The organism is Oerskovia sp. NPDC060338 (assembly GCF_042726295.1).
GTDB classification, from domain to species: domain Bacteria; phylum Actinomycetota; class Actinomycetes; order Actinomycetales; family Cellulomonadaceae; genus Oerskovia; species Oerskovia merdavium.
The window spans coordinates 116,496-171,914 of record NZ_JBHXCQ010000011.1 but is presented as its reverse complement, the minus strand read 5'-3'; the positions used below and the strand labels follow the sequence as shown (position 1 = coordinate 171,914).

Here is a 55,419-nt window from a genome sequence, read left to right as displayed (position 1 = left end):
GGGCGGCGGCTCGGCCTGCGGCCTGTTCGGACTGGTCAGATTGATGGCGAGCAGCACCACGGCCACCACCCCCACGGCTGCCACGAAGCCCAGGACCATCATCAGCTTGCGGTTCATGACTGCCTCCGTTCGATTCTCAGGAAACCCCGACGAACTCCCAGTGCCACGGCTCCTCCTTCCCTGCTCCTGGCTGCGCCCAGTTCGGGTTGACCCACCCGAACGAGGGGGCGTGCGCCTTCATCCACGCGTGCTGCGGGGTGCTCCAGCTGTTGATGCCACCGCCTAGGTCCAGGGCCAGACCCCAGCCGTGGTTCGACTTGCCCGGCGTGGCAGCCATGTGACCCTTCAGGGCCTTGAGCCGGACCTGGGAGGCGTACGTGCGGTACGCGTCGGTGATGGAGATGTCCTTGCCGAACTCGGCCCGGTAAGCGGCGTTCATCGCCACCAGGGCCGTGGTCGCGTCCGAGCGGAGCATCTGGTTTGGCGCCCACGGGACCGAGGAGAGCGCCGAGGCGGGGATCATCCCGTTGCTGTGCCCTCCCCACGCGCCACCGTTGAGGAGCCCGTCCGGGCTGCCCGGGGTGCCCGTGGCGAAGTCGCCGCCGGCGGGCGGGCAGGCGGCGTCCGGGTTGGCGATGTAGGAGCCGCGGCCCAGCGCCGCTGCGAGCATCCGGGCCTGGTCCTCGTACTTTGCGTACCGGTCGCGGTACTGCGCGGCCGGGCGCTCGACGTCGGCTGCCGCCTCGCCCAGGGGCTTGGCCTCCCACCCTTCGTGGGAGAGCAGGACGTTGAAGAACCACCGGGCGCTGAACGCCGTGTCCATGCGCTGCTCGGCGGTGCCGTGCATCGACAGCAGCTGGAAGATCCCCAGAGAGGAGGAGTGCCCGTGGTCCAGGTCGCGCATCCCGGACTCCACCATCCCGGCCATGAACGCGATGATGATGCCCTGGTCGGGCACGGACATCTCGTCGGCGACCGCGATGATCTCCAGCGCGTTGGTCACCTGCTCGGCGTCGAAGCCCTCCACGACCGGGACAGTTCCCGGGGCGATCGTGACCGGGGCGCCCGCGCCGTTCTCCGCGTCCTGCTTGGCCTTGGCGTCCGCGTCGGCCAGGCCCGAACCGGTGGAGCCGGTCGCTGCGTCGTCGGGCTCGCCGTCGGCCGGCTCGGTGGCCGTGTCGACGGGGACGATCGTGTTCGTCGGGGTGCACTGGGTCTCGATCCCGCCCGCGAGCTTGACCGCCAGGTCGTACACGAGCCCGGCCTTCTGCTCGTCGACGGGGGTGGCCATCGGCAGGCGCGCCAGCGCGGGCAGCCACGCGGCTCGCGACTCCTGCGCGGCCTCGTCCAGGTCCGGGTCGGTGTCGTAGGTGCTGGTGGCATCGCCGGTCTCGGGGTCCACGACCAGCGAGGAGCCCGCCAGGAGGTCCACGCCCTCGAACGGCGGCTCGCCCTCGGGTCGGTCCTCCATGACCTGCACGACCCATGCCGCGGTGTCGGACAGATCGCTCGGGTCGATGCCCGCCTCGGCGGCCCGGGCCTCGTCCACGCCGAGACGGAACAGGCCGTCGGGCGGCGGGGTGGGTGACTGGTCCTCGGTCGCCGGGGTGAGCTCGTCAGGGGTGAACGTCAGGTAGACCGCGGCCAGGACCGGCCACGGCACGGAGGTGCCCTGCGTGCTCGCGCGCAGGATGTCGGAGGCCTCGACCGCCATGCCACTGGCCTCGGCGGCCACCGCGGCGTTCGTGTGGATCGACTCGTTCGACGTCGAGTTGTTCGCCTGGCCGATCGTCATCGGGGCCAGCAGCATGAACAGCATCAGCAGGATCAGCGTGGCGGCCGCCACCGCGATCCGCTTGGCCCGGGGGTCCTTCGCGATCGTCTTGGCACCGGTCAGGACGGCCCCGGCCACGTTCCCGGCGGCGGCGTGCGCGGCGGTCCCCAGCGCCCCAGCCGCGACGTCAGCGTTCTCTTGGGAGACCCGCCCACCGGTCGCCGAGCTGAGCTTGCTCGCACCGAGCTGGGCGGCGGTCATCAGCGGGTCGCCCTTCGCGGACGCCGCAGCCTTCCCGGCCCCACCTGCGACCTTCGCCGCACCACCCGCAGCAGCCCCGGCACCGGCAGCCTTCGCGGCGCCACCGCCCGCCTGGGCTGCGCCCGCGGCAGAGCTCGTCGCCCCGGCACCCGCAGCGGGCGCCTTCGAGCCTCCCAGACGCCCCAGCAGGCTCGGGCGGGGAGCGGGGCCCTGGCCGTCGCTCGGAGCGCCCGGGGCAGGGGTCTCGTTCGTGTCCTGGGCGCCGCCCAGCAGGTCGCGTGCGCGCGCCGGAGGCCGGGCCTGAAGTCCGGCCAGGGCAGGGTTCACCGCGGGGGCAGGGTTGGCGGGGGAGCGCTCGGTGTTCGGGGACGCCACCTCGCCGGGTGCGGGCGCAGCGTTGTCCGCGCCCTCACCGTCCACCCGCTCCTCGTGACCATCGCTCATGCCTGCACCCATGCGGAGAATGTCCGCTCAGCGGCTCAGGCCGATGCGCCACTCGACGCGAGTGGGGACCCCCGGCGGGAAGTAGCGGCGACGGCGACGCGCCAGGCGCCACATGTAGAACGCCGAGGGGACCTTCGCGCCCTTGCGCAGGTTGTGCACTGCGCAGAGCGCCTGATAGTTGTCCATGGCGGTCGCACCCCCGCGGGACCACGGGTAGACGTGGTCGCCGTGCGTGGGGCGCGCCGAGCAGCGCAGCCCGAACGAGCCGACGTGCTCGCACCGGCCCTGCGCGCGAGCGAACCCCTCATGACGCTGGGCAGGGGTGAACAGTCGCTGAGGATCGCAGTCGCCTCGCGAGGGACTCGGGCGCAGCAGCGGCCCCACGACCGCGACGACGAGCACCAGCACCACGACGGCGACCAGGCCAGGCTGGGCGTCCGCGAACGCGAGCACCCGGCCCGGCAGGTCTTCGAGCGCGCTCACGAGCACGAGCCCGACCACGATGAGGAGATCGCGATCGACCCGGTCGCCGACGCGGTCGCCGAGACCCGGCCACCAGCCGGAACCGAGACCGTCACCGACGTCGACCCGCTGCCCGAGCGCGACCCCGAGGCCGACCCGCTGACCGAGATGGAGACCGTGCCACCGCCGGACGCCGAGAACGTGACCGAGGCGTCCGAGGCGCAGGAGACCGACGTCGAGGTCGAGGTCGTCTTCGGCGGTGCCGGAGCAGGCGCCGGCGCGGGGTTCGGAGCGGGGGCCGGGTTCGTCTTGGGCTGGGACGGCGTGGTGCCCGTACCGGTGCCGGTCTGGGGTGAGGTCCCCGTGTTGGCCTGGCGCTGACGGTCGAGCTCCTCAGCCTCCAGGCGCAGGCGCTCCTCCTCGGCGACCCGAGCTTCCTCGGCGACGCGGGCCTCTTCAGCCACCCGAGCCTCCTCCGCCACGCGGGCCTCTTCGGCGACACGAGCCTGCTCGGCCAGGCGCTCCTGCGCGGCCTCCTGGGCGACCCGCAGGTTCTCCTTGGCGATGGCCATCTCGCGGGCGGCGACCCCCTCGGCCAGGCGCCGGTTCTTCAGGGCCTGCTCCGGGGAGATCGTGGAGACGGGCTCGCCCCCGGTGACGTGGGCCCAGACCTGAGCTGGAGCCCACAGGCCCGCGGCGGCGGACGCGAAGCCAGCCCCCAGGCTCAGCACGAGCACCATCGCCGTGACCTTCGACCACCGTGCCCCGGCGCGCCAACGCAGCGTCTGCCACCGGGTGCGCAGCAGCGGGGAGACGGGGACCGGGATGCACAGGCCAGGGCCCTTCGTACTTCCGGGACCGGACCCGCCAGACCGGGGTCGTCGGGGTCGTCGGGACGTCGCGTCGTCGTCGAACGCACCCCACACGTCCGATGTGGTGCGCACGTCGTGCGGCTCCTTGAGCGACATCGCCAAGCCCTTTCCGATGGTCGAACACGCGGTGTGCCAGCGAAGCCCACCCCCTGGTGGAGCAGGAGATGGGCTTCGCTGGGTGCCGGGCCGGTGGCATGCGGGGCAGGGCACCGGCCCGACGATGGGCGACCCCTAGAAGTCGTCCGAGCCGTCCGCAGCCGCCGCCGGAGCAGCCGCGGCGGCAGGCGCAGCAGCCTGCTGACGCGCGGCCGGGGCCGCAGCGTTCGAGGCGCCGTTCGAGGACCCGTTGCCGTTGCTGTGACCGGCCTTGGGGTTGCGCACGGCCTTGGCCGTGGAGAACCGCAGCTCGGGGCCGATGTGCTGGGCGACGTAGCTCGTCGCGACGACCGTCTTGTCCTCACCGTCGACCTGGACGGCGACCTTGTAGGTCTCCGAGCGGGCCACGACCACGATGCGGTCGCCCTTGGAGAGGGACTCCCCGACGTTCTCGCCCTGCTTGCCGAAGACGGTGATGTTGCGGAACTCGGGGTCGCGCTCCTTCTCGCCGTCGCGGGTGGGCGGGAGGTCGAGCGCGATCGAGATCTTCGCGCGGGCCAGACCGGAGGGCGAGAACACGACCTCGGGGTCACGGGTCAGGTTGCCGACGAACGTGACGTGGTTCATGGGGATGCCTTTCGTTGCGCCCACTGCGGGGCCTCGGTGTGCCGTACGGACGAACCGTGCGGGGTGAAGCCCTTGGCTCGGGCCTCACAGGTACCTATGCGCAGAACAGCGGGCCAGGTCTCGCCGCTGAGGTTTCACCCGCTGCCCGGGCCTTGGCCGGGCGCCGGACCGGCATGATCGACCCCATGCGCCATCTCGCTCCCAGAGCCCTTGCCCTCATCGCCGCCGTCACGTTCCTCGGGGCGTGCTCCGGCTCATCCGACGACGAGGTCCGGGTGCCCTCCCTGCGCGGCATGGCCGTCCAGGACGCCTCGACGACGCTCACCGCGAAGGGCCTGGCGGTGCAGGTCAGCCAGCCCAGCGTGCAGTCGGGCGAGGACCAGTCGTGCACCGTCTCGGACCAGTCGCCGGCCGCGGACTCGCGCGTGGAGGCCGGCACCACGGTCGACCTGACCGTCACCTGCGCAACGCTCTCCCAGGGCAAGGAGCCCGAGGAGGCGGAAAGCACCCCGGCGCCAGCCCCCGAACAGGTCGGCGCGGCCAGCGTCGAGGCGGCGTTCGCCTCCAGCTACGGGTGGCCAGAGGACTCCCACTGGTCCGCGATCGAGAGCTTCTCCGACCGGGACTACCCGCGGATCACCGTCGTGACGACCCTGTACGACAAGGTTGAGAACGCCGAAGAGGCCACCGGGATCTGCAACGCGGTCGCCTCCGTCCTGTCGGAAGACTGGACCGGGGTCTACGTCACCGCGGGCGAGGGCGGACCCTTCCTCGCCGAGTGCGCGCGCCCGTAGCTTCTGGCCCTAGGTCGTCGTGGGGCTGGACGGGTTGTCATGCTCCTCGACGGCCTTGACGAGCACGTCCAGGATGTCCTTGGGAGTGGACCCGTCGGTGCGCCCGGCGCACGCCATCTCGCTCAGGTGGGAGGCGAGCTCGACGAGCCCGGCCAGCACCTGAGCGATCGGGATCTGCTCGACGTAGCTCTCCAGGTCGTCGATGTCGTCATCCTGGTACGCGTTGACGATGCGGGCGGCGACCGCGATGCGCGAGGACGAACCTGGTGGGCGTGCAGGCTCGGTCACGACGCCACCTGACCGAGGACGACGTGGTCCAGGCCCGAGGCGTGCACCAGGGCGAACAGCGAGCGGAAGACGCGCGCCTCAGCCAGGTGGTCTCGCGCGTCGTCCAGGGACCGGTGCGGCTTGTCGAAGGACGTGGTCACCAGGAACTCGCCCGTGGCCTGCTCCCAGATGCGGCGCAGGATGCCGATGTCGTGGGAGCGGTGGTGCAGGGCGGAGACGAACTGGGGTGCGCGGGCCGTCAGCATCGGGCGGTCGAACTCGGCGACGCCCGAGCCGGACAGGATCGTCTTGCCGTGGACCGCGCCGTGCAGGTCGGCCATGGCCAGGATCTCGGCGAGCACGTCGTCGAGCTGGGGTGCGCCGGCGTCCAAGGCACGCAGGTCGGCGAGCAGGCCGCTGCGCTCGTGCATCTGGGCGACCACCTCGTTCGACATCATCCGCTCGAAGCCGCGGTCGGTGGGGGCCAGCAGCCACGAGGCGGCGAACAGCTCGTTGAGCTCACGGTCGGTGCCGACCACGCCGATCTCGACGATCTCGTCCTCGCGCGGGTCCAGGCCCGTGGTCTCCAGGTCGATCCACACGTGGGTCAGCGGCCTGATCTGTTGAGCGCTCAAGCTCTCTTCTCCTTGGTTCACGGCGCCACCTCGGTCATGGACCTGGGGGCCTGGGGGCGTTGCGGGGTCGTGCTGTCGATCTGGTCGCTCAGCGGGTGCCACCCGTTGTCGGTGGGGACACCGGGCGCCGGGGGAACTTGCTGCCTGTCGACGTGGGGGCTGATGCCAGAAAAGTCCCCCGTGACCTGGTGCGTTGCGTACTGGTCCGGGGTCATGACGAGCACCAGCGCGACCGGCGTGCCGTCCTGGGGCGTGCGCACCATCCAGGTCGAGGGCTGCTCGCGCCAGCCCGCGGGCGGCGTCCTGAGGTTGGGGTGAGACACCCGCAGCCCCTTGACGGTGCGCGACACGTCCCCGCCCACGAGCTCCAGGTCGAACGACGAGGAGGCCTTCGAGACGTGGATCGCGAGGACCGGGAGCACGCCGCGAGCCACGGGGGCCACCGGTGTGGACGCCTGGGCGGTCGTGGCCGCGCTCAGCGACAGGTCCGCCAGGCGCCGGGCCCGGTCGGCCTCAGGGTCGAACGTGTCGGCGAGCGCCATGGCCTCCAACGGGTCGGGTCCGAAGTCGTCGAACCCGAAGTCGTCCGCGGGCCCCGCGTCCTCGAACCCGAACTCGTCGCTGACGGCCGCAGGCACCGGAGCCGGGGCAGGCTCGACGACGGGCTCGACGACCGGGGCAGCGTCGGGGGCAGGCGCGGGCCCGGTGCTCGTGGTCGTGCCCAGGTCCAAGAGGTCCTCGCCCTCGACGGCGACCGGAGCCGGGGCCGGAGCGGCGAACAGGTCGTCACGGACCGCGAGCGAGTCCAGGACGCCAGCATCCACCGGGGCCAGGTCCACCGTCGTGGGGTCCTGGATGTCGAGCGGGTACAGGCGGTTGACCATCAGCTCGGTGCTCGTCTCGACGACCATCGAGGTCTCACCCGACTCGTCGGTGCGCTCGTACTCGCGCTCGGAGACGTTCACCTTCGCGTTGACCGCGACGATGTCGCCCACCTGCGGGTCGGCGTCGCCGAACTCGCGCACGATGTTCGCGTACGTCGAGTCGAACGCCACGCCCTTCATGGTGCAGGAGGAGCCCTCCAGGGTCAGGGACACCATCCGCCCGCCGGCGTAGGTCCGCGGCGCCCAGGCCGAGATCATCGCGATCGTGTCCGCGCGCGTCCCGTCGCCCTGGAGGCGGACCCGGTGCAGTGGCGTAGGACGTCCCGACTCGCCGCGCGAGCCGGTCACCGTCACCGACCGCAGCTGCGAGCTCAATGTGACCAGCGGGTGCGGGCCCAGGACGCAGCCCAGGGTCGCGCGCTGGCGAGCGGCGCGCTGAGCCACACCCCAGTGGGCGTCCGGGACCGGCAGGTGGTGGACGGCGGCGGCGGGGCGCGGTGCCGCACCCGGCTTGGCCGCGGGCGTGGACCGGAACGAGCGCGAGATCATCATCAGGCCCAGGCGGGGCCCGAACGTGTCGCACGCCCCAGCCTCGATGAGCGCCTCGACGAGCGTCACGCTGACCTGTGAGCGCTCCATCATGTCGACCAGCGACGTGAACGGTCCGCCCAGGTCCCGGGCCGCGACGATCTTGGCCGTGTCCTCGCCAGCGCCCTTGACCTCGCTGAGTCCCAGGCGCACCGAGGTGCCGTCCGAGGACGTCGAGACCTGCCCGAGGTTCACGTCCGGGGGCAGGACCGTCAGGCCCTCCGCGGCGAGGTCGACGAGCGTCACGAACCGCTTGTCGTCGTCCTCGGTCACCGACAGCAGTGCCGCCGCGTACTCGTGCGGCCAGTTCGCCTTCAGGTACGCGGTGACGTACGCGACCTGCGCGTAGGCAGCCGAGTGGCTCTTGTTGAAGAGGTAGGCAGCCGAGCCCTCGAACGTCTTCCAGAGCTGTTCGAGGGTGGGGATGGAGAACGCGACCTTGGCCGTGCCGTCCTTGTGGTGGTCGAGCACGCCCCCGGCCATGAACAGCCCGCGCACGGCCGCGACCTCGTCGGCCTTCTTCTTCGAGACGGCCTTGCGCAGGCGGTTGCGCTCGGCGGCGTCGAACCCGGCCACGACCTCGCCGAGCTGCATGAGCTGCTCCTGGAACACGACCGTGGCGAACGTCTGGTCGAGCACCTGGCCGATGACCGCGACCTCGTCCGGGTTCGTCGTCAGGTAGTCGTAGGACACCTGCTCGCGCCCGTTCTTCCGCTCCGCGTACCGCTCGTGCATCCCGGCCGACAGGGGCCCGGGCCGAAAGAGCGCCACCAGCGCGGACAGGTCGTCGATCGAGTCGGGGGAGACCTGCTCGCACAGCCGAGTCATGCCCGAGGAGTCGAGCTGGAACACCCCGGCGGTGCGCCCGGCCTGGAGGATCTGCCAGGCCCGGTGCGAACGCTCCGGGTGGCTGGGGGAGTCGGGGTCCAGGGCGTCGGGGTCGACGACCTCGCCGGTGTTCTGCGCCACCAGCGCCACGCATGCCGAGATGACGTCCAGGGTGCGCAGGCCCAGCAGGTCCATCTTCACCAGGCCGTACGCCTCGATGTCCGAGCCCTCCCACTCGGTGATGCGCGGGGCGCCTACCTCAGCGGTCTTGGAGCGGTTGCGCCGCGTGGGGATCAGGGCCGTCAACGGCTCGTCGGAGAGCACAACGCCGCACGCGTGCAGGCCCGGCTGGCGGGTCGTGCCCTCGAAGTCGCGGGCCAGGTCGATGATCTCGGCGCCCTCCGCGCCGGCTGCGGCCAGGACCTTGCGGTACTCCGCGGCCGAACCCTCGCTCGGGTCGTCCAGGCTCGCGAACGTCAGCGGCTTGCCGCCTGCGCTGGGGACCTTCGACGAGATGCGGTTGCCGAGCGTGGTGGCGTCCAGGACCCGGGCGGCGTCCTTGATCGCGGCCTTGGTGCGGGCGATGCCGAACGTGCCGAGCTGGGCGACGGAGTCCGAGCCCCAGCGCTGGGCGAAGTACGCGAGCACCTCGCCGCGGCGACCCTTCTCGAAGTCGGTGTCGATGTCGGGGAGCTCGGCGCGCGTGAAGTCCAGGAAGCGCTCGAAGAGCAGGCCGTGGCGGATCGGGTCCACACCCACGATGCCCAGGCAGTACGAGACGACCGAGCCTGCGGCCGAGCCGCGCCCGACGCCGACCCGGATGCCCTGGGTGCGGGCCCACTCGATGACGTCCCACACGATCAGGAAGTAGTCGACGAACCCCAGGCCCTTGATGACCTCGAACTCGTGGTTCAGGCGTGCACGGACCTCCGCGTCGAGCACCGAGGACCCGGCGTCGGCCGGGGTGCCTTCGGGGGCGTAGCGGCGGATCGCGCCCTGGGTGACCAGGTGCTTCATGTACGCCGTGGAGTCCTCGAACCCGGCCGGGGTGGGGAACTTCGGCAGCCGGATCTTGGGCTCGGGCAGGACCCGCGCAGCGCAGCGCTCGGCGATGACGAGCGTGTTGTCGCACGCCTCCTGCCACCAGTCGGCGCCGTCGAACAGGGCCCGCATCTCGGCCTCGGTGCGCATGTGGTGGCCGTGGCCGTGGAAGTGGAAGCGCTTGGGGTCGCTCAGGGTCTTCTTGGAGGAGACCGCGAGCCACGCCTCGTGCGCACGCCCCTGGTCGGCGTGCACGAAGTGGGCGTCGTTCGTGGCGACCAGCGCGATGCCGGACTCCTCGGAGATCTTGCGCAGCTCGGTGGTGACGCGGGCCTGGGCGGGGATGCCGTGATCCATGACCTCGATGTAGACGTTCTGCGAGCCGACGGCGTCGATGATCTGGTCGAGGTGCCAGCGGGCCTTCTCGCGCATCGCCGCGGCCTGCTCACGCTGGGACCTGGCCTCGACCTGGTCGCGCGCAGCCTCGGCGCGGGAGTCCATGAGCGTGGCCCGGTTCAGGTGGTAGGCCAGGGGCCCGCCCAAGCACCCGGTGAGCACGATGATGCCTTCGGCGTTCGCCGCGAGCAGGTCGTAGTCGATGCGGGGCTTGGACCAGAACGACGCGGAGGACTGGGACTCGTTAACGATCCGGACCAGGTTCGACCAGCCGGTGGGCGTGGCCGCGAGCAGCGTCAGGTGCATGTACTGCCGAGCGCGCTTGGTCTTGCGGCGGTCCTCGCCCTCGCCCTCGCTGGTGACGTCCTCGTTGTCCTCGTCGTCGGGGTCCACCTCGCCGGTCTCACGGGCCAGGCGCGAGCCGAACGCCAGGTACGCCTCGACGCCGATGATCGGCTTGATGTCGTGCTGGCGGGCCAGGGTGTCGAGCTTCCACGCACCCGAGAGCGTCCCGTGGTCGGTGGAGGCCACCGCGGGGTTGCCGTCGGCCGCGGCAGCCGCCACGACGTCGGGGAGCTGGCCGAGCCCGTCCAGGGGGCTGTACTCGGAATGCAGGTGCAGGTGCACGAATCCGCGGCCGGCCGGAGCGAGCTCAGGCTCGGGGGCCGGGGCGGCGGTGTCGAGGGGGGCGGGCTCGGCGACGTTGGCGCTCAGGTCCGCGGTGGGCTCGGTGCTCGCCTCGGTGCTCACCTCGGGGTCAGGCTCGTGAGCGGGCGTGTCGAGGGGCGCTGCGAAGTCGGCAGCGTCGGTGGCGAGAGCGCTGGCGACGTGGGTCGTGGACCCGGTGGGCAGATCGGCGGACATGTCCCAGTCGTCAAGGCTCTCGCCGCTCGGCTGCTCATTCATCGACATGCCCGTCCCTATGCGTCTTGCCCCTGCTCAGCGCCCCGTTGGCGCTACGGGACTGTTGACGGGATCAGGGCTGCGCGGCGCGCGTCGAGCCAGGCCTCGAACGGGGCCACGAACATCGGGGGCAGGCCTCGTCCGGAGATCCGGGCGACCCGGTGGGTGCGCGGGGCGGGGCTCGTGTCGTCGCGGACGTAGACCAGGGCGGAGGCGACCGCGGTCCCGAACTCGCGCACGCCGGCGTCGGGGTCAAGCTCGGCGGGCCACTGGTAGGTCGAGGCGATCCAACGCACGGTGGGGGTGCGCGCGCCGGGGAACTTCGTCATGCCGACCGCGTAGGGGGTCAGGGCGTTGGCCTGCTGGGCGAGGGCTCCCTCGGCGGCGGAGCGCACGGAACGCACCAGGGTCCGGGGGTTGCAGGCCTTGACCTGGATGACGGTGTCGTCCAGGACCGCGAGGTCTCCGATGTCGTCACGCCGTCCGGCACCGAGCTGACGCATCGGGTTCAGGCGCAGGTGCGGGTCGCCGTCGCAGATGTCGAGCAGGTACGCGAGGGCGTCGCGCTCGGCCTGGTCGCCCTTGGCCTTGGAGGGGTTTGCCATGCCCGGACCTATGCGCAGAACCGGGCTCGGGCGGGGTTGTCAGGCGGCTTCGATGGGGGTGATGGGCGTTTGCGCAGGTCAGGGCAGGTTTCGGGGCCGTGGCTCCCGGACTCACTCCTGCGACTCCGGGCACAATCACGGCCTCGGATCGGTGTTTGTGCAGGTCAGAGCGCGAAACTCCTGGAATCCAGTTACTCCGGCGCCTGTAGGACCACCATAGAGAGAGGGAGGTATCAACTTCCCCTACAAGGAAGAAGGGGTTGATACCTATAGCCCTAGTAGGTGTATCTATCTCTCGACGTGATTCTCATGAGTTATATGATTATAGGGCTCTGACCTGCACTTATATCAATCCACTCGACCTCGGGCCGGGAGGAGTTCTGGAGTGGTGCTTTTCGGGCATAGCCGGACCACTTGGGGCACCCGAAGGCCGTTTGGGGGGTAGAGGCCAAGCCCTCGACGTGCGAAACCGATCTGGGACGTCGATGTCCGAACAGAGCGGTAGGTCACCGATGCGCCGAAAGTAGAGATCGCGCCCGTCGCGGAGGCCTGCCCAAGATGACGACAGCGCCTCGCGCGACTGTCAGCATCCTGCTCGGGTGGAGCCCGCGTCGACGTCCCCACCCCCGTCACCAAGGTGCCGATTCTGCGCATAGAGGCAGGGGAGCGGAGACCACCCCAGCCCCTCCGCACAAGGGAGCCCCGCCACCATGTCCACACGCCGCCGCCAGTACCTGACCGAGGAAGGACAGGGACTGCTCGGGATCGACTCGCCGCACGAACTGGTCGCCCGAGCCGTCCAGTTCTCCCTCGACACCGGCCTGGAGCCCTCAGACCTCATCGTGAGCACCTGCTGCGCCGTGCCGCTGCCCGACTGGGAGGGCCGCGGCCCCGGCATGCGGTGGCAGGAGATGAACCCCGCCATGATGTGGCACCCGCTGCTCTGGATGCCCGAATCGGTGACCGCACCACGCCAGGTCCCCACCGAGGGGCTCGACGTCACCTTCACCGAGGAGAACGAGCACATCGCCACCCGCATCGCCCTGGTCGCGATCACCAGCGGGCTCTACGACCCCGACCAGGGCACCTGGGTGGACGTCCTGTCGCTGTACGGGCTCGACATCGAAGACCCCGCGGTCCAAGAGCGCGTGGGCGCCTGGCTGGGCGGGGACGACGACGAGGTGCTCGACAAGATCGACCTCGGCGAGTTCACCGACCGCGTCGTCAACATCGAGACCCTCGCGCTGGACGTCAGCGCCGCCGCCGAGGACGCCGGGATCTGCGTGACCACCCGCGAGGCGATCGAGATGATCGACGAGCTCTTCGACCCGGACACCTCCCAGACCGACGAGCACCGCCGCCAGGTCCTGACCGAGCTGTGCATGGTCCTGGCCGCAGTCATGCCCCGGCGCCTGGTCGGGGTCTTCCTGACCGTGCACGACGAGATCCGCTCCGCGAGCCCCGTGGACTCCTTCGAGATCCACACCATCGACCAGGACCACGAACGCCTGGAAGCCGGCGCACAGTCGCTCTCGGCCACCCTCCAGGAGATCGAAGCTGAGAGCACTGACGGGGCCGCGGCCTTCGTCGACATGTTCACCGCACGCCTGGGCGAAGTGCGCAGCAGCTGAGTCGAGAACCACCACGCCGCCGACCTCACCGGTCGCGGCCCGTCAGGACGGAACAGGGGAATGAGCCGCTACGCAGAGAGCACCGGGGTCCCCTCCGATCGCTCCCGGTCCGAGATCGAGCGAACCCTCAGGCGATACGGGGCCACGACGTTCACCTACGGGTGGACCGAGGGGCGTGCCGCCATCGGGTTCGTCAAGGACGGGCGCCAGATCCGCTTCGTCCTGCCGCTGCCTGACCGCGACGACCGGGCCTTCACCCACACTCCCGCGCGCGGGACCCCTCGGACCGAGGCGGAGATCGAGAAGCAGTACGAGCAGGCTGTTCGCCAGCGGTGGCGAGCGCTGGCGCTGATGGTCAAGGCCAAGCTGGAGGCCGTCGACGCAGGCATCGTGACGTTCGAGGCCGAGTTCCTTCCGCACACCGTCCTGCCGTCGGGGCGGACCGTGTTCGAGGACATCGGCCCAACCATCGACCTCGCCTACCGCAGCGGCCAGGTCGCACCGCTTCAGATCGAAGGTCTGCGCTGACCCCCAGCCGCAGCGCATGACGACGGCCGGCCACCTGGAAACCAGGGGGCCGGCCGTCTGTTCGTCTCAGCGCAGCGAGTGCGCCTTGGGGTCGTCCGGCTCGTACGCGTCCCGCAGGTACGCCGCGCGCTCCTGCGGGTCCTGCGGCAGCCCCGTGGGCATGTAGGTGCGGGCCTGCTCGCGCACCGTCAGCTCCTGCTCGACGGCCAGCGCGTTCTCGATCAGGTGAGCGCCGATCGCCGATGTGTCGAGCTCGGGGTCCACGCGACGCAGCTCGACCTCGCGGCGGATCGCCTCGTCCAGGATGGAGTCCGCACCCGGCGCCCGGCCAGAGACGAGGTCGTCGACGAACGCCTCCTGCCCCTCGTTGAGCACGAGCTCGCTACGGTCGGACGCCGCGATGGCGGAGCGGGCCTTCGCGCGCCGGACCCGCGGGTGGTCCGGGACCTGCGACATCAGCTCTGCGTGGGCGTCGTGCTCGACCTCGGTCGAGTAGTCGATCATCTGGGAGAGGTCAGGAGCCTGCTCGCCAAGTGTGGGCGAGCCCAGGGTGCTGAGCCCGCCGGGCGCCTCGCTCACGGCCTTGGTCGCGAACTTGCCGTCGCTCTGGCGGGGGTGGGCGTCAGTGTCGAAGTCGTGGGTGCTCATGTCCGTGTGTTGACGGGGTGCGCCGAGGGCGGACGCCTATGGTGTCGGCTGGACCGGCACCGCCCCGCGAGCACGAGCACGCCAGGGAGCGAACCGGAGCCGTCGACGAGTCTCACCATCGAGCCTAGGAGCTCCCTTGACCCATGCACCTGCCCTTGCCACGACACCTGCGACCAAGAAGCGCGTGTCCGCGTACGTGACCGGGGCCAGCCTTGCCGCCGCCGGCGGGCTCACAGCCCTGTGCGCCGGAGTCCTGTTCGCGCTCCTGTCCGGCAACGGGGCCTACCGGGCGTTCCTGGCCGAGCAGAACACAGCCTGGACGGTCGCCGCGGTGGTCACGTTCACGGGAGTGGTCGTCGCCCTCGTCGGGGTCTTCCTCCTGGTGCGGGCGATGCGACCCGCGGTGAAGGCGCCCCTGCTCGCTGCCTCGCTGCTCGCGGGCGGTGCGGCGCTGACGATCGTCCTAGGGGCGTCCATGAGCGCGACGATCAGCCGGTACACGATCGAGGCGTCGATCGGGATCTTCGACGCGGAGGCGTGGGAGATGGTCGAGACGTCGTCGGGCCTGACGTCGGGCGCCGCGATGATCGGGGTCCTAACCCTGGTCGGCGCCCTGGTGTGGCTGGCCGTGATCGCGATCCGCTCCGGTGCGCGCCGGGTGGCTGCCAGCGCCTGAGATCGCCGCGGGGCGGTGCCACGGGCAGAAAATACTGTGCCAAGCGGTGCCGCTTCGCACCGAGCAAACCAGAGCCCCGGCCCCGGACGCCGCGCGAACGCGGACGAGGGGGAACGGGGCTGGGTGGTTCGCCAGACGGGTGCGCGGTCAGCTCTGGGCGGCAGCCACGGCCTGGCGGAGCTTCTCGAAGTTGATGCCGTCCCACTCGGTCTTCAGGCCTGGGAGGTCCACCTTCACGACAGGGGCCTGCATCCATCCTTCGGCCTTGATCGCGGCGCCGATCTCGGGCTCGTCGACCATGTCGATCAGGTTGTACTCGACGCCCTTCTTGTCGAGCAGAGCCTTCGTCACGTCGCAGTTCACGCAGTTCGGCTGGGAGTGGATCGTGATTGCCATGGCGGTCGTCAGTACCTTCCGGGAGGGGGCAAGAGGGGTCAGCCGCGTACCTATGCGGTGGACCGTCCGGGAGATTCCCCCGGTACCAAGGATGTTGACGGGCACCCCTGCGGGCGGTCAGCCCTGGCGTACCGAGTTCAGGTCGCGAGTCATGTCGTAGGCCCGGACCGCCTCCGCGTTCCACTCACCGCCGGCCATCCTCGCCAGCCCCCGCGGTGCCGCGACCTTCGTCACGTGCAGCTCGTCGAAGGAGGACTGGACGCCCATGAGGTGGTCGGCGAGGTCACGCACGAACGGCAGGGCGCACTCGGCCAACGACTTCTCGGTGAACGGGCCCAGCAGCAACCGGCGTCGGCGCCCCCGGCGTCCGCCCGTCGCGACGTAGAACGCCGCGGGCCACATGCGCTTCACGCGGCCACCTGCTCGATCATCTCCCGCACGGCACGGCCCTTGGCGACCTCTGAGGCGTCCAGGTCGCTCTCCTGGGTCAGGGAGTCCTGCCAGGCGCCGTCCGTGACCCACGACAGGTGCGTCATGTGGCGCGAGAGCATCACGCACAGGCGCCCGGAGGACAGCGAGTGCGAGGAGGCGGAGTCCTTGGCCAGCAACGGGTCCAGGGCCACCACGACGTGCCACTGCCCACCCTGGAGGCGGTCGGCTGTGCCCACCGAGACGCCCACGATCCCCAGGCGGCTGAGCGTCCCCTCGATCGCGGACTGCTGGGCGTTGTGCGAGACGACCACGGCGACGTCGGTGGAGGACAGCAAGGTCTGGGAGCCGTCGGCCTCGACCAGGGTCCGTCCGACGAACGACGCGGCGCGCTTGGCGACCAGCTTGGCGGTCTCCAGCGAGTACGGGTCGTCGGTGCGCGGGACCTTGAGCACCTCGACCTCGGCGGCGTCGATCACGTGGCGCTCGGGGCGGGCGCAGGCGAAGTCGAAGTCGTAGAGCGGGGCGACGATGCTCGTGGACAGCGGCCCCAGGCGGAACGTGGCGTCCATCTGGATGCTGATCGCGTCCTCGCGCTGGGCGAAGACCTCCGGGGCTCGCATGTGCGGGCCCATGCGCAGGTGGTCCCAAGCGATGGTGTTGGTCGTCACGACGGGGCCGATCTGGCCCGGATCGCCCACGAGCAGCACCTGGGTGGCAGTGTTCGCCGCGGCCGAGACCAGGTCGAACGTCGCCTGGTAGGCCTCGTCGATGATGAGCAGGTCCGCCTCCCCGGTCCGGTTGCGGGCACGCGATGCCAAGGTGCCGACCTTGACCGGGTTCGAGATGTCGTGGGCCTCGGAGGGGGAGGCCACGTCCTCGGGCAGGGCCTCGGTGGGCCACCCCGAGACGGTGCACACGACCTTGGAGGGCCCGACCTGCTCGGCGATGCGCCCGGCGACCGACACGGTGGCGTCACGGGTGAACGCGCAGACGTCGATGACCAGGTCCGTGCGCGCGGCGAGGTGGTCGACGATGTCCGCGATCAGGGTGGACTTCCCGGAGCCCGGAGGCGCCTGGATGATCGTGACCGGGCGACCGCGCCACACCTCGTACAGGGCACGCGCCAAGGGACTGCCGGGGACCAGTGGGCGCGGCCCGGAATCGGGTACGGCGGGAGCCTGCGGGGCAGGGGTGCGGCCGGAGCTCGGCGTGGCAGGTGCGGTGATCGGCATGCCCTACCTGTGGGGCGCCGCGGGAGAAACGTCCCGGCCCCGAACCAGTAGGGTCGGGGCACTGTTGACGAACGGATCGGGTCGTTGGCCACGTGTGCATGAGGAGCGACTATGGGGGACTTTCTCGGCGGCGCCCTTGTGCTCGTCGTTCTGCTTCTCGTGATCGCCGGCCTTCTTCTCGTGCTGGCGTTCGTCCTGGTGGTCAGCTGGCAGGTGATCTTTGGAGGGGGTCGCGCCAAGCCCCCGTCGTCACCGACGCCCCCGTCGTCGCCAACGACCCCGACGCAGCCACCCGCGCCAACACCAGCTGCCTCGACCCCGCCACCCGCGCCAAGGTCCCCTGTGACGCGAACGACCCCGACGACGGTGGCACGCCCCCGGCCCGTGACGTCCAACTGGGGCGCTTCGCCGAAGTTCGCGGAGTGTGCCTGGTGTGAGTCTGAAGCGGGTGGAACGGCCCAGAACCGCGACGGGGAGCGATACCCCTCGTGCGGGTTGAGCGGTCACGGCTGGCAATGGCAGGGCGGACTGAGGAACTGACGTCCGCCTGCCCGCGGAGTGGCCACCGCCCCGGATGCCGGCTAGAGCGCCCCGGCGAGCAGGACGTCGACCGGCACGTGGCGCTGCTGGTCCGACCAGGGCTGCTCCCCGGCCCAGCGGTAGACCGTGCTCGGCAGTGCGAACTTCCCGTGGACGGGAGGGTTCGCCAGCCCCACCAGGGCGCCCTCGGTCAGGCCGACCCGCGGGTTGGCGATTGTCATCACGACACCGTCAGGGGTGGGCTCGGCGCGCAGCAGAGGCACGCTCGCGTGACGGGCGCCGGACTCGGCGTCCGTGAACGACATCATCACGACCTCCCCGGCTGGCCACACGCAGGACTCGGCCAGCACATGCAGCTCGTGGTCGTCCGCGGTGACGATCCCCGGGACCACGCGGCCCGTGGAGAACGACAGGTCCGCCAGGGCGGGGTCGGTGTCGAGCAGCAGGTGCCAGCGCTCGGTCAGGACGTCGAGCAGGTCCCCGGCCCGCAGCGCGGCTTCCAGGCTGGAGGTCGCAGCCAGCGACAGCAGCCGCTCCTCGACGTGCATGACGGCCAGGACCTGCATGCTGGGCGGACCCTCGCACAGGAGGCTCACGGCGGCGCGCAGCAGGTTGCGGCGCCCCGAGGCCTGCCACCCGAACCCCTGGACCCAGGACTCGAACACGAGCGGGTCCAGGCCAGCGGGCAGGTGGAAGCGGTGGGCGAGCAGACGCGTCGCGACGATCACCTGACGGCTGTACGGCATCGTCAGGCCCAGGAGCAGGCGACGTGAGGCCGGGCCGGGGGAGCCCGCCAGGGTGAGCTCACGCAGCCGGGACGCGGCCAGCTCGTCGGCGATGACCACGGGCAGGTCGCTCAGGTGCGTCTCGACGAGGGCGGGGTCGTCCAAGGTGAGCGGTCCGGCCGTCGCCCCGGGCAGCGCGCACCGCAGCGCTCCCGTCCGAGGCTCGACCCAGACGCTGGCCATGTTGCCGCGGGTCAGGTTGTCGGCGAGCCGAGACGAAGCCTTGGGGTGGGTCAGCAACGACACCGGGGTCATGCGGTCGACGGGGTGCCCCTGCCGCTCGGCGCGGGCGCGGCCCGCCTCCTCGAAGCGGCCCGCACCCTGAGGGTCGGGCGCGCCGGGCAGCACGGCCCCGGCATCAGCCGAAGGGTCCTCGACCATGTCGCACAGGTCGAGCCCGGAGCCCATCACTTCGCACCCGCCAACGCCACGTCGACCGGGACGTCGCGCATGGCCCCGGCCCAGCCCTCGTCCGCCTTCGCAGCCCACTTGCGCCCGCCAGGGGTCGCCGCACCGACGCCGTCGAACGGCTTGGAGGTGACGAACATCGGCGTCCCGGCGTCCAGGGCCGAGTGCATCCGAGCCCCGCTGGAGCCTCTGCGGCTGGTCGGCAGCTCGAACGTGACAGCCAGGTCGGAGCCGGAGACCTCCAAGCCTGCGACGGTCACGTCTGCGCCGTCGCCGTTCCACAAGAAGCGCGCCGCGCGCCCCACCTTTAGCCGGAACGGGGAGGAGACCAGCGCGACCATCTCGCGGTCCGCGCCGCCGCAGTAGGACTGGGGGAGCACCCGGGAGACGGTGCCGTCGAGCACGTTGCGCTCGCGCAGACCCTCGTCCGCGGCGCACGTGGCCGCCCACCAGTCGGTGATCTGCTCCACCGCGCCGTACGCCGAGCATGCCGCCGACAGGCCCGCGTACTCGGCCGAGCGCAGCGACCAGAACTCCGAACGTGCGGCCTTGACCAGGCGCGGGTTGGACCACCCGTCGCTGACCATGGCCAGGGCCCGGTCCATCTGCTCCGAGGCGGGCGCGCCGGAGAACGCCAGGGCGTGAGCCCACGCGTCGAAGGAGTTGGTGTCCAGCCCGGCGGGCAGCCACAGGCGTGCGGAGAGCAGGTCGGTGAGGACGGGAAAGCGGGTGGAGACCGGCAGGGACGCCGCGACGGCCAGGGTGCGGGAGAACCGCCCGTCACCGCTCTGCTTGGCGTTACGGTCCACGAGGCGTCGGGTGGCCTTGAACGCTTCCCGGTCGGCGAACACGACCCGGTCCTCGTCACGGATCATGACGCCCAGGGCGCTGCCGTGGTTGCGGTCCAGGGCGTACGCGGGGAAGCGAGTCTGGCCTGCAACCCGGCACATCAGCGAGCCCGTGGCCGCGTCGAACCAGATCAGCTGGGTCGTGGTCGGCTTCGGCGTCTCGCCCATCTTCACCTCGCGGTGGACGTGGACGAGTGTGGCAGCGCCCGACGCCATGCGCGGGGTCGGTGCGCCGACGTCACGGGCACGCTCGCGGGCGGCTTGGTCGTACTCAGCGGTCGTGGTGATTGCCATGCCCGCACCGTGGGGCTGGGGCTCGGCAAACTCCCCGCGGGGACGTTGTTGGTCCGGCGCCCCACAGGGAGGGCGTGAAGACGATGCCGCTGAACCCCGAGCAGGACGCCCTGATGCAGACGTGGCGCTACCTGGCGCTCGAACGCATGCCCTACTTCTCGCCGATCCTGTACGCGCTGCGGCCCGTGCACGCCCCCGGCCTGGGCACTGCTGCGGTGGACGAGCGGATGCGTCTGTACATCGACTTCGACTGGCTCGTGGCCACCCACGACAACGACGAGGCGTCTCAGGTGCTCCTGCACGAGACCAGCCACGTCTTCGCTGAGCACCACCTGGTGCCCGACGAGCTCGGGGTGAGCCGGGCCGAGTACGGCCAGATGCTCAACATCGCGGCCGACATGTCGATCAACGACGACCTGCGCGATGCCGGGTGCACGATCTTCGCCGACGCCGGGCCGTACGTCCTGCCCTCCACCTACGGCTTCGCGGACTTCCAGACTCCGCACGCCTACTTCCAGCAGCTGCGCCAGATGATGCCCCCGCCCTCGGACGACGGCCAGGACCCAGACCCAGACCCAGACCCGGGTGAGGGCCAGGACCAAGGTCAGGGCCAGGGGCAGGACTCAGGGCAGGGCACCGAGCCCGGCTCGGGCTCCACCACGTCGGGCAAGGGTCCGGGCCAGGGCAACGACCCGTACGCCGGGTGTGGCTCGGGTGCAGGCGACGACCACCAGCCCTTCGAGGACGAGCAGGGCGACGACGGACCTGCGGGAGCCGGTGCCAGCGACGCCGAACGTCAGCGCGTCCTGGCCGAGACGGCCGGTGCGATCAACGAGCACGCGACCCGTTCGCGCGGCACCGTGCCCGCCGGGATCAAGGCTCGGGCTGAACTCATCCTGGCCCCGACCCAGACGCCCTGGCAGCAGATCCTCTCGCGCCTGGTGCGCCGCGCCGTGCACAAGAAGGCGGGCGACCACGACACCGACTTCACCCGCCGCAACCGCCGCCGGCACAACGCCGAGGTGCGTCGCTCGGACGGGACCAGCGCAGGGCGCCTCATCATCCCCGCGACGTTTACCCCCGTGCCCACGATCGCGTTCGTGCGTGACACCTCGGGCTCGATGGGCCGCGACGAGCTGACCATGGTCGGGGCCGAGGTCGACATGATCGCCCGGCGCATGGGCGTGCGCGGTCGCAGCCTCACCGTCTACGACGTGGACGCCGCGGTCGGCAAGGCCACCCCGTACCAGGGGTCCGGGTCGATCGCCGAGGTCGTCGGCGGAGGTGGGACCGACATGTCTGTCGGCGTCGAGTACGCCTCGACCCGCAAGCCGCAGCCGGACGTCGTCGTGCTCGCCACCGACGGGTTCACGCCCTACCCCGAGGCTCCAACCCGCGGGGTGCCGCTCGTGGTGGTGCTCGTGGGCACCCCCGACGCGATCCGCGCCGCCCAGGCGTATGCGCCGGTGCCCTCCTGGGCGACGGTCGTCGAAGCACCCACGCTCACGCCCTGAGCGCCGGGGGACGTTCCTGCCACCTTGCCCCACGACAGGGGTACAGACCGCAGCACGAACCCGAACGGAGCACCCCATGTCGACACCCATGATGCGAGCCTTGGCGGCCGCGATTGCCGCGAAGACGCCCGTCCTGATCTGGGGTGAGCCCGGCGTCGGGAAGACCGCCACCATCGAGAAGCAGTTCAGCCAGCGGTGGGGCTTCCACGTCGAGACCATCATCGGCTCGCTGCGTGAAGCCACCGACTTCCTGGGGCTGCCGATCGAGACCGACGGCGAGGTGCACTACTCGACCCCCGCATGGACCCACCGGCTCAACGCCGCCCAGGGCCCGGCGCTGCTCTACCTCGACGAGCTGACCTCGTGCGCCACCACGGTGCGCAAGGCCATGCTGCGCGTGGTCCAGGAGCGCCAGGTGGGCGAGACGTGGCTCGGTGACAACGTCTCGATCGTCGCCTCGGCGAACCCGGTCGACTCGGCCGTGGACGGCTGGGAGCTGGCACCGCCGGAGGCGAACCGCTTCATGCACCTGGACTGGCACTTCAACGCCGACCAGTGGCTTGAAGGCCTGGTCATGGGCTTCGACAACACGAGCGTGGAGCCGTTCACGTCGATGGTCGGGGCGGGCGACACGCACTCCCTGGTCAGCGCCAGCGCACTGATCGCCACCTTCGTCGAGCACAACCGGATGCTGCTCAACCCTGGTCCGCCCGCCGACCAGGTCCAGGCCGGTCTGGCGTGGGCCTCGCCGCGCTCGTGGCACAACGCGGCCCGCGTCCTGGGACACCTTCGCCCCGGTGACGACGACGCCGCCCTGCTCGTGATCGCCGGGTGCGTCGGCAAGGCCGCGGCCACCTCGTTCTTCGCGTGGCGCGCCACCATGGACCTGGTCGACCCCGCCCTGGTGCTGGCCGACCCGAACGCCGTGAAGTGGGGCACGGAGCGCCCCGACCGCCTGTACGTGCTGTGCCGCTCGCTCGCTGCGATCGCCGTCGCGGAGGGCACCCGCCAGGTCTGGACACAGGCGGCGCGAGCCCTGACGGTGTGCGCCGAGTCCGGCAAGGTCGACGTGGCGCTGCCTTCGGTGCGGACCCTGCTCACGCACATGCCCGCGGACGCCACGGTGCCCGACCGGATGCGCAACGCGTTCGCTGACCTGCTGGGCCGCGCCGGTCGCTGGGCGGTGGCGGCATGATCCCCGTCGTGCGCATCCGCGCTGAGGTCCGCACCGCGGCCAGCGTCCTGGCGGCGTTCGTCGCCGGTGTCATCGCGTTCCTTCTGGGCGCACCTGTCGTGCTCGTCGTGGTCGCCCTCGTGGTCGCCTTCACGCTCGTGCGCGGAGTCCTGGGCGGCATCAACACCGCCTTCCCCCGGTTCGAGCAGGAGTAGCGTCCGGCAGACCTGGCCCGGCCCGTTCCGCGGGTCGGGCCATCGTCGTCCCGTCAACAGATGGGCATGAGCACCCACGACGAGGCACTGCACCCGCGCGAAACCACCGGCCGGTTCGCGACCAAGGCGGTCGCCGAGGCCAGCGGCGGCATGGACGCCCTCTCGGTCAGCGACGCCGGCGAGGACCCAGCCAGCATGCGCACCGCGTTCACGGCGACCGTGAACCAGATCATCGACACCAAGGCCGAGCTGCGACGAAGCACGACCAACCGCGGTGAGGACGCCCCCGAGAGCACGCGCCTCCAGGCTCAGGTCGTCGAGCTCACCGCCAAGCTCGACGAGATGCGTGCCCCGCTGCGCACCGCCGCCGAGCAGAAGTACACGACCCGGAGCGCGCAGGACGCCTACGCCACCTGCTACGGCGACGAGGCCTACGCGGACTACCTGGAGAAGGCGGCGCAGGAGAACGCGCAACGACGTCCCGGCGAGGCCGAGTACTACCTGACCCGCACGCTGGGCGATGCGTTGCGAGGCAACGACGGGGTCTGACAACGGCCCGTGGACAGCACACCCGCTCCCGGGACATTGCCCCCTGCCCGGCCCCACGAGACAGGTATGACCAAGGGACACCACCGCGAGCTCCTGCCGAACGCGACCGGCCCGCACATGGGGTCGGTCGAGAACCCCGTCCTGTTCTGGTCCCCGGTGCCCGCCTGGGCGCTGCACGAGGGACCGGTGCGGGTGCTGGGCGACCCGGGTCGACGCATGCGCGTCGTGGACGTGACGATCAAGCCCGGCAAGGGGGTCGTGGGCGTCCCGGTGCTCATCCTCAACCCCGCCGAGACGAACTGGAACGACCCCCGCGAGGTGCGTGCAGTGGCCCGCGAGCTCGCCGAGGTGGCGCCCACCATCACGCTCGACATGCTCGGCACGGACGCCCTGCCAGCCTCGCGCCGGCCCTGGCACCCCGAGGACGACCTGTGGGACCTGACCCTGACCCAGACGTTCCAGCCGACGAGCGTTCACGGTGCCCGGCTCCAGGTCGTCCTGCTGGGCGCACGCACGCCCGTGTCCGACTTCGAGACCGAGATGGAGTCCTGGCTCACCGGCCGCGAGGCCCGTCGGGTCGAACGTGCCGAGCGTGAGGACGCTGAGCGCCACGCCCGGCTCGTCGCGGCCCGGGCCCGGAACTGGGCGCACCAGCACGGCATCGACCCCGACGGAGCCTCACCAGCGGTGCTCTCCCAGCCCGACCGGGTGCGGGTGCGCATCGACGTCCTGGAGTTGCTGACCACCACGATCGAGGAGAAGTCACGATGAGCGAGCAGGTGCAGGTCATGACCTTCGCAGGACGCGACGGTTCCCGGGCGCGGCCGTGGGCGATCGTGCCCGGCGGGCCCTACCGTCTGGTCGAGCGCAGGTTCACCCGCGACGTCGTGGAGCCCGTCGCCTCGCGCGCACGGCGCAGGTCCGCCGCAGTGGGCCACCTCGCGGTCTCCACCACCGACTGGGTCACGGACACCGACCAGCTGCGCGAGGTCGCCGCCCATCTGGTGCCCGCAGCGCTCGGCACCGAGGTAGCCCCGCGCACCCGCTCCTACTCCGGGTACGGCGCGCTGAACCTGGTGGGCGACACCCCGCACTGGCTGCTGGAGTACGTGCGCGCCACGGATGACCGGTCGGTGCGCTTCGTCGCACGACTCATCACCGCGGGCATCGAGCTCGACGACTTCGCCGAACGCCAGATCGCATGGCGGGCCGAGCGCGCCAAGGCCAGCGAACGGGCGGCGCGCGCCGAGGTCGCCAGGAAGCGTGCCGTAGCCCTGCACGAGCGGGTGCGCGCGGTGGCCGGGGAGCGCAGCGGATGGCAGGGGGCGGTGAACGGCGACACGCAGGTGCGGTTCACCGCGGAGGGCCTGGACCGCATGCTCGACCTGGCCGGGGCCGACCCGGCACCCCAGGACCCTGACGACGGCGGCGCCTACGCTCTGTGACGTGCCCGGGACGTTCCTGAGGGCCCGACCCACGTGCGGGGCATGAGCACAACAACCGCACCCACCCAGCCCGTGGTCTTCGTCGAGGAGCTCGGCACCGCGGCCCGGGACGCCGCCGCCCGCATCGAGCACGAGCGCTGCGACTCCTGCGGGCACCGCGCCTACGTCGTGACCGTCGTGCCGTCCGCCGCTGGCCCGATGCCGCTGTCGTGGTGCGCCCACCACTTCGAGACCGTGGGGAAGGGGTCCGGGGCGGTCGCGATCGACATCCGCTCGCGCCTGGCCCAGGCTCCCGGCGCCTCCGCGGGCGCATAGGTCCTGACATGACCATCACCGACATCAGCACCGGCGCCGCGAGCGTCAACGAGCTCACCCTCGCCGGCGCCGACATCAGCCCCGTCGAGCACCTGACGCTCGCCACCGACGGCGCCTGCTCAGGGAACCCCGGCCCGGCCGGTTGGGCGTGGGTAGACGAGCACGGCAACTGGTCCGCCGGGCCGTTGCGACAGGCCACGAACCAGGCTGCGGAGATGCTGGGCCTGGTCGAGGCGATCGGCTCCCACGTGCACGTGCGCCACCTGACCATCGAGATTGACTCCGCGTACGCCATGAACACGTACCTGACGTGGATGGACGCCCACGTGCGCCGCGGCTGGCACACCCAGGCAGGCAAGCCGACCTCGAACCGCACCATCATCGAGATGATGCTCTCGGTGCGCGCCGAGCGCCGTGAGCTCGGCCTGCCGCCGGTCACCCTCGTCAAGGTCAAGGGGCACGCCGGGGGCAAGCACCCCCTCAACGACGCAGCGGACGACCGGGCCACGTGGGCCCGCGATCAGTCCCGCGCCGGGAACCTGACCCAGCGCACCGGCAGCGGCATGGTCATCGCCGCCGCCCGCTGACCCGCCCGATCCCGGGCACCTGCCACCGACACCCCTGAGGACCCCCGTCATGAGTATCTGGTTCACCTCCGACCTTCACCTCGGTCACGACTTCGTCGCGCACACCCGAGGCTTCGACCAGACGGCCGAGCACGACGACGCGGTGAGCGACGCGTGGGTTGCCAAGGTCCGGGCGAAGGACACCGTGTGGGTGCTCGGCGACCTGGCCCTGGCGAACCCGACCTACGCCCTGAGCGTCCTGGCACCCCTGCCCGGGATCAAGAACCTGGTCTGGGGCAACCACGACAGGGGGTGGCCCGCGCACCGCAACGCGCACACCCAGGCCCGCCCCTACATGGACGTCTTCGCCTCCGTGCAGGCCTTCGCTCGCAGGCGCATCGACGGCGCCGAGGTCATGCTGTCCCACTTCCCGTACGACGGGGACACCGACGGTCGTCCCGTCGACCGTCACGAGCAGTACCGGCTGCGCGACCTGGGGCTGCCCCTGATCCACGGGCACACGCACTCGACGAAGTTCCTGACGGCCTCCGAGCGCGGCAGCCTCCAGCTGCACGTCGGGTTCGACGCCCACCGGCGCATGGTCAGCCTCGAAGAGGTCGCGGCCCAGCTCGCCGGGGGACTATGAGCGCGGCGCCCTCGCGTAGAGCGAGCCCCGCGAGATCTTGCGCTCACACGTGAATCCGAGCGCTGCGGCCCTGTACAGGCGGGCCATGTCTGGCCGCGCTCCGAACGTGATCGTGACCCCCGCCCGGTCGGCCTGATCGAGCAACGCCGGTCCGAGCTGGGCGCGCAGTCGCTGCCCGTGTCCGGCGCCGGTGGGCCCGGCCATGTGGTCGAGGATGTGCCACGACGTCGGGCTGACCTTGAGCAGGACCGTGGAGGTCCCGTCGTCGCTGATGAAGAGCGTCGAGCGGGGGTCCACGATCGCGAACAGCGTGTACACGGCCGCGATCAGCACGCCGGCCACGGCTGCGATTCCGAGCCAGAGGGCGACCTGGAGGACGCCGTCGAGCCCGGCCAGGGCAACGAGCGGGACGGTCAGGGCCGCGATAGTCGATGCGGCGATCAGGAGCCCGAGGCGCACGGGGCCCACCGAGCGGATGATTCTCCACTGGGCGTGAGCCCAGATCCGGAGCAGCCGTCCGAAGTCGCGGACCGTGGCGACGTGCACCCCAGGAACTGGCTGTGGTCGAGTCTGTTGCCCCATGCGGGTGAGGGTAGTGCAGGCCTACGACGTCGAGCAGGCCGCGTCCTACGCGCATAGGTCAGGGCATGGATACCTCCGTTCGCGACGTCGTCATCATCGGGTCAGGCCCTGCCGGGTGGACCGCCGCCACGTACGCCGCGCGAGCCGGACTCGCACCGCTGGTCATCACCGGCGTCGAGCAGCCCGGCGGTGCGCTGACCACCACGACCGAGGTGGAGAACTTCCCAGGCTTCCCCGCGGGCGTGGCCGGGCCCACCCTGATGGCCGACATGCAGGCCCAGGCCGTGCGGTTCGGGGCCGAGGTCGAGTTCGACCAGGTCGCCAGCGTCGAGCTCACCGGGGACCTCAAGACGATCGTGCCCGAGTACGGCGACGAGCCGATCCAGGCACGCACCGTCATCGTCTCGACCGGCTCGGCGTACCTGCACCTGGGGGCACCGGGGGAAGAGCGCCTGGGCGGTCGCGGCGTGAGCTACTGCGCGACGTGCGACGGGGCGTTCTTCAGCGGTAGCACCGTCGTGGTGGTCGGCGGCGGGGACTCCGCGTGCGAGGAGGCGCTGTTCCTGACGAGGTTCGCCGACCAGGTCATCCTCGTTCACCGCCGCGCCGAGCTGCGGGCCTCGAAGGTCATGGCCGAGCGGGTCCTGTCGCACAAGAAGATCCGGCCCATGCTGGAGCACCAGGTCACCGACATCTGCGGCCAGGACAAGGTCGCCGGGGTCGTGTGCACCCCGGCCACCGGCCCGGACGTCCTGGTCCCCGCGCAAGGCGTCTTCATCGCGATCGGGTCGTCCCCGCGCACCTCGCTGTTCGCCGGGCAAGCCGCCCTCGACGGTGCCGGGCACCTGCGGGTCGAGCACCCCAGCACCCGCCTTCTGGACGCCAGCGGGACTCGGGCGCTGCCGGGGGTGTTCGCAGCCGGAGACGTGGTGGACCCGGTGTACCGGCAGGCGATCGTGGCAGCCGGGGAGGGCGCGAAGGCCGCGCTGGACGCGCAGGGCTACCTCGACGAGATCTCCGGGACCTGAGGCTCGCCCCCCTCCAGGACCTGCGCCGGCGTCGAGCTCAGCCGCGCCGACGCAGGACCGAGTTCGCGACGGCCAGTGCTCGGGCCCTCATCCGGGTCTGACGACCGGCGTTGGTGCCTGCGTCCGAGGAGGCGTTCGAGGCTCGGCACACGTGCGTGGACACCGTCGCGTAGATCCGCCCGCAGCCGGGGCACTGCTCGACCGTCGAGCGCGGTGACCCCTTGACCAGGGCGTTGAACGCGGCGCCGGGGGAGGACGCGCCGCGGACCTTCTCGAAGACCTCGGCGCTGACCAGGTGCCCGTAGTTCCGGTCGCTGATCCGGGTGACCATCGTGCCTGAGGCGTGGTCGTACCCGACGGCGGTGACCCACGTCGAGCCGACCGGCTCCAGCTCGGCGCCGGCGGCCGCCCGGCGCTCGCGCCGCCGCGAGATCAGGTCGCCTGCCTCGCGCAGCCCGTGCGTGACCCGGCGTGACTCCAGCACTGCGGAGACCGCCTCACCCAGCGGGCTGTCGGGTGCGCCGACGACCTTCGCGGACCAGACTCCCGGGCGGACCTGCTGGACGCGGGCCCAGCCCGTGACCTCGCGCCCCTCGACCGTGCCGGAGACCGGAACGTCGAGCACGTCGTTGCCGTTCGCCTGGGAGAAGCGCCGCACCGCGGCCACGTTCGGCATCGTCAGCGACGTGCCAGGGCCTTCGTAGGTGTGGCGCGCGACCCGGCGGTCGGGGTCGAGGTCGCTGGCCGCGGGCATCTGGGCCACCGGGCGTGCCGGGTCGTACTCGGCTGCCAGCGTGTGGGTGTCCCACCAGGCTTCGACCCCGCCGAGGTCAGCCATCGGCAGCACGGTGGCGGGCACGTACCCGTGCGCGGCAAGAAGGTCGCGGCGTGCGGCGAGCCCGGCCGTGGGGACCAGGGCCGGGGGAGCGGGGGAGGACAGGGCGCTCATGCCGCCCGAGACTTCGTCGACCGCCTTCGCCACGAACTGGCCGGATTGGTGGTCGCGCGGGTGCAGCAGCTCGTAGGACTCCATGCCCTGTTGTTGACGGGCTCAGGCGTCGGTGGCAGTGCCTCGTGCTCGTTCGCGTGCACGCTCGTTGGCGATCCGGAACGGCAGGGCCACCAGCATCACCAGGGTCCGCAGCACGAACGCGACGGCGAGTACGACCCACCACAGGGCCAGGACGAAGAACGCCCAGAAGGTGCGCAGGAGGAAGAGCAGGAGGAGGCCTCCGGCGATTCCGATGACGAACATGGCGATCATGGTCTGGCTCCCTTCCTTTCGTGCTGCGACGTGCAGACACCCTTGGTGTGGGGCGAGGGCGCAGGAAGGTCCCCGGCGGTATGTCGCGGGTCTAGACAGTGGCGTCCATGAACGCTTCGAACTTCTGGACGGCGACCTGCTGGGTGGTGGGGCTGACGTGGGAGTAGAGGTCGAGCGTGATGGCGATATTGGCGTGACCGAGCCTTTCCTGGACGACCTTCGGGTGCGTCTGGGCTTCGAGCAGGAGGGTCGCGTGGGTGTGGCGCAGGTCGTGCACCCGGATGTCGGGCAGTCGCTCGTCGCGTGAGCGGCCCCGGTTGTACCGGTCGACCGCAGCGCGCCAGCGGTCCCAGACGCCTCCGGGGCGAATCAGCATCCCGTCGCTCTTGACGAACACGGCCTGGTCGGCGCCGACCAGGGCCGGGTCGATGGAGGCGAGGCGGTTGAACTGCGCGCGCAGGGCGTTCACGGTCGGGGTGTCGAGGTAGACAGCGCGGGGGCGTCCGTTCTTCGGCGGAACCGTCGGGAAGGTGGTCGGCTTCCCCTTGCTCTTCACCTCGACGATCGCGCGTCGGACAGAGAGCTTGTGGCCGGTGAGGTCGACGTCGCGCCACTGCAAGCCGAGGAGCTCTCCTCGGCGTAGCCCGGTGCGCCCGACGACGATCCAGCCCATCGACAGGTCGGTGTCGTCGTGGGGGCACCAGCTCAGGAATGCCTTGAGCTGTGCAGCAGTCCAGGGGTGGATCTCGGGCTTGGCGGACTTCACCTCCCGTGCCGTTGGAGGGTTGGCCTGGGGGAGCTTGGCCGGGTTGGTGGCGATGAGGTGCTCGGCCAGGGCTCCGTCCAGGATGCTCACGAGCAGGGCGTGGACCTTGCGGACGCTGTTGGGTCCTAGGCCTGTTCCTTCCTTGCCCCGGTCGTGGTTGCCGCGGGCTTCGAGGTCGCGGTAGAGCCGGGCGATGCGCGCGGCCCGCAGGTCCACCAGCGGCACGGACCCGATGTGCGGGTCGATGTGCAGGCGCACGTAGCGGCGGTAGGTCTCGACCGTCGACGTCGATGCCCGGCGTCCGGCGAGCCAGTCTGCGGCGAACTGGGACACGGTCACCTTCGTGTCGACGGTGACGCGCCCGGTCTCGACCTCGGTGACGGCAGCCCGCAGCGCCTTCGCCGCTTCGCCCTTGGTCGTGAACCCTGCCTGCGTCTTGCGCTTGGTCCCGGCGTCGGGGTCGTCAGGGTTGATGGGGACCAAGTACTCGATACGGAACCTGAGACCAGCGACGGTCCGGTACTCGAAGACTGAACCGTCTCCGCGTCTGCGACGTCTTGCGCTCATGCAGCGGCCTGACCGGACGGGTCGTTGGTCAGGAGCGCGAGGAGCTTCTCGCGGGGGACGACGATGCGACGTCCGACGCGCAGGTGGGGGATCTCGCCGGCGTCGAGGGCCTTGTCCAGGGTGCGCTTGTCGACGTCGAGGATGCGGGCGGTCTCGGCCCTGGTGATGGTGGCTCGCCGGCTCGCGCGCAGCTCGTCGAGGGTGCTGATGGCGCGGGACTCGGTGGCGGTCTCAGGGGCCTGGCTCTGTGTGCTCATACCCACCGCCTATGCGGCGATGTGTCGTACAGCACCTGGCCGTTGCGGGGTGCATCTGGATGCCTACTTGAAACGGTACCCACATCGTTACCCACATTTGGCCCCTCTGAGAGGGGGCAAATGGAGTGTTTCCGCAGGTCAGGGGCCTGACGTAGAGGTGCCCCGGGTGGGATTCGAACCCACACTGGATCGGGTTTGAGCCGAACGCCTCTGCCGGTTGGGCTACCGGGGCATCGACCGTCAGGGGACCTCGAAGGGCCCGCTGCGGTGCGTGGACCATCGAACCACAGAACCGGGACGAAACGAGAATCACACCCGTCCAGCGGGGCGCGGGGGGTGTTCTCCCACTACGATGAGGGACGTGAGTGACGACAACGCGCAGCCCGATGCCACGGCACCGCTCGACCTGCCCCCCCTGATCCAGCCCGAACCGAGCGCCGTGGCCGAGGCCGCGCCCGCGCCGTCGGGCGCCCGTCCTGCTCGTCGAGCGGTCGTCGCCGAGGACGAGGCCCTGATCCGCATGGACGTCGTCGAGACGCTCCGCGAGGCAGGCTTCGACGTCGTCGGGGAGGCGGGTGACGGTGAGACCGCGGTCAAGCTGGCGCTCGAGCTCAAGCCGGACGTCGTCGTCATGGACGTCAAGATGCCCGAGCTGGACGGCATCTCTGCCGCCGAGCGGATCGGCAAGGCCCACGTCGCGCCCGTCGTCCTGCTGACCGCGTTCTCCCAGACGGAGCTCGTCGAGCGCGCTCGCGACGCCGGCGCCATGGCGTACGTCGTCAAGCCGTTCAGCCCCGCGGACCTGCTCCCGGCGGTGGAGATCGCGATCTCCCGCTACTCGCAGATCAGCGCCCTCGAGTCCGAGGTCGCGGACCTTGCCGAGCGCTTCGAGACCCGCAAGCGCGTCGACCGCGCCAAGGGCCTGCTCATGACCAAGATGGGCCTGTCGGAGCCTGAGTCGTTCCGTTGGATCCAGAAGACCTCGATGGACCGTCGCCTCACCATGCGCGAGGTCGCCGACGCCGTGATCGAGCAGGTCGGCGGCGCCTGATCCGGCGTGCTCATCGCCCGGTACCGGCCTGTGAACTGCCCCTTTGTTCGGGACGCTCAACAAGGCTATCGTCATGGACAGGTGTCCAGTTCGACGGACCGGACACTCACGAAGCATCAGTCGATCGATGACCGGGGGCGCTCGTCGGTGGCAGGTAGCTCGTCTGCCACCGGGGTGCTCCGAGGTCGGAGGATCCTATGAGGAGGTTCCACGTGCGTGCAGCAGTTGTGGTCAGGCCTGCGGTCGGCGACGACCTTCCTGGCGTCGCCGTGCTGTGTGCCGAGGCGCGCCGTGAGTCCGCCGCGGGCCCCCAGGTCTGCCTCTCGGACGAGTCCAAGCTCGTCCGCCAGCTGAGCGTCCTCCTCACGGTCCCCGGCGGATCGATCCTCGTGGCCTTCCAGGACGACGTACCCGTCGGATTCCTCCTGGCCCGCGCCCTCGAGCCGCACATCTTCAACGACGAGCCGAGCCTCTACATCGAGGCCCTCTACGTCTCGCAGGACGCGCGCCGACGCGGGGTCGGGCACGCCCTGCTCACCGCGACCGCCGAGCTCGCGGCCCAGACCGGTGCGGTCGACGTCTTCTCCGTGCCCATCCCGGGCTCGCGCGGTGTCCAGCGCTTCCTCGCTCGGCTCGGGTTCGCGCCGGCCGCCGGCCACCGAGTGGTCTCCACGTCGGTGCTCCAGCGTCGCCTCGCGGCGGACTCGGGCACCTCGCGTCGCGGTACCCGCGGCCTCGAGGACCTCATCGCCCGCCGTCGCAAGGCCCGGACCGAGGGACAGACCGGCCCGGTCGACCTGCGCGCCTTCCAGGAGGACCTCCGTGAGTCGACGGTGCCGCTCGTGAGCGAGCCTGCGGCCCGCTGACACCGACTTCCCGACGAGAGGCCCGGCACGAAGGACGACCTTCGCGCCGGGCCCTTCTCGTCGCCCGTGGTCAGCGGCCGTCGAGCACCATGCACGTGAGGCGGGCCGTGCAGACGCGCCGGGACTCGTCGTCGACCACGACGATCTCGTAGCTCGCGGTCGTCCGGCCCCGGTGCAGCGCCGTCGCGACGCCGTGCACCGTTCCCGAGCGCACCCCGCGGTGGTGCGTGGCGTTGATCTCGATGCCCACGGCCGCGCGCCCCTCGCCCGCGTGGATCTGCGCCGCGATCGACCCGAGGGTCTCGGCGAGGACGACCGAGGCCCCACCGTGCAGAAGTCCTGCGGGTTGGGTGTTGCCGGCGACGGGCATGCTGCCCGTGACCCGGTCGGGGGCGACCTCGACGAGCGTGATGCCCATGCGCTCGATGAGGGTGCCCACGGTGCTGGCCCGCAGCGCCGCGAGTGCCGCGTCGTCGGGGGAGGTGGTCGGGCTCTCGGCTCCGTGCGTGTCATTCATAGCGGATAGGTTTGCACTCGTGACCACCACTTCGCGACCTCGCCTCCTGCTGATCGACGGACACTCGATGGCCTACCGGGCGTACTTCGCCCTGCCGGTCGAGAAGTTCTCGACGACCACCGGCCAGTCGACGAACGCCGTCTACGGGTTCGTCTCGATGCTGACGAACCTGCTGCGCGACGAGAAGCCGACGCACGTCGCGGTCGCGTTCGACGCGGGCCGTGCGTCGTTCCGCACCGAGGTCCTGCCGACCTACAAGGGCACGCGCGACGCGAGCCCCGAGCCGTTCAAGGGCCAGGTCCCGCTCATCAAGGACATCCTCGCGACGCTCAACATCCCGGTCCTGCAGAAGGAGAACTACGAGGCGGACGACATCTTCGCGACCCTCGCCACCCAGGCTGCCGCTGCCGGCATGGAGGTCCTGGTCTGCTCGGGGGACCGCGACTCGTTCCAGCTCGTCGGCGAGGACGTGACGGTGCTCTACCCCAAGGTCGGCGTCTCGACCCTGGCGCGCATGACCCCGGACGCGGTCCTCGAGAAGTACGGCGTGCCGCCCGAGCGCTACCCGGACCTCGCGGCCCTGGTGGGGGAGACGAGCGACAACCTGCCGGGTATCCCGGGCGTGGGCCCCAAGACGGCCGCCAAGTGGATCAACGCCTACGACGGTCTCGACGGCGTGCTCGAGTCGGCGGACAAGATCACGGGCAAGGCGGGCGAGAACCTGCGGGCCAACCTGGACCAGGTGCGGCTCAACCGTCAGCTCAACGCCCTGCTGACGGACATGGAGCTCCCGCTGGGTCCCGACGACCTGCTGGTCCAGCCGTGGGACCGCGAGGCCATGCACCGCGTGTTCGACGCCCTGGAGTTCACCGCGCTGCGCGAGCGCCTGTTCGCGCTCGCCCCCGAGGGTGAGGAGGACGTCGAGGAGGGCTTCGACGTCTCGCTCGCCACGCTCGGGCAGGGCGAGCTCGGCGGCTGGCTCACGGCCCGCAAGGAGCGCCCCGTGGGCCTCGTGGTCGCGGGCAAGGCCGCTCCGGTGGGCGGGGACGCGTGGTCGCTGGCCGTCGCGGACGACGGCGCCGCGGCGGTCGCGGTGGACCTCGCCGACGTCGCGGTCGTCGACGAGCAGGCGCTCTCGGCGTGGCTCGCGGACGCCGACGCGCCAAAGGTCGTGCACGGGGCCAAGGCCACCTGGCACGAGCTCGCGGCACGTGGGTTCGACCTGCAGGGCGTGGTCTTCGACACCGAGCTCGCGGCCTACCTGTGCCACCCGGACCAACGCGGCTACGACCTGGGTGACCTCGCGATCCGTCACCTCAAGCGCGAGCTGCGTGTCGAGGCGGTCGACGACGAGCCCCAGGGAGCGCTCGACCTCTCGCTCGACGGCTCGGGCGAGGACAAGCGGGACGCCGTGCGTGCAGCAGGGGTCCTGGACCTCTCGGAGGTCCTGGTGGGCGAGCTGCGGGACCGCGGCGCGGACCACCTGCTCAAGGACCTCGAGCTGCCGCTCGTCGACGTGCTCGCCCGCATGGAGTCGCGCGGCATCGCCGCGGACGTCGAGTACCTCACCGAGCTCGAGAAGCACTTCAGCGAGCTCGTCGCGACGGCCGCGACCGAGGCCTACGACGTGATCGGGCGCGAGGTGAACCTGGGCTCTCCCAAGCAGCTCCAGGAGGTCCTGTTCGACCAGCTGGGCATGCCCAAGACCAAGAAGATCAAGACGGGGTACACCACGGACGCCGCGGCGCTCGCGGACCTGTTCGCCAAGACGGGCCACCCGTTCCTCGAGCACCTGCTCGCGCACCGCGACGCCACGCGCCTGCGCCAGACGGTCGAGGGGCTGCTCAAGTCGGTCGCTCCGGACGGGCGCATCCACACGACGTTCCAGCAGACGATCGCGGCGACCGGACGGCTCAGCTCGACCGACCCGAACCTGCAGAACATCCCCATCCGTACCGAGGCCGGGCGCCGGATCCGCCGGGCGTTCGTCGTCGGCGAGGGCTACGAGACCCTGCTGACCGCCGACTACAGCCAGATCGAGATGCGCATCATGGCGCACCTGTCGGGCGACGAGGGCCTCATCGAGGCGTTCCGGTCGGGCGAGGACCTGCACAGCTACGTGGGCTCGCGCGTGTTCGACGTGCCGACCGACCAGGTCACCCCCGCCATGCGCTCCAAGATCAAGGCCATGTCCTACGGCCTGGCCTACGGGCTGTCCTCGTTCGGCCTCTCGCAGCAGCTCAACATCTCGGTGGGCGAGGCCGCGGGCCTCATGGAGGACTACTTCAAGCGCTTCGGTGGCGTGCGCGACTACCTCACGGGAGTCGTCGACGAGGCCCGGGTCACGGGCTACACCGCGACCATCCTGGGCCGCCGCCGCTACCTGCCGGACCTCACGAGCGACAACCGCCAGCGCCGCGACATGGCCGAGCGCATGGCGCTCAACGCCCCCATCCAGGGCAGCGCCGCAGACATCATCAAGGTCGCGATGCTGGGCGTCCAGCGGGCGATCGACGAGCAGGACCTGCGCTCGCGCCTGCTGCTCCAGGTCCACGACGAGCTCGTGGTCGAGGTCGCACCGGGGGAGCGAGACGTCGTCGAGGAGCTCCTGCGCCGAGAGATGGGCGTCGCGGCCGACCTCTCGGTCCCGCTCGACGTCTCGGTGGGTGCCGGTCGCACCTGGCACGACGCGGGGCACTGAGGATCGGTCGGCCGCCGGGAGGGCGAGGCGCCCACCCCGCGGCCGACCGTGACGCGCGACGACGATCAGGACCGCGTGAAGCGCGAGCCGCCGTACTTCTTGTGGACCGCCTGACGGCTGACCCCCAGGATCGTCGCGATAGCAGCCCACGAGATCCCACGCGTCCTCGCACGGCGCACGACGAGGGCCTCCCGCCGGTCGGCCTCGTCCCGGAGGTCGCGGAGCGCGGCGAGCGCGCGCAGCGGGTCGTCGTCGTCGGCCGCACGGACGAGCATCGTCATGTCGGGCTCCTTCATCGGATCCTCCGGTAGCGGGTCTCCCCGGGTCCAGGTGGCGAGCAGTCGCCACGCTGTCAACATAAGTTGACGTTCGCCGCGGCGTCAACCCTGGTTGACAGAGTCGCCACGACGGCCGCCGGTGGATCAGCCTGCGCGGCGGGTCCGGAAGATCGCCGTGCCGGGCAGGTACGCACCCCGCACGGGCCCCCAGCCGCCCCAGACCTCCTGGTTGGCGGCCGGCCACTCGGGCTCCACGACGTCCTCGACGAGGAGGCCGGCGGCGACGACCTCGCGGACGTGGTCCCCGAACGTGCGGTGGTACTCGGCATAGGCGACGCGACCGGCGGTGTCGGTCTCGACGTAGGGGCGGCGGTCGAAGTAGGAACGGTTCGCCGTCAGGCCGTGCTCGCTCGGGTCGTCGGGGAAGGCCCAGCGCAGCGGATGGGTCACCGAGAAGACCCACGAACCCCCGGGGCGCAGGACGCGAGCGACCTCGCGATGGATCGCTCCGGCGTCGGGCACGAACGGGATGGCGCCGAACGACGTGAAGGCGACGTCGAAGCTCGTGTCGGCGAACGGCAGCCGCCGTGCGTCCGCCTGGACCAGCGGCACCGGGACCCCGGTCGAGGCGTTGAGCGCCGCACCCCTGCCGAGCATGCCGCCCGACACGTCGGTCGCGACGACCTCGACGCCGCGCGCGGCGAGCCAGCGCGAGCACTGCGCGGCGCCCGCGCCGACCTCGAGCACGCGTCGCCCCGCCAGGTCTCCCAGCAGGTGCGCGTCGGCCTCGCGGAGCCCCTCGGGGCACCAGCAGAAGTCGACCGCGCCCAGGAAGTCCCCGTGCTCGTCGAGGTACTCCTCGGCGTTGGCGTCCCACCAGGTGCGACCTGCTGCACCGCCCTGCTCCGCCGGCACGTCCCGGTACCCGACCGACCCGATCGTCTCATCCGTCATGCATCTATCGTCTCGCGACGAGGGGCGTTCGTCAGCATCTGCCCAGGTGGTCGATAGGGTGGGGGCTGGTCGGTCGAGCGATGGCGCTGGTCCGCCTTCCGACGATCACTCATCACGAGACGAGGTTCGAGTTGCGCATCGGTCTGCTCACAGGTGGCGGGGACTGCCCCGGTTTGAACGCGGCCATCAGGGCTGTCGTCAAGCAGGGGATGGGCGAGTACGGACACACGATCATCGGGTTCCGGAACGGGTGGAAGGGCGTCGTCGACGGCGACATCATCCCGCTCGGGCGCCAGGACATCCGCAACGTCCTCCCGGTCGGCGGGACCCTGCTGGGGACGGCACGCTTCCACCCGCACGCCTCCGACGGCGGGATCGACGCGGTCCTGGCCACGGTCGAGGCCGAGCGCCTCGACGCGATGATCTGCATCGGTGGTGACGGCACGCTGCACGCGGCGAGCAAGGTCGCGGACGCCGGCGTGAACATCGTCGCGATCCCCAAGACGATCGACAACGACGTGGAGGGCACCGACCTGTCGATCGGGTTCCACACGGCCGTCAACATCGCGACCGAGGCGATCGACCGCGTCCACACGACCGCGGAGAGCCACAACCGTGTCATGGTGGTCGAGGTCATGGGCCGGCACGCGGGCTGGATCGCGGTGAACGCGGGCATCGCCGGCGGTGCGGAGGTCGTGCTCGCCCCCGAGGACCCGTTCGACATGGACGCCATCGAGAAGTTCCTGCGTCACCGCCACCGTGCGCACGCCAACTTCTCGATCGTGGTCGTCGCCGAGGGCGCCGTGCCGCGCGAGGGCAGCAGCATGAACTTCACGCAGGAGCTCGGCAAGTACGGCGAGATCATCGCGGGGTCGATCGGCGAGCGCGTCTCGGCGGAGATCGCCCGGCGCACGGGGTTCGACACCCGCCTGACGGTCCTCGGGCACGTCCAGCGCGGCGGAGAGCCCACGCCGACGGACCGCATCCTCGGCAGCCGATTCGGCGTGGCCGCGGTCGACGCCGTCTCGCGCGGCGAGTCGAAGGTCATGACCGCGCTGCGCGGCGAGAGCGTCGTCCTGGTGCCTCTCGACGAGATCGCCGGCAAGGTCAAGCACGTCCCCGCGGAGCTGCTGCGGGTCGCGCACGCGCTGTCCTGACCGGCGCACGCGCACCGCACGACGGCCGTCCGGGGGACCACGGGCGGCCGTCGCACGTCGTCGGGCGGGTGATCGCCGAGGCTCGGGGGTGAACGCGGGGGCCTCCCTTTGACCCCCGCGCCATTCCGTCGATAAGATGTCTGACGGTGCAGTGCGCCTACCGCCCTACCTTCTGCCTGAGACGTGACGCCGATCGATCCGTGTCCGTCGTGGCAGGACCGTTCCGTGCTCGGAGCGGAGGTCACCGGTGGTGACCACCACAGCAGCATCCCTATCCGAACTACTTCCTGTCCGCATCGGAGCATCGAACTCAATGACCATCTCCACCCCCGCGAAGTCCGCACCTCAGGTTGCCATCAACGACATCGGCACCGAAGAGGACTTCCTTGCCGCCATCGACGCCACCATCAAGTACTTCAATGACGGTGACATTGTCGAAGGCACGATCGTCAAGGTCGACCGCGACGAGGTTCTCCTCGACATCGGCTACAAGACCGAGGGCGTCATCCCCTCCCGCGAGCTGTCCATCAAGCACGACGTGGACCCCGGGGACGTCGTCAAGGTCGGTGACGCAGTCGAGGCCCTCGTCCTCCAGAAGGAGGACAAGGAAGGTCGCCTGATCCTCTCCAAGAAGCGCGCTCAGTACGAGCGTGCCTGGGGCACGATCGAGAAGATCAAGGAAGAGGACGGCGTCGTCACCGGCACCGTCATCGAGGTCGTCAAGGGCGGCCTCATCCTCGACATCGGCCTGCGCGGCTTCCTGCCCGCGTCGCTGGTGGAGATGCGTCGCGTCCGCGACCTCCAGCCGTACGTCGGCAAGGAGATCGAGGCGAAGATCATCGAGCTCGACAAGAACCGCAACAACGTCGTCCTGTCGCGTCGTGCGTGGCTCGAGCAGACGCAGTCCGAGGTTCGCTCGACCTTCCTGCAGACGCTGCAGAAGGGCCAGGTCCGCCCCGGTGTCGTCTCCTCGATCGTCAACTTCGGTGCGTTCGTGGACCTCGGCGGCGTCGACGGTCTGGTGCACGTCTCCGAGCTGTCCTGGAAGCACATCGACCACCCCTCCGAGGTCGTCGAGGTGGGCCAGGAGGTCACGGTCGAGGTCCTGGACGTCGACTTCGACCGCGAGCGCGTCTCCCTGTCGCTGAAGGCGACGCAGGAGGACCCGTGGCAGACCTTCGCTCGTACGCACGCCATCGGTCAGGTCGTGCCGGGCAAGGTCACGAAGCTCGTCCCGTTCGGTGCGTTCGTTCGCGTCGAGGACGGCATCGAGGGCCTCGTGCACATCTCCGAGCTGGCTGTCCGCCACGTCGAGCTGCCCGAGCAGGTCGTCAACGTCGGTGACGAGGTCTTCGTCAAGGTCATCGACATCGACCTCGAGCGTCGCCGCATCTCGTTGTCGCTCAAGCAGGCCAACGAGGGCGTGGACCCGGAGTCGGACGACTTCGACCCCGCGCTGTACGGCATGGCTGCCGAGTACGACGAGCAGGGGAACTACAAGTACCCCGAGGGCTTCGACCCCGAGACCAACGAGTGGCTCGAGGGCTTCGAGGCTCAGCGCGAGACGTGGGAGTCGCAGTACGCGAAGGCTCACGAGCGCTGGGAGGCTCACCGCAAGCAGGTCGCCGAGGCTCTCAAGGCCGACGACGAGGCCGTCACCTCGGGCGAGTCCACCAGCTCGGCCGCGACCTACTCCTCGACCCCGGTCCAGGACGAGGCTGCCGGCACGCTGGCCTCGGACGAGGCGCTCGCCGCTCTGCGCGAGAAGCTCACGGGTAACTGATCTCCTCCTGGCCTCACGGCCAGGGTGATCTCCTGACAGGACCCGCCACCTTCGGGTGGCGGGTCCTGTCGTGTCTGGGGAAGGTTCGGCGTGCCCCGCTCGCCTAGGGTGTGACGATGCCGTGGAGCACCGAGAGCACCAGGACCGTGTACGAAAACCGGTGGATCAGGGTCCGGGAGGACCAGGTCGTCCGGCCTGACGGGGAGCCAGGGATCTACGGCGTGGTCGAGATGCGATGGCCGTCGGTCTTCGTCGTGGCTCTCACCGACGCCGACGAGGTCGTGCTCGTGACACAGCACCGGTACGCGACCGGGTCCGTCTCGACCGAGGTGCCGGCGGGAGCGACCGACGGTGAGGATCCTCTGGTCGCTGCCCGGCGGGAGCTCCTCGAGGAGACCGGTCTTCGCGCCCGGGAGTGGGTGCACGTCGGCAGCATGGATGCCCTCAACGGGGTGGCGAACGCCCCCGAGCACGTCTTCGTGGCCCGAGGGCTGACGGGTTTCCCGCCGGTGGCGGACGACCGAGGCGCCGACGCAGGAGCCGGCGACCGGGACGGACGTGTCCCCTCGGCCGCACAGGCCGAGGAGGGGATCTCCCGTGTCGAGGCCCTGCCTTTCGCTCAGGTCCTGGGGATGGTCGCCGACGGGAGGATCCGCGACGGCGAGACCATCGCGGCGCTCGCGCTGGCAGGGTTGTGGCTCGGCCGGTTCGCGTGAGCACCCGGGCGTTGCGCCCGACCGCACGTCAGGCGACCACGCCCTCCACGTGCGCGGAGACCACGAGACCGTCCGGACGGGTGGTCCCGGTCGCGCCGTCGTGCGCGGCCCCGTCGCCGTCCGTCGCGAACTGCGTCCGGTACAGCTCCGCGTAGAGCCCGCCGTGCGCCAGGAGCTCGGCGTGGGTCCCGGTGCTCACGACGCGTCCCTGGTCGAGCACGACGATCATGTCCGCCTGGCGGACCGTCGAGAGCCGGTGCGCGATCACGAGCGAGGTGCGTCCCTGGAGCGCCGCGTCCAGGGCGAGCTGGACGGCGGCCTCGGACTCGGAGTCGAGGTGCGCGGTCGCCTCGTCGAGGACGACGAGCGAGGGTGCCTTGAGGAACAGCCGGGCGATGGCCAGGCGCTGACGCTCGCCACCCGAGAGACGGTAGCCGCGGTCCCCGACCACGGTCTCGAGGCCTGCGGGGAGCGACTCGACGAGGTCGGCGACGTGCGCCTGCCGCAGGGCGGTCCACAGCTCGGCGTCCGTGGCCGCGGGCTTCGCGTAGCGGAGGTTTCCGGTGATGGTGTCGTGGAACAGGTGCGCCTCCTGGGAGACGACCCCCACGGTGTCCTGGAGCGACCGCTGCGTCACGTCGCGCAGGTCGCGGCCTGCGATGCGCACGGAGCCACCCGTCGGGTCGTACATGCGCGTGACGAGCTGCGAGATCGTGGTCTTGCCCGCTCCCGAGGGGCCGACGATCGCGACCATGGCGCCCGCGGGCACGGCGAACGAGACGTCGGTGAGCGTGTCGGTCGTCGGGTCGGAGGACTCGGTCGCCACGGCCTCGAGCGACGCGAGCGAGACGTCCGCGGCGCCCGGGTAGCAGAAGGTGACGTGCTCGAGGGCGAGCGTCGCGCCGTGGTGAGCGACGTCGTCGGACAGGTCGCCGGCGTCCGGTGCGTCCGTGACGGACGGCTCGAGGTCGAGGACCTCGAGCACCCGCTCGAAGCTGACGAGCGCGGTCATGACGTCCACCTGGACGTTGGACAGCGCGGTGAGCGGGCCGTACAGGCGAGCGAGGTAGGCGGTCAGCGCCACGACCACGCCGACCGTGAGCGTCCCGCGGATGGCCATGAGGCCGCCGAGCCCGTAGACGATCGCGACGGCGACCGAGGCGACCGTCGTCAGTGCGACCCGGAAGGCCGTCGCGTACATGGCGGAGGTGATGCCGATGTCGCGCACGCGTCCGGCCTGCTCGGCGTAGGTCGCGGACTCCTGCGCGGGGCGCCCGAAGATCTTCACCAGGTGGGCGCCCGCGACGTTGAAGCGTTCGTTCATCATCTGCGCGGCGTCGGCGTTGAGGGCGTAGCTCTCGCGCGTGATGCCCGCGAGCCGGCGGCCGACCCAGCGTGCGGGCAGCACGAACACGGGCAGGAGCGCGAGCGCGATGAGGGTGAGCTCCCACGACATGGAGAGCATCGCCGCGAGCACGAACACCACGGTCAGCAGGTTGGAGAAGACGTTGGACAGCGTCGAGGTGAAGGCCTGCTGGGCTCCGAGGACGTCCCCGTTGAGCCGCTGGACGAGGGCGCCGGTGCGGGTGCGGCTGAAGAACGCGAGCGGCATGCGCTGGACGTGGTCGAACACCGCGGTCCGTAGGTCGAAGATGAGGCCTTCGCCCACGCGTGCCGAGTACCAGCGCTCACCGACGCTCAGGACCCCCGAGACCAGGGCGAGGAGTGCGACGACGAGGGCGATCCGCACGACCACGTCGACCCGGCCCGCCGTGATGCCGTCGTCGATGAGGGCCTTGAAGAGGAGCGGGGTCACGGCGCCGGCCGCGGCGTTGAGCGCGATGAGCACGAGGAACACGGCGAGCTGCGCCTTGTAGGGGCGCGCGAAGCCGAGGATCCGCCGGACGGTCCCGCGGTGCAGTCGTTGCTTGGTGATCGAGGAGTCCTGGCGGAAGGTGCGCATGCCGGAGCCGCCGCCGAAGGGAGAGGGGAAGGACACGTGGCCTCCAGAGGGTCGGAGGGGAGCGGCGGAGGAGGGGCCTCGACGCCGGTAGTGAGCCTACCTCACCATGAGTTGGTTCACAATATCCTGTCCGGCGGCTAGTCTCGTGCCTGTGACGACAGACTTCGACGCCGAGAACGCCGAGTTCCTCACCCTCCTGCACGCCGCGATGCGCAGCGTGCGCCGTGAGGCGGGGGAGCGGCTGGGGCGCGCCCGGACGACCCCGGGACAGTTCCGCATGCTGCGCGCGCTCGCGCACAGCGACGGTCCCCAGCGCCCCAGCGCCCTCGCGGGCATGCTCGACGTCGCTCCCCGCTCCGTGACGTCCAAGGTCGACGACGCCGAGGAGGCCGGCCTCGTGCGCCGCCTGCCCGACCCGACCGACCGCCGTGCCACGCTCGTCGAGCTCACCGAGGCCGGGCGCGAGACGCTCGCGCAGGTCGCCGCCGAGCGCGAGACCAGCGCCGGCACCCTCCTGGCCCGCCTCGACGAGGCGGACCGGCACGAGCTCCTGCGTCTGCTGCGCGCGGTGGCCGGGGACCGGGCCGAGGCCCCAGGGCGTGCGCACCGGCCATGACTGGCAGGATGGACCCATGTTTCGCGTAGGCCTGACCGGCGGGATCGCAGCAGGGAAGTCCGTGGCTCTCGACCGCTTCGCCGAGCTCGGGGCGTGCGTCATCGACTCCGACGTGCTCGCGCGCGACGCGGTCGCGCCCGGGACCGTGGGCCTCGCCGAGGTCGTCGAGGCGTTCGGCGAGTCCGTGCTCGCGCCCGACGGCACGCTCGACCGTGCTCGCCTGGGCACCGTCGTCTTCAGCGACGACGAGGCGAGGCGCCGGCTCAACGCGATCGTGCACCCCGAGGTGCGCCGTCTGTCGGCCGAGCGCGAGGCGCTCGTCGCCGCGCGCGACCCGCGCGCCGTCGTCGTGCACGCGATCCCCCTGCTTGTCGAGACCGGGCAGGCCGACTCGTTCCACCTCGTCGCCGTCATCGTGGCCCCCGAGGACGTGCGCGTCCGGCGCCTCGTCGAGTCGCGCGGCATGAGCGAGGACGAGGCGCGCGCGCGCATCGCCGCGCAGGCCACCGACGAGGAACGGCTCGCCGCGGCCGACGTGACGCTCGACGGCAGCGGTGCGCCCGAGGCGCTGCGCGCCGAGGTCGACGCGCTCTGGGAGCGCATCGTCCAGGAGACGGCCGAGGAGCTCGCGTGACCGTCCTGCTCTCGGGCTTCGAGCCGTTCGACGGCGCGACGACCAACCCTTCGTGGCTGGCCGTGAGCGCGCTGCGCGACGCCTGGACCGGTGACGAGCCTCTCGTCGCGGTCGAGCTGCCCTGCACGTTCGACGGGGCGTGGCCCGCGCTCCGGGCAGCGATCGAGCGGCACGAGCCGCGGGTCGTGATCGCGGTCGGGCTCGCGGGCGGAACCGCCGCGGTCCGCCTCGAACGCGTCGCCATCAACGTGATCGACGCGCGGATCCCCGACAACGCGGGCTCCGCTCCGGTGGACGTACCGGTCGTCGCGGACGGGCCGGCGGCCTGGTTCACGGGGCTCCCGCTCAAGCCGAGCCTGGTCGCGGTCCGCGAGGCCGGTGTCCCGGTCGCGGTCTCCAGCACCGCGGGCACGTACGTGTGCAACGCGACGTTCTATGCGCTCATGCAAGGGGTGTCCGGACAGGAGGGGGTGCGTGCGGGGTTCGTCCACGTGCCCGACGTCGAGTCCCTGCCGCTCGCCGCGACCGTCGAGGCCCTGCGGGTCGTCGTCGAGACGGCCTGCGCGGACCTCGACGGGGCGCTCGGAGCGGGCGGCGACGCGGCACGCGTCTCGGCGGGCGCCGAGCACTGACGGCACCGGGCGCCCGTGTCGTCGAGCTCGGGGGCGGACGGGCACGCCACGGGCCCCAGGATGATCCCTGGGGCCCGTGGCGTGTCAGGTGTCCTTCGGAAGTACGGTGCTCAGCTCGTGGCGCGGCGGCGGGCCACCACGACGAGACCCGCGCCGGCGCCCAGGAGCACGACGGAGATCAGGACGACGAGGGCCGTGCGCGCCCCCGTGCTCGCGAGCCCGCGCTCGTCCTCGGCCGAGGGGGAGGGAGTCGAGGACCGGTCGGACGGCGTCGCGGTGCTGTCGGCAGGCGGTGTGGTGGCCGGGGGAGAGGCCTTCTCGGTAGGCGTCGTGGTCTCGTCCGTGGGAGGAGTGCTCTCGCGAGGCGCGGGCTCCTCGGGAACGTCCTTGTCGACCGGCGGGGTGGTCGACGTCGGAGGGACGACGAGAGGCGTGGAGGGCTCGGGGTCGCAACCGAGCGACGTCAGGCCGATCCACGGGTAGTTGTGGTGCTCGAGCCCGCTGCCGCCGTTCCCACCGAACGTCAGGTCGCCGCCGACCCAGAGCCGGCCGTTGGTGCTCGTGCTCTGGACGACCTTGACCGAGGGCTTCGGGGCGAGGATCGATCCGACGGTCTGGCTGTTGCCCGAGAGGGTGAGCGAAGTGGCGTCGGGGAAGTTCCACAGGATCCGGGGCGCCCACGTCCCCAGGGCGGTGAACGTGTCGATCCGCTGGCCGATCGACTCCGCTGCGGTGTGGACCATCGTGAAGTCGACCGTGCTGCCCGAGACGTTGACGACGATCGGGGCCGAGGTGCCGACGTTCGCGAAGACGAGCGTGCCGTTCGTCTTCTTGAGCTCCTGGGCCGTCAGGGAGAAGACCTGCGGGGCGCTGGTCCCGTCGCCCGTGAGCGACGCGAACCCGCCGGTCGTGCCGAGCGAGCCCGTCGCGGTGAGCGCGGCGAGGTCGGCGGAGGCCGCGCTGAGCGTCGAGCCGGTGGCCGTGACGCTCGAGGCAGGGACGGAGCTGTTGGGCTTCCTGATACCGCCGTTGAGCTCCATGTCCCCGCTGATCGCCCCCGTGGCAGTCACGTTGCCGCCCTGGGTGATCCCGTGCCCGACGTCGATGCGTCCGTTCGAGACGGAGACGCCACCGTCCGCGACCAGCATGTCGCTCCCGCCGGGAGGGACGATCTGGGACCCGCCGCCGGCGCGGCCGAAGTTCATCAGGCCACCCGTCGCGATGTCGATGCTCCCTCCCGCGAGGAGCATGCCCTCGGACTCGACGGCGCCCGCGCGGGCCGCGTAGTCGCCCCCGACGAAGACCGCGACGCCCGTGTCGGTGAAGGCGGGGCCACCGGTCGTGATCCCCGGCAGGGTGCTCGCCGGCGTGCACACGGGAGCTGCGACCAGGGGCGAGGCGACCGCGGCCGGAGCGCCGGCGAGACCGATCAGTCCGGTGGTCAGCGCGCCCGTGGCGAGCGCGCTGAGGAGGGAGCGCCGGGGTGTCCGGCGCGTCGTGCTGAGGAATCGATGTCTCCGGGGGTGGGGTCGTGGACACGAAAGTAAGTTCTGTGTACAAATCCATGCCAGATGAATCCATCGACGTCTGTTTTGTCGGGGATCACACGGGATGGCGAGGATTACCGGCACACTAGGGCGCTCCCTCGCGACATGCCAAATCTGTCGCCGGGTGAATGTCGGCCACCCGTGCCGAAGAGCGTGAGAGGGCTGCGGGGCCGAGTGTCGGTGGTTCGCCGTACCGTGGACTCATGCGACCTGTCACCGATCTCCAGCGCACCGTCGCCCCCTTCGAGGTCATCTCCGACTACACGCCCTCGGGCGACCAGCCGACGGCCATCGCGGAACTCTCCGAGCGGTTGCGGGCGGGGGAGAAGGACGTGGTGCTGCTCGGCGCGACCGGGACCGGCAAGTCCGCGACGACGGCCTGGCTGATCGAGGAGCTGCAGCGGCCCACGCTGGTCATGGCACCGAACAAGACGCTGGCCGCCCAGCTGGCGACCGAGTTCCGTGAGCTGCTGCCCAACAACGCGGTCGAGTACTTCGTCTCCTACTACGACTACTACCAGCCCGAGGCGTACATCGCCCAGACGGACACCTACATCGAGAAGGACTCGTCGATCAACGACGAGGTCGAACGCCTGCGGCACTCCGCGACCTCGTCCCTGCTGACGCGCCGCGACGTCGTCGTCGTGGCGTCGGTGTCGTGCATCTACGGTCTGGGCACACCGCAGGAGTACGTCGACCGCATGGTCCGACTCGACGTCGGAGACCAGGTCGAGCGAGACGTGATGCTGCGCCAGTTCGTCACCATGCAGTACACGCGCAACGACATGGCCTTCACGCGTGGCACGTTCCGCGTCCGGGGCGACACGGTCGAGATCATCCCCGTGTACGAGGAGCTCGCGATCCGCATCGAGTTCTTCGGTGACGAGATCGAGGCCATCCATCTGCTGCACCCGCTCACGGGGGAGGTCGTGCGGTCGGAGACGAGCGTCAACCTGTTCCCGGCGACGCACTACGTCGCCGGCCCGGAGCGCATGGAACGGGCGATCACCTCGATCGAGGCCGAGCTCGAGCAGCGGCTGGCCGAGCTCGAGCGGCAGAACAAGCTGCTCGAGGCCCAGCGCCTGCGCATGCGCACCACGTACGACATCGAGATGATGCGCCAGATCGGGTCGTGCTCCGGGATCGAGAACTACTCGCGGCACATCGACGGCCGTGAGGCCGGCACGGCCCCGCACACGCTCCTCGACTACTTCCCCGAGGACTTCCTCCTCGTGATCGACGAGTCGCACGTGACGGTGCCCCAGATCGGGGCCATGTTCGAGGGGGACATGTCGCGCAAGCGCAACCTCGTCGACCACGGGTTCCGTCTGCCGAGCGCCATGGACAACCGGCCGTTGCGCTGGGAGGAGTTCGTCGAGCGGATCGGGCAGACGGTCTACCTGTCGGCGACGCCCGGAAAGTACGAGCTCTCGATGTCGGACGGGGTCGTCGAGCAGATCATCCGTCCCACGGGACTCGTCGACCCGGAGATCGTGGTCAAGCCGACCACAGGCCAGATCGACGACCTGCTCCACGAGATCCGTGAGCGGGTCGAGCGCAACGAGCGTGTCCTGGTCACGACGCTCACCAAGAAGATGTCCGAGGACCTCACGGACTACTTCCTGGAGCGGGACGTACGTGTCCGCTACCTGCACTCGGAGGTGGACACGCTGCGCCGTGTCGAGCTGCTCCGCGAGCTCCGCCTGGGCGAGTACGACGTCCTGGTCGGCATCAACCTGCTCCGCGAGGGGCTGGACCTCCCGGAGGTCTCGCTCGTCGCGATCCTGGACGCCGACAAGGAGGGCTTCCTGCGGTCGGGGACGTCGCTCATCCAGACGATCGGGCGTGCGGCCCGCAACGTCTCGGGCCAGGTGCACATGTACGCGGACAAGATCACCCCGGCCATGGCGCAGGCGATCGAGGAGACCACCCGCCGCCGGGAGAAGCAGGTGGCCTACAACCTGGAGCACGGGGTGGACCCCACCCCGCTGCGCAAGAAGATCGCCGACGTCACGGACATGCTCGCGCGCGAGGACATCGACACTCAGGAGCTTCTCGCGGGTGGCTACCGGCAGCCGGGCAAGGGCAAGGCCCCCGTGCCGGCAGGGGGCAAGGCGGGTGCGGCCACCAACCGGCTCGCCGGGGTCGCCGCGGGCGAGCTCGCCGACCTGATCCAGGAGCTGAGCGACCAGATGCACGGGGCTGCGGCCGAGCTCCAGTTCGAGCTCGCCGCCCGGCTGCGCGACGAGATCTCCGGCCTCAAGAAGGAGCTGCGCCAGATGCACTCGGCGACCGCCTGACCGGTTCCGCGGGCCGTCCCCGGGCGGGGCGGCTCGGGCCGCGGGATGATCGCGAGGTCCGTGACGGTTGTGGAAGGCGTGGGCGACTCGCGGTGGCGATGGCCTATGCTTGCTCGGTTGAAGGGGAGTATTCCCGAACACGGTGATGTCGTCATCACGGTCGACGCAATCGTCGGCCCGGTGTCACCGGTCCAGCACGGCCACCTCTCGCGACCGCCCTCGGGCAGGTCGGTGGCCGGGCGCGGGCGGAAGAGACCTTCGGTACTCAGTGCTACGTACCGGAGGTATGTGTGATGGATGTTCCTGTCTGGATGTGGGTCGCGACGGTCGGCGTGATCGTCGCGATGCTGGCCTTCGACTTCGTGGGTCACGTCCGCACCCCGCACGCCCCGACCCTCAAGGAAGCCTCGTGGTGGTCGGCCGGCTACGTCGGTATCGCGATCCTCTTCGGTGTCGGGATCTGGGCCTACTTCGGCTCGGTCTACGGCGGCGAGTACTTCGCCGGGTACATCACCGAGAAGAGCCTGTCGGTCGACAACCTCTTCGTGTTCGTCCTCATCATGACGAGCTTCCGGGTGCCCAGGCTGTACCAGCAGAAGGTCCTGCTGATCGGCATCACCATTGCCCTGGTCCTGCGCACGATCTTCATCTTCCTGGGCGCCGCGCTCATCGAGAACTTCAGCTGGGTCTTCTACATCTTCGGCGCCTTCCTCATCTACACGGCCTACGCGCAGATCAAGAGCGCGCGGTCGCACGAGGAGGAGGAGTACAAGGAGAACGCGGTCCTGCGCCTCACGCGCCGCCTCTTCCCGACGACGGACGCGTACGTCGAGGACAAGATGTTCACGACGATCTCCGGCAAGCGCTACATCACCCCCATGCTCATCGTGATGATCGCGATCGGCAGCGCCGACCTGCTGTTCGCAGTCGACTCGATCCCCGCGATCTTCGGCCTGACGCAGGAGACCTTCCTGGTCTTCGCGGCCAACGCGTTCTCGCTCCTGGGCCTGCGCCAGCTCTACTTCCTCATCGACGGTCTGCTCGACCGTCTCGTCTACCTCGCGTGGGGTCTGGCGGCGATCCTCGGTTTCATCGGGATCAAGCTCCTCATCCACGCGATGCACACCAACGAGATCCCGTTCATCAACGGCGGTGAGCACATCACCTTCGTGCCGGAGATCTCGACCGCCGTCTCGCTCAGCTTCATCGTGGTGACCCTCGCGATCACGACGGTCGCGAGCCTCGCGAAGGACCGTAGCGACCGTCGTCGCCTGGAGAAGGAAACCTACTGATGCAGCACGAGCTCCCGTTCTGGTTCGAGGCGGCGTCCCTGACGTCCCTCGTCGTCCTCCTGCTCGTCGACCTGGTGATCGTGGGCAGACGCCCGCACGTGCCGTCGATGAAGGAGAGCGGCCTGTGGGTGGCGTTCTACGTCGCCCTGGCACTGGTCTTCGGTGGGCTCGTGGCTCTCGTGGGCGGGAGCGCGCCGGCTGTCGAGTTCTACGCGGGCTGGCTCACGGAGTACAGCCTGTCGGTCGACAACCTCTTCGTGTTCGTCATCATCATGACGAGGTTCGCCGTGCCGCGGGAGCACCAGCAGAAAGTCCTCATGGTGGGGATCATCGTGGCGCTCGTGCTGCGCGGAGCCTTCATCCTGGCGGGCGCCGCGATCATCGCGCAGTTCGTGTGGGTGTTCTACCTGTTCGGCGCGTTCCTGATCTACACCGCGATCAAGCTGGTCGCGGGCGGGGACGAGGCGGAGGAGTACCAGGAGAACCGGCTGATCCGTTCGCTGCGGCGGGTGCTTCCCCTGTCGCAGACGTACGACGGCGGCCGGCTGCGGACCGTGGTGGACGGCAAGAAGCTCTTCACGCCCATGCTCATCGTGTTCCTCGCGATCGGCAGCACGGACCTGCTGTTCGCGTTCGACTCGATCCCCGCGATCTTCGGCCTGACGCAGGACCCGTTCATCGTGTTCACGACGAACGTGTTCGCGCTCATGGGGCTCCGCCAGCTCTACTTCCTGCTGGGTGGGCTGCTCGAGCGCCTGGTCTACCTGCCGATCGGTCTGGCGGTGATCCTGGGCTTCATCGGGGTCAAGCTGATCCTCGAGGCGCTGCACGAGAACACGCTGCCGTTCATCAACGGCGGGCAGCACATCGAGGCCGTCCCCACGGTCCCGATCTGGCTCTCGCTCGTGGTGATCGTGGGGGCGCTGGGAGTCACCACGGTGGCGAGCCTGCTGCGCACGCGCGGCCAGGACAAGGCGGAACCCGTGTCCGACGACGTCGACGTGGCCTCCTGACCCGGCTCACCAGGGCGCACTCGTGGCCCGGTGCACGACGGCCCGCCTCCCCTCGGGGAGGCGGGCCGTCGTGCTGTGCAGGTCCGATGGTGCGGTGATGCGCCGAGCCGCGCCGGCAGATCGATGCTGGGCCGTGCCGGGTCAGATGCGGTCGGACCAGGGGCCGAACACGGGGACCCAGGGGCGGACCGTGCGGCGCGTGATGACGTCCTCCCGGGCGAACGGGTCGGCGTCGAGCGTCGAGGCCACGGCAGCCTCGTCGGTGGCGTCGAGCAGCAGGAGCGCGCCGGCCGGGTTGGCGACGTCCTGTGCGAGGGGCCCGGACGCGAGCAACGTGCCCTCCTCGAGCAGGCCGCTCAGGAAGGCGCGGTGCTCGGGGCGAAAAGCGTCGAGGACGGCAGGCTTGTCGGCGTACGTGTAGGTCACTGCGTAGATCGGCATGCCGCTCATTCAAGCACCTCTGCCGTCCCGGCCTGCCGCCGTCCCGGGACCGGCGCTACCAGCCGCGCTCGCGCCACTCGTCGAGGTGCGGGCGCTCGGTGCCGAGCGTCGTGTCGGCGCCGTGCCCGGCGTAGACCCAGGTCGCGTCGTCGAACCGGTCGAAGAGCTTCTCGGTGACGTCGGCGTAGAGGAGCGCGAAGCGGTCCGGGTCGTTCGACGTGCTCCCGACGCCGCCTGGGAAGAGCGAGTCACCGGTGAACAGGTGCGCGCGGCCGGGGACGGCCTCCGGGGCGCTCGCGTGCTCGGGTTCGCGATAGACGAGAGTGACCGACCCCGGAGTGTGCCCGCGCAAGCCGATGACCTCGATCGTGAGGTGCCCGACGACGAGCGTGTCGCCGTCGTGCAGGGGGCGCGAGATCGTGGCGCCCGTCGTCTCGGTGATGGCGTCCGCGTCGGGGGCTCCCGCCGCGAGCGGTGCGCCGGTGGTCGTGCCGAGCGAGGCGAGCGCGCGCGTGTGGTCGAGGTGCCGGTGCGTCGTGACCACCAGGTCGAGGCGGGCGGACGGTGACCCCTCACGGACGAGCTCGAGCAGGCGGTCCGGCTCGGCCGCAGCGTCGACGAGGAGCTGGGCTCCGCTTCTGCGGCACGTCAGGAGGTAGGCGTTGTTGTCCGACGGCCCGACGGCGAGCTTGCGGACCTCGACCTCGTCCAGGACCCGCAGGTCGCTCGGACCTCCGACCGTGACGTCTCCGGTGTATCCCACGGGATCTCCTCGCTGTGCGCCACGCTCTGCGGCGACCGGCCCGCCGGCGTGACGAGCCTCTCGTGGAGAGTCTGGCACGGCGGGGGTGCGTGCTCGTCTGGCGTCCAGGAGGAGGCGCTCTGCCGGGCGGTCGTGGCGCAGGTCGGGCCCTCGGGCCGTCCACCCGGGGACGAGGTCGAACAAGTGTGCGAATGTCAGGGGCGAGGCATACGATGCTTCGGTGAGCAATCGCCTTGTCATCGCCGGTGCCCGAGAGCACAACCTCCGCAACGTCGACCTCGACCTGCCGCGGGACCAGCTCATCGTCTTCACGGGCCTCTCGGGGTCCGGGAAGTCCTCCCTGGCCTTCGACACGATCTTCGCCGAGGGCCAGCGTCGGTACGTCGAGTCGCTGTCCGCCTACGCCCGTCAGTTCCTCGGGCAGATGGACAAGCCGGACGTCGACTTCATCGAGGGGCTGTCGCCCGCGGTCTCGATCGACCAGAAGTCGACCAACCGCAACCCTCGCTCGACCGTGGGGACCATCACCGAGGTCTACGACTACCTCCGCCTGCTGTTCGCCCGTGCAGGGACCCAGCACTGCCCGGTCTGCGGCGAGAAGGTCCAGGCGCAGACGCCGCAGCAGATCGTCGACCGTCTCCTCGAGCTGCCGGAGGGCACCCGCTACCAGGTCCTCGCGCCCGTCGTGCGCGGACGCAAGGGCGAGTACAGCGAGCTCTTCAAGGAGCTGCAGTCCAAGGGGTTCGCGCGCGCCCGCGTCGACGGCGAGGTCGTCCAGCTCACGGACCCGCCCGCGCTCGAGAAGAAGCTCAAGCACGACATCGAGGTCGTGATCGACCGCCTCGTCTCGCGCGACGGCGTCCAGCGCCGCCTCACGGACTCGGTCGAGACCGCGCTCGGCCTCGCGGGCGGGCTCGTCGTCGTCGAGCTCGTCGACGCTGACGCCGACGACCCGCAGCGCGAACGCCGGTTCTCCGAGAAGCGGGCGTGCCCCAACGACCACGAGCTCACGCTCGACGAGATCGAGCCGCGCACCTTCTCGTTCAACGCGCCCTACGGCGCCTGCCCCGAGTGCACGGGCATCGGCTTCCGCCTCGAGGTGGACCCGGACCTCGTGATCCCGGACGACGAGAAGTCGCTCGCGGAGGGCGCGGTCGCCCCCTGGGCCCAGATCTCCTCCGAGTACTTCAACCGCGTGCTGACCGCCCTCGCCTCGGACCTGGGCTTCTCCATGGACGTGCCCTGGCGCGCGCTGCCCCAGCGGGCGCAGCAGGCCGTCCTCTACGGCCAGAACCACGAGGTGCACGTCCGCTACAAGAACCGCTGGGGCCGGGAGCGCCAGTACTCGACGGGCTTCGAGGGCGTCGTGACCTTCCTCGAGCGCCGTCACGGCGAGACCGAGTCGGAGTGGTCCAAGGAGAAGTACGAGGCGTACATGCGTGAGACGCCGTGCCCGGTCTGCCAGGGCACGCGTCTCAAGCCCGAGGTCCTCGCGGTCAAGGTCGGCGACAAGTCGATCGCCGAGGTCTGCCGTCTGCCGCTGCGCGAGGCCGCGGCCTTCCTCGGCTCGCTCGAGCTCGGCACGCGCCAGAAGGCCATCGCGACCGAGGTGCTCAAGGAGATCGACGCCCGCCTGGGGTTCCTGCTCGACGTCGGCCTCGACTACCTCTCGCTCGAGCGCCCGGCGGGGACCCTCTCGGGCGGCGAGGCGCAGCGCATCCGGCTCGCGACGCAGATCGGCTCGGGGCTCGTCGGCGTCCTGTACGTCCTCGACGAGCCGAGCATCGGTCTGCACCAGCGAGACAACCGGCGGCTCATCGACACGCTCACCCGCCTGCGCGACCTGGGCAACACGCTCATCGTCGTCGAGCACGACGAGGACACCATCCGTGCCGCCGACTGGATCGTGGACATCGGCCCCGGTGCCGGCGAGCACGGCGGGCGCGTGATCCACTCGGGCGACTACGCAGGTCTCCTCGAGGCCCCCGAGTCCGTCACGGGCGCCTACCTCGCCGGACGCCGCAGCATCCCGCTGCCCGCGACGCGCCGACCCGTGGACAAGAGCCGTCAGGTCACGGTCATCGGCGCGCGCGAGCACAACCTCGAGGGCATCGACGTGAGCTTCCCGCTCGGCACGCTGACGGCGGTCACGGGCGTCTCGGGCTCGGGCAAGTCGACGCTCGTCAACTCGATCCTCTACACCGTGCTCGCGAACGAGCTCAACGGGGCGCGGCAGGTCGCCGGCAGGCACCGGCGCATCACGGGGCTCGAGAACCTCGACAAGGTGGTCCACGTCGATCAGGGCCCCATCGGCCGCACGCCCCGGTCCAACCCGGCGACGTACACCGGGGTCTGGGACCACGTCCGCAAGCTCTTCGCGGAGACCAGCGAGGCCAAGGTGCGGGGATACACCCCGGGCCGGTTCTCGTTCAACGTCAAGGGTGGGCGCTGCGAGGCGTGCTCGGGCGACGGGACCATCAAGATCGAGATGAACTTCCTGCCGGACGTGTACGTCCCGTGCGAGGTCTGCCACGGTGCGCGCTACAACCGCGAGACGCTCGAGGTGCACTTCAAGGGCAAGACCGTCGCCGACGTGCTCGACATGCCCATCGAGGAGGCGTCGGAGTTCTTCGCCGCGGTGCCCACGATCTCGCGGCACCTCAAGACGCTCTCCGAGGTCGGCCTGGGATACGTCCGCCTGGGGCAGCCCGCGCCCACGCTCTCGGGCGGCGAGGCGCAGCGCGTCAAGCTGGCCAGCGAGCTGCAGAAGCGATCGACGGGCCGCACCATCTACGTCCTGGACGAGCCCACGACGGGTCTGCACTTCGAGGACATCCGCAAGCTCCTCGCGGTGCTCCAGTCGCTCGTGGACAAGGGCAACTCGGTGCTCGTGATCGAGCACAACCTGGACGTCATCAAGAACGCCGACTGGGTCATCGACATGGGACCCGAGGGTGGATCGGGCGGCGGCCGGGTCATCGCCGAGGGAACGCCCGAGCAGGTGGCGGCCGTCGCCGCGAGCCACACGGGCAGGTTCCTCGCCGAGGTGCTTCCCGGTGACCCGATCCCGGTCGCACCGCTGCCCAAGAAGGCTCCGGCAGCCAAGGCACCCGCGGCCAAGGCGACCCGGAAGACCCCGGTCCGCAAGGCCACGGCAGCGGCCTCCAAGTCGTCGGCGACCGTGAAGTCGTCGGTGGGCACGTCCGCCGACGACGCGCGCGAGAGCGCCTGACGGGCGTCGTCGGGCTCACGTGGCCGAGCCGCTCGGCCTTCCCAGCTGACCAGCCTCGGGGGGGGGGGCCCGCGCCCCCCGGGGGGGGGCACCGAAGTACCGGGCAAGGTAGTCACCGCGGCCGACCGCGCGGACGACGTCCAGCCCGGCGGCCCCGGCGCCGCGCACGCGGCCGGAAAG

54 protein-coding genes and 1 tRNA gene (1 of these 55 cut by a window edge) are annotated in these 55,419 nt (G+C 70.7%); 27 read left to right on the top strand and 28 right to left on the bottom strand.

The genetic code is table 11. The features are described from left to right. The 5 genes from ACFWGN_RS14900 to ACFWGN_RS14880 all read right to left on the bottom strand — a co-directional run. On the bottom strand, window positions 1-117 hold the 5' end (the start) of the coding sequence (locus ACFWGN_RS14900) for a hypothetical protein (RefSeq protein WP_377617814.1). Its footprint begins 690 nt before the window's first position; 117 of the gene's 807 nt are visible here — the first part of the coding sequence; its start codon is at window positions 115-117; its stop codon lies beyond the left edge, outside the window. Between the two features lie 19 nt (window positions 118-136). Beyond that, window positions 137-2,479: a D-alanyl-D-alanine carboxypeptidase family protein gene (locus ACFWGN_RS14895; protein WP_377617812.1), complete on the bottom strand. Its 2,343-nt coding sequence runs from the start codon at window positions 2,477-2,479 to the stop codon at window positions 137-139. Between the two features lie 27 nt (window positions 2,480-2,506). Continuing rightward, on the bottom strand, window positions 2,507-2,962 hold the full coding sequence (locus ACFWGN_RS14890; RefSeq protein WP_377617810.1) for an HNH endonuclease: 456 nt from the start codon (window positions 2,960-2,962) through the stop codon (window positions 2,507-2,509). Next, a complete protein-coding gene (locus ACFWGN_RS14885; RefSeq protein WP_377617808.1) occupies window positions 2,959-3,885 on the bottom strand; it encodes a hypothetical protein in 927 nt (308 codons plus the stop codon). Before ACFWGN_RS14885 ends, ACFWGN_RS14890 begins: the two co-directional genes overlap by 4 nt. 159 nt (window positions 3,886-4,044) lie before the next feature. Next, window positions 4,045-4,536: a single-stranded DNA-binding protein gene (locus ACFWGN_RS14880; protein ID WP_377617807.1), complete on the bottom strand. Its 492-nt coding sequence runs from the start codon at window positions 4,534-4,536 to the stop codon at window positions 4,045-4,047. 185 nt (window positions 4,537-4,721) lie between these two features. Here ACFWGN_RS14880 and ACFWGN_RS14875 point away from each other — a divergent pair, with 185 nt between their 5' ends. Next, entirely contained in the window at window positions 4,722-5,330 is a 609-nt protein-coding gene (locus ACFWGN_RS14875; protein WP_377617805.1) for a PASTA domain-containing protein, read from the top strand. Window positions 5,331-5,339: 9 nt separating this feature from the next. Here ACFWGN_RS14875 and ACFWGN_RS14870 read toward each other — a convergent pair whose 3' ends face one another. Genes ACFWGN_RS14870 through ACFWGN_RS14855 form a run of 4 tightly spaced genes read right to left on the bottom strand, consistent with a single transcriptional unit; the run spans window position 5,340 to window position 11,477 of the window. Beyond that, the gene (locus ACFWGN_RS14870) at window positions 5,340-5,618 is read right to left on the bottom strand and encodes a hypothetical protein (protein WP_377617804.1); all 279 of its coding nucleotides are present in this window, start codon (window positions 5,616-5,618) and stop codon (window positions 5,340-5,342) included. Continuing rightward, window positions 5,615-6,232: an exonuclease domain-containing protein gene (locus tag ACFWGN_RS14865; RefSeq protein ID WP_377617802.1), complete on the bottom strand. Its 618-nt coding sequence runs from the start codon at window positions 6,230-6,232 to the stop codon at window positions 5,615-5,617. The genes ACFWGN_RS14870 and ACFWGN_RS14865 overlap by 4 nt, the downstream gene beginning before the upstream one ends. Before the next feature lie 17 nt (window positions 6,233-6,249). After that, complete coding sequence (locus tag ACFWGN_RS14860) at window positions 6,250-10,881, bottom strand: DNA polymerase III subunit alpha (RefSeq protein ID WP_377617800.1); 4,632 nt, start codon at window positions 10,879-10,881, stop codon at window positions 6,250-6,252. A 44-nt stretch (window positions 10,882-10,925) separates the two neighbouring features. Beyond that, complete coding sequence (locus tag ACFWGN_RS14855) at window positions 10,926-11,477, bottom strand: hypothetical protein (protein WP_377617798.1); 552 nt, start codon at window positions 11,475-11,477, stop codon at window positions 10,926-10,928. Between the two features lie 710 nt (window positions 11,478-12,187). On the opposite strand from ACFWGN_RS14855, the gene ACFWGN_RS14850 reads away from it, so the two are divergent. Continuing rightward, window positions 12,188-13,108 carry a hypothetical protein gene (locus ACFWGN_RS14850; protein WP_377617796.1) on the top strand — a complete coding sequence of 307 codons (921 nt, stop codon included), beginning with the start codon at window positions 12,188-12,190 and terminating at the stop codon, window positions 13,106-13,108. Window positions 13,109-13,168: 60 nt separating this feature from the next. Then, window positions 13,169-13,636: a hypothetical protein gene (locus ACFWGN_RS14845; RefSeq protein ID WP_377617794.1), complete on the top strand. Its 468-nt coding sequence runs from the start codon at window positions 13,169-13,171 to the stop codon at window positions 13,634-13,636. A 66-nt stretch (window positions 13,637-13,702) separates the two neighbouring features. On the opposite strand, the gene ACFWGN_RS14840 is transcribed toward ACFWGN_RS14845, so the two are convergent. After that, window positions 13,703-14,284: a hypothetical protein gene (locus ACFWGN_RS14840; RefSeq protein WP_377617792.1), complete on the bottom strand. Its 582-nt coding sequence runs from the start codon at window positions 14,282-14,284 to the stop codon at window positions 13,703-13,705. Window positions 14,285-14,420: 136 nt separating this feature from the next. Here ACFWGN_RS14840 and ACFWGN_RS14835 point away from each other — a divergent pair, with 136 nt between their 5' ends. After that, the gene (locus ACFWGN_RS14835) at window positions 14,421-14,960 is read left to right on the top strand and encodes a hypothetical protein (RefSeq protein ID WP_377617791.1); all 540 of its coding nucleotides are present in this window, start codon (window positions 14,421-14,423) and stop codon (window positions 14,958-14,960) included. A gap of 147 nt (window positions 14,961-15,107) precedes the next feature. Here ACFWGN_RS14835 and ACFWGN_RS14830 read toward each other — a convergent pair whose 3' ends face one another. From ACFWGN_RS14830 to ACFWGN_RS14810, 5 genes are all read right to left on the bottom strand, one after another. Next, window positions 15,108-15,356, bottom strand: a complete 249-nt coding sequence (locus tag ACFWGN_RS14830) for a glutaredoxin family protein (protein ID WP_377617789.1) — start codon at window positions 15,354-15,356, stop codon at window positions 15,108-15,110. Between the two features lie 117 nt (window positions 15,357-15,473). Beyond that, window positions 15,474-15,767 carry a hypothetical protein gene (locus ACFWGN_RS14825; protein WP_377617788.1) on the bottom strand — a complete coding sequence of 98 codons (294 nt, stop codon included), beginning with the start codon at window positions 15,765-15,767 and terminating at the stop codon, window positions 15,474-15,476. After that, complete coding sequence (locus tag ACFWGN_RS14820; RefSeq protein ID WP_377617786.1) at window positions 15,764-17,020, bottom strand: AAA family ATPase; 1,257 nt, start codon at window positions 17,018-17,020, stop codon at window positions 15,764-15,766. The genes ACFWGN_RS14825 and ACFWGN_RS14820 overlap by 4 nt, the downstream gene beginning before the upstream one ends. A gap of 581 nt (window positions 17,021-17,601) precedes the next feature. Next, window positions 17,602-18,726, bottom strand: coding sequence for a hypothetical protein (locus ACFWGN_RS14815; protein WP_377617784.1), 1,125 nt, complete (start codon window positions 18,724-18,726; stop codon window positions 17,602-17,604). Between the two features lie 26 nt (window positions 18,727-18,752). Beyond that, a complete protein-coding gene (locus ACFWGN_RS14810) occupies window positions 18,753-19,895 on the bottom strand; it encodes a hypothetical protein (protein WP_377617783.1) in 1,143 nt (380 codons plus the stop codon). Between the two features lie 83 nt (window positions 19,896-19,978). On the opposite strand from ACFWGN_RS14810, the gene ACFWGN_RS14805 reads away from it, so the two are divergent. The 9 genes from ACFWGN_RS14805 to ACFWGN_RS14765 all read left to right on the top strand — a co-directional run bounded on the left by ACFWGN_RS14805 (window position 19,979) and on the right by ACFWGN_RS14765 (window position 26,319). Then, complete coding sequence (locus ACFWGN_RS14805) at window positions 19,979-21,409, top strand: VWA-like domain-containing protein (RefSeq protein ID WP_377617904.1); 1,431 nt, start codon at window positions 19,979-19,981, stop codon at window positions 21,407-21,409. 76 nt (window positions 21,410-21,485) lie between these two features. Then, window positions 21,486-22,604 (top strand): AAA family ATPase, encoded by a 1,119-nt coding sequence (locus tag ACFWGN_RS14800; protein WP_377617781.1) that lies wholly within the window; start codon window positions 21,486-21,488, stop codon window positions 22,602-22,604. Continuing rightward, on the top strand, window positions 22,601-22,798 hold the full coding sequence (locus ACFWGN_RS14795; protein WP_377617779.1) for a hypothetical protein: 198 nt from the start codon (window positions 22,601-22,603) through the stop codon (window positions 22,796-22,798). Before ACFWGN_RS14800 ends, ACFWGN_RS14795 begins: the two co-directional genes overlap by 4 nt. A gap of 66 nt (window positions 22,799-22,864) precedes the next feature. Further along, window positions 22,865-23,347: a hypothetical protein gene (locus tag ACFWGN_RS14790; protein ID WP_377617777.1), complete on the top strand. Its 483-nt coding sequence runs from the start codon at window positions 22,865-22,867 to the stop codon at window positions 23,345-23,347. Window positions 23,348-23,413: 66 nt separating this feature from the next. Then, window positions 23,414-24,118 carry a hypothetical protein gene (locus tag ACFWGN_RS14785; RefSeq protein ID WP_377617775.1) on the top strand — a complete coding sequence of 235 codons (705 nt, stop codon included), beginning with the start codon at window positions 23,414-23,416 and terminating at the stop codon, window positions 24,116-24,118. After that, on the top strand, window positions 24,115-24,792 hold the full coding sequence (locus ACFWGN_RS14780) for a hypothetical protein (protein ID WP_377617774.1): 678 nt from the start codon (window positions 24,115-24,117) through the stop codon (window positions 24,790-24,792). Before ACFWGN_RS14785 ends, ACFWGN_RS14780 begins: the two co-directional genes overlap by 4 nt. Window positions 24,793-24,834: 42 nt before the next feature. Next, the gene (locus ACFWGN_RS14775; protein ID WP_139107623.1) at window positions 24,835-25,107 is read left to right on the top strand and encodes a hypothetical protein; all 273 of its coding nucleotides are present in this window, start codon (window positions 24,835-24,837) and stop codon (window positions 25,105-25,107) included. Window positions 25,108-25,115: 8 nt separating this feature from the next. Continuing rightward, window positions 25,116-25,694: an RNase H family protein gene (locus tag ACFWGN_RS14770; protein WP_377617772.1), complete on the top strand. Its 579-nt coding sequence runs from the start codon at window positions 25,116-25,118 to the stop codon at window positions 25,692-25,694. Window positions 25,695-25,743: 49 nt separating this feature from the next. After that, complete coding sequence (locus tag ACFWGN_RS14765; RefSeq protein WP_377617771.1) at window positions 25,744-26,319, top strand: metallophosphoesterase family protein; 576 nt, start codon at window positions 25,744-25,746, stop codon at window positions 26,317-26,319. On the opposite strand, the gene ACFWGN_RS14760 is transcribed toward ACFWGN_RS14765, so the two are convergent. Continuing rightward, window positions 26,314-26,901: a hypothetical protein gene (locus tag ACFWGN_RS14760; protein WP_377617769.1), complete on the bottom strand. Its 588-nt coding sequence runs from the start codon at window positions 26,899-26,901 to the stop codon at window positions 26,314-26,316. The genes ACFWGN_RS14765 and ACFWGN_RS14760 overlap by 6 nt on opposite strands. Before the next feature lie 65 nt (window positions 26,902-26,966). On the opposite strand from ACFWGN_RS14760, the gene ACFWGN_RS14755 reads away from it, so the two are divergent. After that, window positions 26,967-27,929, top strand: a complete 963-nt coding sequence (locus tag ACFWGN_RS14755) for an NAD(P)/FAD-dependent oxidoreductase (protein ID WP_377617767.1) — start codon at window positions 26,967-26,969, stop codon at window positions 27,927-27,929. A gap of 37 nt (window positions 27,930-27,966) precedes the next feature. On the opposite strand, the gene ACFWGN_RS14750 is transcribed toward ACFWGN_RS14755, so the two are convergent. The 5 genes from ACFWGN_RS14750 to ACFWGN_RS14730 all read right to left on the bottom strand — a co-directional run bounded on the left by ACFWGN_RS14750 (window position 27,967) and on the right by ACFWGN_RS14730 (window position 31,015). Then, entirely contained in the window at window positions 27,967-28,962 is a 996-nt protein-coding gene (locus tag ACFWGN_RS14750; RefSeq protein WP_377617765.1) for a hypothetical protein, read from the bottom strand. 18 nt (window positions 28,963-28,980) lie between these two features. Then, complete coding sequence (locus ACFWGN_RS14745; protein ID WP_377617763.1) at window positions 28,981-29,184, bottom strand: hypothetical protein; 204 nt, start codon at window positions 29,182-29,184, stop codon at window positions 28,981-28,983. Between the two features lie 100 nt (window positions 29,185-29,284). After that, window positions 29,285-30,442, bottom strand: coding sequence for a tyrosine-type recombinase/integrase (locus tag ACFWGN_RS14740; RefSeq protein WP_377617762.1), 1,158 nt, complete (start codon window positions 30,440-30,442; stop codon window positions 29,285-29,287). A gap of 80 nt (window positions 30,443-30,522) precedes the next feature. Then, window positions 30,523-30,783 (bottom strand): helix-turn-helix domain-containing protein, encoded by a 261-nt coding sequence (locus tag ACFWGN_RS14735; protein ID WP_377617760.1) that lies wholly within the window; start codon window positions 30,781-30,783, stop codon window positions 30,523-30,525. Window positions 30,784-30,941: 158 nt separating this feature from the next. Then, window positions 30,942-31,015, bottom strand: a tRNA-Leu gene (locus ACFWGN_RS14730). A gap of 120 nt (window positions 31,016-31,135) precedes the next feature. Here ACFWGN_RS14730 and ACFWGN_RS14725 point away from each other — a divergent pair. Both ACFWGN_RS14725 and ACFWGN_RS14720 read left to right on the top strand, forming a co-directional pair. Next, the gene (locus ACFWGN_RS14725; RefSeq protein ID WP_377617758.1) at window positions 31,136-31,834 is read left to right on the top strand and encodes an ANTAR domain-containing response regulator; all 699 of its coding nucleotides are present in this window, start codon (window positions 31,136-31,138) and stop codon (window positions 31,832-31,834) included. 212 nt (window positions 31,835-32,046) lie between these two features. After that, the gene (locus tag ACFWGN_RS14720) at window positions 32,047-32,700 is read left to right on the top strand and encodes a GNAT family N-acetyltransferase (RefSeq protein ID WP_377617756.1); all 654 of its coding nucleotides are present in this window, start codon (window positions 32,047-32,049) and stop codon (window positions 32,698-32,700) included. Window positions 32,701-32,770: 70 nt separating this feature from the next. Here the strand turns inward: ACFWGN_RS14720 and ACFWGN_RS14715 are convergent, their stop codons facing one another. Continuing rightward, window positions 32,771-33,217, bottom strand: a complete 447-nt coding sequence (locus ACFWGN_RS14715) for a hotdog fold thioesterase (protein ID WP_377617755.1) — start codon at window positions 33,215-33,217, stop codon at window positions 32,771-32,773. Between the two features lie 67 nt (window positions 33,218-33,284). On the opposite strand from ACFWGN_RS14715, the gene polA reads away from it, so the two are divergent. Continuing rightward, window positions 33,285-35,918, top strand: coding sequence for a DNA polymerase I (gene polA / locus ACFWGN_RS14710; protein WP_377617902.1), 2,634 nt, complete (start codon window positions 33,285-33,287; stop codon window positions 35,916-35,918). 65 nt (window positions 35,919-35,983) lie between these two features. On the opposite strand, the gene ACFWGN_RS14705 is transcribed toward polA, so the two are convergent. Then, the gene (locus ACFWGN_RS14705; RefSeq protein WP_377617753.1) at window positions 35,984-36,199 is read right to left on the bottom strand and encodes a helix-turn-helix domain-containing protein; all 216 of its coding nucleotides are present in this window, start codon (window positions 36,197-36,199) and stop codon (window positions 35,984-35,986) included. A gap of 141 nt (window positions 36,200-36,340) precedes the next feature. Further along, window positions 36,341-37,150 (bottom strand): class I SAM-dependent methyltransferase, encoded by an 810-nt coding sequence (locus tag ACFWGN_RS14700; protein WP_377617751.1) that lies wholly within the window; start codon window positions 37,148-37,150, stop codon window positions 36,341-36,343. A gap of 131 nt (window positions 37,151-37,281) precedes the next feature. Here ACFWGN_RS14700 and ACFWGN_RS14695 point away from each other — a divergent pair, with 131 nt between their 5' ends. The 3 genes from ACFWGN_RS14695 to ACFWGN_RS14685 all read left to right on the top strand — a co-directional run bounded on the left by ACFWGN_RS14695 (window position 37,282) and on the right by ACFWGN_RS14685 (window position 40,806). Then, window positions 37,282-38,307 carry a 6-phosphofructokinase gene (locus ACFWGN_RS14695; protein ID WP_056761933.1) on the top strand — a complete coding sequence of 342 codons (1,026 nt, stop codon included), beginning with the start codon at window positions 37,282-37,284 and terminating at the stop codon, window positions 38,305-38,307. Between the two features lie 313 nt (window positions 38,308-38,620). Next, the gene (gene rpsA / locus ACFWGN_RS14690; protein ID WP_056651541.1) at window positions 38,621-40,090 is read left to right on the top strand and encodes a 30S ribosomal protein S1; all 1,470 of its coding nucleotides are present in this window, start codon (window positions 38,621-38,623) and stop codon (window positions 40,088-40,090) included. Window positions 40,091-40,206: 116 nt separating this feature from the next. Next, window positions 40,207-40,806, top strand: a complete 600-nt coding sequence (locus tag ACFWGN_RS14685) for an NUDIX domain-containing protein (protein WP_377617749.1) — start codon at window positions 40,207-40,209, stop codon at window positions 40,804-40,806. A gap of 28 nt (window positions 40,807-40,834) precedes the next feature. Here the strand turns inward: ACFWGN_RS14685 and ACFWGN_RS14680 are convergent, their stop codons facing one another. Then, entirely contained in the window at window positions 40,835-42,769 is a 1,935-nt protein-coding gene (locus tag ACFWGN_RS14680) for an ABC transporter ATP-binding protein (protein WP_377617900.1), read from the bottom strand. Between the two features lie 151 nt (window positions 42,770-42,920). Between ACFWGN_RS14680 and ACFWGN_RS14675 the strand changes: the two genes are divergently transcribed. The 3 genes from ACFWGN_RS14675 to ACFWGN_RS14665 are packed head-to-tail and all read left to right on the top strand — an operon-like array spanning window position 42,921 to window position 44,651. Beyond that, window positions 42,921-43,385: a MarR family winged helix-turn-helix transcriptional regulator gene (locus ACFWGN_RS14675; RefSeq protein ID WP_191805757.1), complete on the top strand. Its 465-nt coding sequence runs from the start codon at window positions 42,921-42,923 to the stop codon at window positions 43,383-43,385. Window positions 43,386-43,401: 16 nt separating this feature from the next. Next, window positions 43,402-44,019, top strand: coding sequence for a dephospho-CoA kinase (gene coaE, locus ACFWGN_RS14670; protein ID WP_377617747.1), 618 nt, complete (start codon window positions 43,402-43,404; stop codon window positions 44,017-44,019). After that, the gene (locus ACFWGN_RS14665; protein ID WP_377617745.1) at window positions 44,016-44,651 is read left to right on the top strand and encodes a pyroglutamyl-peptidase I; all 636 of its coding nucleotides are present in this window, start codon (window positions 44,016-44,018) and stop codon (window positions 44,649-44,651) included. The genes coaE and ACFWGN_RS14665 overlap by 4 nt, the downstream gene beginning before the upstream one ends. Before the next feature lie 110 nt (window positions 44,652-44,761). Here ACFWGN_RS14665 and ACFWGN_RS14660 read toward each other — a convergent pair whose 3' ends face one another. Beyond that, window positions 44,762-46,027, bottom strand: coding sequence for a choice-of-anchor A family protein (locus tag ACFWGN_RS14660; RefSeq protein WP_377617743.1), 1,266 nt, complete (start codon window positions 46,025-46,027; stop codon window positions 44,762-44,764). 374 nt (window positions 46,028-46,401) lie between these two features. Here ACFWGN_RS14660 and uvrB point away from each other — a divergent pair, with 374 nt between their 5' ends. The 3 genes from uvrB to ACFWGN_RS14645 all read left to right on the top strand — a co-directional run bounded on the left by uvrB (window position 46,402) and on the right by ACFWGN_RS14645 (window position 50,803). Further along, the gene (gene uvrB, locus ACFWGN_RS14655) at window positions 46,402-48,498 is read left to right on the top strand and encodes an excinuclease ABC subunit UvrB (RefSeq protein WP_191805761.1); all 2,097 of its coding nucleotides are present in this window, start codon (window positions 46,402-46,404) and stop codon (window positions 48,496-48,498) included. Between the two features lie 293 nt (window positions 48,499-48,791). Continuing rightward, window positions 48,792-49,790: a TerC family protein gene (locus ACFWGN_RS14650; protein ID WP_377617741.1), complete on the top strand. Its 999-nt coding sequence runs from the start codon at window positions 48,792-48,794 to the stop codon at window positions 49,788-49,790. Further along, the gene (locus ACFWGN_RS14645) at window positions 49,790-50,803 is read left to right on the top strand and encodes a TerC family protein (protein ID WP_377617740.1); all 1,014 of its coding nucleotides are present in this window, start codon (window positions 49,790-49,792) and stop codon (window positions 50,801-50,803) included. Before ACFWGN_RS14650 ends, ACFWGN_RS14645 begins: the two co-directional genes overlap by 1 nt. Window positions 50,804-50,944: 141 nt before the next feature. Here ACFWGN_RS14645 and ACFWGN_RS14640 read toward each other — a convergent pair whose 3' ends face one another. Next, a complete protein-coding gene (locus ACFWGN_RS14640) occupies window positions 50,945-51,244 on the bottom strand; it encodes a YciI family protein (protein WP_377617738.1) in 300 nt (99 codons plus the stop codon). A 55-nt stretch (window positions 51,245-51,299) separates the two neighbouring features. Then, entirely contained in the window at window positions 51,300-52,007 is a 708-nt protein-coding gene (locus tag ACFWGN_RS14635; RefSeq protein WP_377617737.1) for an MBL fold metallo-hydrolase, read from the bottom strand. Between the two features lie 220 nt (window positions 52,008-52,227). Between ACFWGN_RS14635 and uvrA the strand changes: the two genes are divergently transcribed. Next, window positions 52,228-55,239: an excinuclease ABC subunit UvrA gene (gene uvrA, locus ACFWGN_RS14630; RefSeq protein ID WP_377617735.1), complete on the top strand. Its 3,012-nt coding sequence runs from the start codon at window positions 52,228-52,230 to the stop codon at window positions 55,237-55,239. Window positions 55,240-55,419 lie beyond the last annotated feature (180 nt).

What these genes read in the sequence shown, in the direction of transcription:
- ACFWGN_RS14840 (WP_377617792.1), bottom strand. Translation starts at nt 14,284, where the DNA reads ATGAGCACCCACGACTTCGACACTGACGCCCACCCCCGCCAGAGCGAC.
- ACFWGN_RS14815 (WP_377617784.1), bottom strand. Translation starts at nt 18,726, where the DNA reads ATGGTCGAGGACCCTTCGGCTGATGCCGGGGCCGTGCTGCCCGGCGCG.
- ACFWGN_RS14785 (WP_377617775.1), top strand. Translation starts at nt 23,414, where the DNA reads ATGACCAAGGGACACCACCGCGAGCTCCTGCCGAACGCGACCGGCCCG.
- ACFWGN_RS14805 (WP_377617904.1), top strand. Translation starts at nt 19,979, where the DNA reads ATGCCGCTGAACCCCGAGCAGGACGCCCTGATGCAGACGTGGCGCTAC.
- ACFWGN_RS14810 (WP_377617783.1), bottom strand. Translation starts at nt 19,895, where the DNA reads ATGGCAATCACCACGACCGCTGAGTACGACCAAGCCGCCCGCGAGCGT.
- ACFWGN_RS14755 (WP_377617767.1), top strand. Translation starts at nt 26,967, where the DNA reads ATGGATACCTCCGTTCGCGACGTCGTCATCATCGGGTCAGGCCCTGCC.
- ACFWGN_RS14830 (WP_377617789.1), bottom strand. Translation starts at nt 15,356, where the DNA reads ATGGCAATCACGATCCACTCCCAGCCGAACTGCGTGAACTGCGACGTG.
- ACFWGN_RS14820 (WP_377617786.1), bottom strand. Translation starts at nt 17,020, where the DNA reads ATGCCGATCACCGCACCTGCCACGCCGAGCTCCGGCCGCACCCCTGCC.
- uvrB (WP_191805761.1), top strand. Translation starts at nt 46,402, where the DNA reads ATGCGACCTGTCACCGATCTCCAGCGCACCGTCGCCCCCTTCGAGGTC.
- ACFWGN_RS14875 (WP_377617805.1), top strand. Translation starts at nt 4,722, where the DNA reads ATGCGCCATCTCGCTCCCAGAGCCCTTGCCCTCATCGCCGCCGTCACG.
- ACFWGN_RS14715 (WP_377617755.1), bottom strand. Translation starts at nt 33,217, where the DNA reads ATGAATGACACGCACGGAGCCGAGAGCCCGACCACCTCCCCCGACGAC.
- ACFWGN_RS14750 (WP_377617765.1), bottom strand. Translation starts at nt 28,962, where the DNA reads ATGGAGTCCTACGAGCTGCTGCACCCGCGCGACCACCAATCCGGCCAG.
- ACFWGN_RS14745 (WP_377617763.1), bottom strand. Translation starts at nt 29,184, where the DNA reads ATGTTCGTCATCGGAATCGCCGGAGGCCTCCTCCTGCTCTTCCTCCTG.
- ACFWGN_RS14735 (WP_377617760.1), bottom strand. Translation starts at nt 30,783, where the DNA reads ATGAGCACACAGAGCCAGGCCCCTGAGACCGCCACCGAGTCCCGCGCC.
- ACFWGN_RS14790 (WP_377617777.1), top strand. Translation starts at nt 22,865, where the DNA reads ATGAGCACCCACGACGAGGCACTGCACCCGCGCGAAACCACCGGCCGG.
- ACFWGN_RS14780 (WP_377617774.1), top strand. Translation starts at nt 24,115, where the DNA reads ATGAGCGAGCAGGTGCAGGTCATGACCTTCGCAGGACGCGACGGTTCC.
- polA (WP_377617902.1), top strand. Translation starts at nt 33,285, where the DNA reads ATGGCCTACCGGGCGTACTTCGCCCTGCCGGTCGAGAAGTTCTCGACG.
- coaE (WP_377617747.1), top strand. Translation starts at nt 43,402, where the DNA reads ATGTTTCGCGTAGGCCTGACCGGCGGGATCGCAGCAGGGAAGTCCGTG.
- rpsA (WP_056651541.1), top strand. Translation starts at nt 38,621, where the DNA reads ATGACCATCTCCACCCCCGCGAAGTCCGCACCTCAGGTTGCCATCAAC.
- ACFWGN_RS14850 (WP_377617796.1), top strand. Translation starts at nt 12,188, where the DNA reads ATGTCCACACGCCGCCGCCAGTACCTGACCGAGGAAGGACAGGGACTG.
- ACFWGN_RS14650 (WP_377617741.1), top strand. Translation starts at nt 48,792, where the DNA reads ATGGATGTTCCTGTCTGGATGTGGGTCGCGACGGTCGGCGTGATCGTC.
- ACFWGN_RS14800 (WP_377617781.1), top strand. Translation starts at nt 21,486, where the DNA reads ATGTCGACACCCATGATGCGAGCCTTGGCGGCCGCGATTGCCGCGAAG.
- ACFWGN_RS14685 (WP_377617749.1), top strand. Translation starts at nt 40,207, where the DNA reads ATGCCGTGGAGCACCGAGAGCACCAGGACCGTGTACGAAAACCGGTGG.
- ACFWGN_RS14795 (WP_377617779.1), top strand. Translation starts at nt 22,601, where the DNA reads ATGATCCCCGTCGTGCGCATCCGCGCTGAGGTCCGCACCGCGGCCAGC.
- ACFWGN_RS14765 (WP_377617771.1), top strand. Translation starts at nt 25,744, where the DNA reads ATGAGTATCTGGTTCACCTCCGACCTTCACCTCGGTCACGACTTCGTC.
- ACFWGN_RS14700 (WP_377617751.1), bottom strand. Translation starts at nt 37,150, where the DNA reads ATGACGGATGAGACGATCGGGTCGGTCGGGTACCGGGACGTGCCGGCG.
- ACFWGN_RS14645 (WP_377617740.1), top strand. Translation starts at nt 49,790, where the DNA reads ATGCAGCACGAGCTCCCGTTCTGGTTCGAGGCGGCGTCCCTGACGTCC.
- ACFWGN_RS14760 (WP_377617769.1), bottom strand. Translation starts at nt 26,901, where the DNA reads ATGGGGCAACAGACTCGACCACAGCCAGTTCCTGGGGTGCACGTCGCC.
- ACFWGN_RS14705 (WP_377617753.1), bottom strand. Translation starts at nt 36,199, where the DNA reads ATGACGATGCTCGTCCGTGCGGCCGACGACGACGACCCGCTGCGCGCG.
- ACFWGN_RS14895 (WP_377617812.1), bottom strand. Translation starts at nt 2,479, where the DNA reads ATGAGCGATGGTCACGAGGAGCGGGTGGACGGTGAGGGCGCGGACAAC.
- ACFWGN_RS14860 (WP_377617800.1), bottom strand. Translation starts at nt 10,881, where the DNA reads ATGTCGATGAATGAGCAGCCGAGCGGCGAGAGCCTTGACGACTGGGAC.
- ACFWGN_RS14775 (WP_139107623.1), top strand. Translation starts at nt 24,835, where the DNA reads ATGAGCACAACAACCGCACCCACCCAGCCCGTGGTCTTCGTCGAGGAG.
- ACFWGN_RS14880 (WP_377617807.1), bottom strand. Translation starts at nt 4,536, where the DNA reads ATGAACCACGTCACGTTCGTCGGCAACCTGACCCGTGACCCCGAGGTC.
- ACFWGN_RS14640 (WP_377617738.1), bottom strand. Translation starts at nt 51,244, where the DNA reads ATGCCGATCTACGCAGTGACCTACACGTACGCCGACAAGCCTGCCGTC.
- ACFWGN_RS14725 (WP_377617758.1), top strand. Translation starts at nt 31,136, where the DNA reads ATGAGGGACGTGAGTGACGACAACGCGCAGCCCGATGCCACGGCACCG.
- ACFWGN_RS14770 (WP_377617772.1), top strand. Translation starts at nt 25,116, where the DNA reads ATGACCATCACCGACATCAGCACCGGCGCCGCGAGCGTCAACGAGCTC.
- ACFWGN_RS14855 (WP_377617798.1), bottom strand. Translation starts at nt 11,477, where the DNA reads ATGGCAAACCCCTCCAAGGCCAAGGGCGACCAGGCCGAGCGCGACGCC.
- ACFWGN_RS14845 (WP_377617794.1), top strand. Translation starts at nt 13,169, where the DNA reads ATGAGCCGCTACGCAGAGAGCACCGGGGTCCCCTCCGATCGCTCCCGG.
- ACFWGN_RS14680 (WP_377617900.1), bottom strand. Translation starts at nt 42,769, where the DNA reads ATGCGCACCTTCCGCCAGGACTCCTCGATCACCAAGCAACGACTGCAC.